This window comes from Zunongwangia mangrovi (assembly GCF_900112105.1).
In the GTDB taxonomy this organism is placed as follows: domain Bacteria; phylum Bacteroidota; class Bacteroidia; order Flavobacteriales; family Flavobacteriaceae; genus Zunongwangia; species Zunongwangia mangrovi.
The window spans coordinates 1-57,671 of record NZ_FOKV01000011.1 but is presented as its reverse complement, the minus strand read 5'-3'; the positions used below and the strand labels follow the sequence as shown (position 1 = coordinate 57,671).

Here is a 57,671-nt window from a genome sequence, read left to right as displayed (position 1 = left end):
TTGAACAAAATAATAGGTTGGATATTGAAAAAATAACTGTGGGTAACACCGTATAACAACAATTGCGCGGTTGTGTCCTGCGGACACAACCGCGCAAACATAAAAGTCGGTAATTTTAGCTATCTTAGTTTTTAACCAACCCGCAACTGATCGTTATACAAAACCGTTGTACCAAATTATAGTAAGTCAAATCCGAACTTATGAATTATATTAAATTTTCAATCTCCTTAATAATTTTATTCACCACTTTAAACTTTTTCTCTCAAGATAATTCACAAATTAATTCCAAAATTCATTCCTTCTTGAGTGATTTGACTTCAGAAGATTTTTCAGGCGCCATCTTAGTAGCTAAGAATGATAGTATTATTGAGCATAGAGCTTATGGTTTAGCTAGTAAGGAATTGAATGTAAAAAATAAAATTGATATGAAATTCAATATCGCATCAATTACAAAATCATTTACGGCAGTTGCAATTTTACAATTGTATGAACAAAGAAAAATTGACTTAAATACTCCAATTGGAAAGTACTTAAAAGATTATCCTAATGAGAAAGTAAGAAACTCGGTAACAATAGATCAACTCTTAACTCATACAGCCGGACTTCCTAATTTTTACGTCACTAACTTCCTAGAAAAATGTAAATTCAAATACAAACAAGTAAAGGATTTCCTTCCGTTATTTGTAAATGACACTCTTCTATCGGAGCCTGGAACTCAATATCATTATGATGCAGCCGGATATGTACTACTGGGATTAATTATAGAAAAAGTAACTGGTGAAAATTATTATGATTACTTAGAAAAGAACGTATTCGAAAAAGCTGATATGTCTAATACTACTGCATTTGAAATCGATGCTATTATTGAAAATAAAGCTAATGGATACACATTTGCTGGAGACACTAGTAAACCCTTAAAAAATAATATATACTATTTATCAAAAGCTTCTCCCGGAGGATTTCATTATTCTACAGTTGAAGATCTTTACAATTTTAATAAAAGTCTTTTCAATTATAAATTACTAAATAAGAAATCAGTAGATCTAATGATTGAGCCAAAAGTAAAAGGTTATAATACCCATTTAGGATATGGAATAGATGTAGATCAGCGTTATGATGAACCTATATTAGGTCATAGTGGAGGATGGTATGGAGTAAGCGGAGAAATAATTTATTTTCCTAAATCAGATTACACCATAACTATTTTATCAAATGTTGATACTGATTCAGATTCAGGAAAAGCAATGGTAACTGATTTTTTTAAAACCTTGATCGCAGGGAATTTCGAACAATAATAACTTGGTACAACAACGCGTATGGTCAATTGCGGCCAAATGCTTCGATATTCGATGTTTTTAGCTATATTTATTTTAAGCTGACAATACTTGGCTAGTTAACCCGCAACTGTCCATAGTATGCCGAGCAATCAATGACCGGCAATAAAAATCATTGTAACTTTAATTAAGATAGTATAACCTATCTAATAGTAGAAAACTTTTAGCTAGAATAAAATAATAACTACTGGAACATTTAAAGAAAGATATTGCTAAATTGAGCTTAAAACCAGCATATCTGGTGTTTTTACCAACCTTAGTTCCTACAAACTAATTTGACGTTAGTCAGAATCTTAGAATGAAAAAAATCTATATCCTATTTTTATTCACATTTTTAATCTCTTGTAAAAGTCAATATTCAACTACCGCCTTAAGCAATAATTTTTCTAAAGAACAGATTAAAGACTTAAATAAAATCACTGAATTCTTCAAAAATCAAATGTGTATTACGATGGATTCAGATTTCAAAAAGTGTTATAGAAAAATACCTCACGAATATTTAAAAGCAACTGGAAACGGATTTTGGACAAACATAGATTTTGATCAGCAAAAAGAATTATATAATCAAATTTCAAAATCAACATTTGATGAAATTTGGATGTTTAGCGAAGCAACATTTTATCCAAGCGGAACAAAAGCAAAAAGTCTTTCCGCTGTATCAACAGGAAAATACCAGAATTTTTTAGAGGATTTTGGAAGAGAGAATCCAAGGATTGCAAAATATGCAGAGCGAATAGAAGCTTCTGGTGATTTCGGCGGATTTGATTTTAATTATAGAGAAATATTAAAGGACAAAAAATCATTTGATTTAAAAGATCCCAATATCCAATTAATTTTAGCAATTCATTACTTATCTCTAAACGATCACGCCACAAGAAATAAAGCTCTGATGCGAACTAAAAAACCAAAATTCGATTAAAATACTATGTACAATAACTAAGTCTTCGTGTGGTCGGTACGACCTTACATGAAGAGGCTGTTTACTGCCAGTTATTTGGTAGTCTATTTTAATAGTTGCCGTTAGGTAGTAATACCTTTTGAGTGTTTAACTTTGCAAGCAATACTTGATGGGAAATACGGACTTATTAAGAATGACTAATTATAGAGTCTATCGCTTGATGAGAATAATTAAAAATTTCCTCTTCTTCAATTATATTAGAATTTTCGAAGCTTTCAAGCAGATAGATAGAATGATCATATTCTTTAAAAAGTTCTTTATTTTTTGGTTTTCCAACTAAGAAGTCAAATTTTAAAGATTCATTGATTGCCTTTTCTTTCAAATCGATAACTAATCCAATATTTCTATGAGCTTTCTCTGAAATATTCTTAGCATCAGCTAAATCAAAATTCAAAGGCTTAACCAAATGCCAATCCTTATTTTGCCAGGCATAATCAAATCTGAATTCGACACCGGATTTATTCTTTAATTTATAGTTCTTTTGAAAAAGTGAGGGGTCTAAATTAACACCTAGTTTTTTTTCTATATTTTGATAAAACTTACGTCCTAAAGCATATTCTTTATTAGTCCTGGACTCCTTTTTTTCGATGAGATATGTAGAGACCAGATAATCTATTATCTGCCTGTTTGATTTCTCGTATTGAAAATTTGTACGGATTTTAGAAAACTGCAATGAACTACCATCACTTGGAAGAATATAATTTGATATAAAGGCATCAAACGAATCTTTTATATCAGCGATAAAGAAATCATCGAGATTCTTTTCCAGCCTGGAGATGTTGGATTTTATCTGCTTTAAATAATATTTAATAGATTTTTCAGAGATATTTTCATAGACAGATTTAATTCTGGTTAATCTGTTAGAATGAGTGAAATATAATGAGTTATTATGCTCAAAATAAATAAGGACACCAACAATTAAGCTCTCTCCTAAAACAGCAGAGTGCCTGTAATGTAAAATACTATATTTATATTTCAACACATTCATAAAATTCTGTCCTTTAAAGACTTGGTGATATAAGATCTGTTTATTTTACACCAGTTTAAGTATGCAAAAATAGCGCTTTTTTCGCCACAATCAATATTAAATTTTCTAAAGTCCCGGAATAGATCGTCTAAAAAATTTAAATTTAGCGTACGTAGATTCTCATCAAATTCATCAAAAACATATTCTTTTGATTTCAGTTTTCTTAATAGTTTTAAAAATATATGATTATTAAAATAGTAACTATTAAATTTTAATTTATAGTCTGTTTCTCTTCCTGCAGATCTGATGTCAAAAAATTGAAATGTTTGCTCATGATCTATTAGCAAAAAGTTATCATCCGTAATTAACAGATTGGGTTTGTTTCTAAATCCCCCTCTGTCTGTATTTAAAATTAAATTATCAAAAGCAAAAACATTTTCAATATCGTAATTTTCGAGAAATTTACTTCTTAAAGAATCATTATATAACAAAGTTCCCTCATGATAGTAATTACAAAATTTATATCCGGAGTTTAATTCTCTGATGAAATCAGGATCATATTCCTCCAGAAGAAGCTCATTGTCTAAATCTATAACACCATATTTTGGGACTGGTAAATTAAATTGCTCTGCAAGTTCAGAAATAATTATTTCTTTGGCTATAGTAAAATAATCTGTGACGTAATCATTTTTGTAGAGTTTAAGAACATAGGAATTAATCCTTTGAGATTGGTCTTCAGCTTCAATTACTAAAGGCTTCGTACTTCCTCCTTTTAGCCTACTATGGATACCAACAAATTTCAGTTCTTCAATCACGAATTATTTTTTATAAATATGAATGTATTGAAAAAAACTCTATTAATTGAACATTCCGAGCAATAACTGCTTACAATCCTTAATATTGTCCTGACGGCACAGCCATACCTTAGATTTCTCTATCCTGAAACAATTATGATAATTACCGGGGGGCGGTTGTTTTCAATAGTGTGAGGATTATTTTTGATATCAGTTTTATTTGGATTAGTTAGGCCTTGGGAGTCATTATCCAAATAGGGTTTCTATTAGTCGAATTATTGAAATTTTCTGTTTTGCAGATAGCTTTTTTAAAGTTTATGGACCTTCCATAAAACATATTTATCTGAAGACATTCCACCCCCATGAAGCCGTAATAATAAACGGTTCAATAATACTATTGCCGCATTCTCTGTAATGGAATGGGTCTGTGTATTTAAGCTTCATATTTTTGTAAACAAAAGAGAACTACAATTTCATATTCATTCTGGCCGGTGTCGATGACTGTGCTCCTCAGCGATTATTTTAAAAAAAAATTGGCAGTCTGTATACTTTGAAAACCGACGTTGTCAAATTCCGGTAGGATAAGTTTTTATACAGAATATTTCTTTGGCTAAGCGTTTCATGATACTAAGTATTTATAAATTTATCTGTTACCGTTAGTATAAAGTGACTACATCCGGTTTTTTCAGGTTAATTTGGTGATAGAATCGATTATTAAGTACCGGAGTCAGATCAGATCATTAAAATAACTATTGATATTCCCTTACTGCATGCTTTTGTAATGAGGGAATTAAACAGCTTTAGTCCTGCCGGATCTGTCATGAAATTATTAAAATACTTTTAAAACCAGTTATGTGGTAGTCTATTTTAATAGTAGCCGTTAGGTTAAGGGAGAATTGAGGGTAATACTTTTTGATTTTCTAATAACAAACTAATCCTTACAAACTGGTGGAATTTATATGTATGTCACTATAAATGCTTTTTTAGAAATAAAATTACCTTTATGTTTCTATATATCGTTAAATGTAGATATGTTTGTAGTATGAATTTAAAATTGGCTACAGAAATAGGTAAGTGTTTATCAAACCAAACCAGAGTTCAAATTATGGAATGGCTAAAACACCCTACTAGGAATTTCCATCCACACGAATCTTTAAGGAGCTTTGAAGATGGAGTTTGCGTAACGGACATCAAAAATAAATCTGGCCTTTCACAATCGACTATTTCAAATTATTTGACAAATATGGAAAAGTGCGGGCTACTTATTATGACGAGACACGGAAAATTTTCATACTTAAAAAGAAATGAAAAACTGATAAAGGAATATTCAGACTTTTTGAAATAAAAAAAAATTAGCCAAACATATCGACATATATAAATATAACAAAATGAAAAAAATATTAATTACCGGAGGATTTGGAAAAATAGCAAAACACTTTGTTCAAAATTTCAATAAAAAATATGAAATAACCGTTGCTGATATTGTAACTAATAAAGTAAGCTTCTCCAATAATGTGAGAATCAAAGAAGCTAATTTATTGGACTATTCAATTTGCTCGAAACTATGTGAAGGAATTGACACGGTAATTCATTTGGCAGGAATAGTAGACCCCATTTCCGAATCTGACGAGATTTTAGAAACTAATATAAAAACTACTCAAAATATCTTTAAAGCAGCCGTGGAAGCTAAATGTAAAAAACTGATTTTCGCGAGTAGTGCTCAAACCATTGAAAGTTATCCAAGCGATATTCAGGTAAACAAGAATATGCTTGTAAAACCAAAAAACATTTATGGAGTCTCAAAATGTTTTGGCGAAGCTTTAGCCGCTTATTACTCATACAATAAAGGAATTGCTGCAATTTGCTTGAGAATTGGAGCATATGAGTTTCCTAAGGATTTTACCGAAATGAATGCTCGTGATTTAAGTGCTTTTTTGCATCCAGATGATTTTAATCAACTATTGATTGGCTGCATAGAAAGAGAAAATATACAATATGAAGTTCTAAATGCAATTTCAGATAACAGATATAAAAGATTGGATATAACGGAATCAAAAGAGAAAGTCGGTTATAAGCCAAAGGCAGACGCGTTTGAATTGTTTAACCTTACAAAAGAATAAAACAGCTTGAGATTGCATTCTATAAAGTGGTGTTTTAAAACACCAATGCATAAAAAAGGGAAAAATCTCTAACAGACTATAAAATTAATGCTCCTAAATGACCATCTGAAAAAGAAACACTATTTTTATACCTAACGTTGGGAGCAAGTATCAGAGAAATTTAATCTAATGAAGAAAATTTCACTTCTAATAATTACAATTTTATTCGTAAGCTGTGCTGTACAAAAAGTATCAAAACCTAAACTGGTAATGAAGTATTACGAAGGTTTTAAAAAATCAGATTATCAAGAAGTAAAAAATGTACTATCTATTAGTTTAATAATCACAGAAGGTGATTACCTAATGGAATTTACACAAGAGAGTTATTATGAACATTTCAAATGGGATTCTATTTTCAGACCAGTTTACAAAATTGTAGAAGTAAAAAATCAAGGGGATAAAGTGAGCGCAACTGTATCAGTTAAATCTTCGAGATTCGAATTTCTCAATAATAACCCATTAACTTGTAAACGTAATTTTCATTTTAAAAATGGAAAAATAAATAAAATTGAAAATTTAGATTGTATTGATATTAACTGGGAAATATGGCAAAGGCAAAGAGACTCATTAGTTAACTGGGTAAAACTTAATCAACCCGAATTAGATGGTTTTATAAATGATTTAAGTGAACAAGGAGCTAAGGATTATTTAAAAGCAATTGAATCATACAAAAAACAAAAATCGGACTAGATACCAGTTACCATTAACGGTCGGTACGACCTAACCTGAAGATCCTTATTACCGGCGTTAAGCGGTAGCTTATTTTTTGTTGAGCATTTTAAAAGTAGCCGTTAGGATAGGGGATGCCTGAGAGTAATACTTGTTGATTTATTACGGGCTTCTGATTCTTAAAAAGTATTGGAGATTATATGTATGGGGCTGCAGGCTTTTATATCAATTAAAATTGCGGTAGATAGTACTCTAGCTAAAATGAATATAGGACAACTTTTGTTGTGTGTTATAGATACGTTATTCAGAATTATTCAACAATAAGAATAGAAATTATTTAATGAAAAAACACTTAGGAATTCTACTTATATTGTTCTTCTCTTTTAATATTCAAGCACAGGGTTTTAGAACTTCACAAGACAGTATCAATTTTTTTTATGAGAATCTTTTCGAAATAATGAAGAGCGGATATCTATTCAAAGAAAAAGTCAATTGGGAAAAAGTAGAACCGGAAATTAAGAATAATTTAAAGCAATATTCCGATTTCAAAACCTCACTAAACGAAGTTTCTACATTATTCGACTTAACAAAAGCAGATCATTCCAGAGTATATTACGATAATCAACAGTTCAGTGGAAATTTTCCTGTTCCCACGAAAGACGATTTTACCGAACAATGGATAAAAAAGTATAAAACAAAACCGGAATTTGAGGTAAAAGTTTTAGATAATCGATATGGCTATATTCTGGTGCCTGGGATGTACATTGAGAAAAATCTACATAAACAATCACAAGAACTGTATGATCAAATTGCTGAAATTAAAAGGTCAAATAAATTGCAAGGATGGATTATTGACCTGAGGTTTAATACGGGCGGTGATATTCATCCAATGCTTTTAGCTTTGTATGATTTTTTAGGTGATAACGTGGTATGGGGAGTACTAGATATCAATAAAAATTTGGTTGATGAAATAGAATTAAAAAAAGGAAAATACAAAGCCAATTCGAGAACTGTTTCTTATATAAAACCCGATGGAGAATTACTTAATGAAACAAAAGTTGCAGTAGTTACCAATATTGCGACTGGTAGTTCTGGTGAAATAACTGCATTAGCCTTTAAAGGGAGAAAAAATACAATTTTCATTGGCGAAAAAACATTTGGAAAGACCACAACCAATAATAAAGCAGATTTGCCTTTCGGAGCATTTATGACTTTAATGACAGGGTATGACTGCGATAGAAACGGTAATTATTATGAGAAAATCATTCCCGACATAACTGTAATAGAAAAAGATAATTTCGATGATTTGCTTTTAGACGGTAATATTCACGAAGCAATAAAATTCATTTCAGAACAAGAATAACTGCGCCTAATAACTAAGATCCTTTGATTGCCAGTTATATGTTAGTTTATTTTCTAGAGAATCTTTTAATAGAAGCAGTAGGAATAAAGGACAGATTCACTTAAGCTAAAAACTCGAAGATTATAGCGATATTATTTTCCAATGAATTCGTATCTTATTTTAGCTAAAAACTATTGTTTGTAACTCTTCAAAAAACAACCAAACCAAATGAGCCAACATCCTTTAAGAACGCAAATAGAAGATATTGTAAAACTAAGCGATGCTGAGTTTGATTTTGTATTGGGACATTTTCAAGAAAATAACTTTAAGAAACATCAGATCGTTTTGCATCAGGGCGATTATGCTCATTTCGACTTCTTTGTGATCAAAGGATTAATGCGAGTATCAAGGGTAGATCCTGATGGCAAAGAACACATTCTACAATTCGGAATGGAAAATTGGTGGATCACCGATGCAGAGGCCTTTCATCACCAAACTAAATCAACACTTACAGTAGATTGCTTAGAACCCACAAAAACTCTTTCCTTAACCTTAGAAAACAAAGAAAAACTAAGCAAGGAATTGCCGAAAATGCAAACTTTTTTCTTTAAAAAAACAACGAACGGCTTTATCGCTTTGCAAAAAAGGATTCTTTGCTTTTTAAGTAGTAATGCTAACGATCGTTACCATAATTTGCTCAGCCTATATCCCGGTTTAATGCAACGTGTACCCAAAGCAATGATCGCCTCTTATCTTGGCGTTACCCGGGAAACCTTAAGCCGACTCACCAAGGTAGAATCGTAAAATGTGACATTCCTCACATCAAAGCATTGACAAATGTCCTGTGAAGGTAGGTAAGCCTTGCAGAACTTTGTCGTATGAAAAAGTACAGCATATACCTACCAAAACAAGCAGGTATGCCCATCGCAATATGGGCCTTAAGCCTAAGCGTTTTTGCTATCGGAACCACAGAAGTGGTAATGATTGGCTTATTGCCAAACATTGCTAGCGAATTTTCAATTAGCACCGCATCCGCGGGTTGGCTTGTTACCGCTTACGCTATCGGCGTAGCCATTGGCGGCCCAGTACTTGCCGCCTTTACCCACCACCTACAGCGCAAGAAATTATTACTTACCCTAATGTTACTGTTTGTGGCCAGCAATAGTGTAGCCGCAATTTCAACTGGTTTTGCATTATTGATTGTTGCCAGAGTATTATCAGGCGTCGCCCACGGGGTTTTTGTAGGTATTGGAGCCAATATAGCCAGCAGTCTTGTTTCTAAAGAAAAAAGGGCAACTGCTATTTCGATAATGTTTACGGGGTTAACCGTAGCGATGGTCACTGGTGTTCCTTTAGGTACGTATATTGGTCAGCATTTAGGCTGGAGATTTACTTTTGGAGTATTGCTGTTGTGGGGGTTCTCTGCCTATTAGCTAACCGATTTTGGCTGCCCAACGACATTAAACAAGGAAGTCCTATTGCACTTAAAGACCAGTTGAACATATTGCGTAAAAAATCGATACTTATAGGCTTCTCCTTAACTATCTTTTCTTTTGGGGCACTATTTGGGACATTTACCTACTTATCTCCAATACTATCCAATATTTCAGGATTTACAGAGAACCAGATCACACTCATATTGCTGCTGTATGGCGTTTCGGTAGGCTTTGGTAACCTGTTGGGAGGAAAGTTTTCCAATACAGATCCTGCTAAACTCCTGACCGTGTTGTTCGGCATTCTACTGCTAACCTTTGGATTACTGTTCTTATTCTTACCCTATAAAATCCCCACTCTCGTTTTAGTGGCTATAATGGGCTTAGCTGGATTTGCAAGTGTTCCCGTAATGCAGCTTTATATTATTCAGCTTTCAGAAAAATACTCACCCGGGACAGAAGATGTGGTTTCAGTACTCAATATTTCAGCCTTCAATATAGGGATTGCTGTAGGCTCATTTCTGGGAGGAATACTTATTTCCACCTCACTAGGATTACTGTCCATTACAATAATGAGTACCGTATTCTCTCTAATAGCCATGCTTATGGCCAGTATAAGTATACAAATAGAAAAATAATTTAATCTAAAATAGTTTAAAATGGAATATAGAAATTTAGGAAATTCAGGCTTAAAAGTGCCTGTGTTAAGTTTAGGAACCGGAACTTTTGGAGGAACCAACGAATTTTTTCAGCGGTGGGGACAAACTGATGTTGACGAAGCGAGTCGACTTATTGATATTTGTCTGGAAAGCGGAATTAATTTTTTTGATACCGCCAATGTGTATTCGCTTGGTGATGCTGAAATTGTTTTGGGAAAGGCCTTAAAAGGAAAAAGAAGTCAGAGTATTATATCCACTAAAGGTACCTTTCAAATGGGCGAACATCCCAACGAAAAAGGCTCATCAAGATATCATTTGATGAATGCATTGGACGACAGCTTAAAGCGATTGAATACCGATTATATCGATCTATACTTAATGCACGGTTTTGATCAAAATACGCCTATCGAGGAGACTTTAAGAACGCTTGAAAATATGGTAAAAAGCGGAAAAGTACGATACATCGGTTGTTCAAATTTTGCAGCCTGGCAATTAATGAAATCACTTTCTTTAGCTGAAAAATTAAATATTGAAAAATACGTAATTTATCAGGGTTACTATTCTTTGATTGGCCGGGATTATGAGCAGGAATTACAGCCATTAATAGAAGACCAAAATATGGGGTTAATGGTTTGGAGTCCACTCGGCTGGGGAAGATTAACCGGAAAAATAAAAAGAGGGATGGAAACTCAGGAAGGTCGAATCAAGTCGGGTGGAGCAGTGGGAGCACCTCCCGTTGATGATGAGTTTCTTTTTAAGGTCGTTGAGGTGTTGGAAAAGATAAGCGGTGAAATCGGGAAATCCATTCCCCAGATTGCTATAAACTGGTTATTACAAAACAAGAGCGTTTCCAATATTATCATCGGGGCAAGAAATGAAAAGCAGTTACGTTCTAACATAGCCGCCGTGGGTTGGAATCTGTCCTCGGAACATTTAAAAGAACTCAACCAAATTTCAGAACAAATCCCTATTTATCCTCATTGGGTGGGGGAGCGATAGATGAGCGCCAGCAATCATTGGATTTCTTTCCAATAATGATCTGATTTAATCCCATCGAAGAATATCTTAAATATTTAATAGCAAAGAGGAATACAATTAGTTGATTAAGAGAGGATGGATACCTGGAAGCCTTTTTAATTCTATGATGTTATATTTAAAGAAAGCTTCCCTGTTCTCCTTCCTGATCATCAACAGGTTGTAAAAATTCCGGAGTATTTGTATTAAAATCGCTTTTATAAAAATTTTCTACAGAATGTGCTTTGAAATCCTCTTTAATAAAACCATGATTCACGAGTTCTAAGATTCCATCATCATTGAGATCTTCTCGTAACCATTCCCCTTCGAAATCAGGATCTAAAACTAGGGGCATGCGCTTTTTCTTATTATGGATATGCGCAAAAAAATCATTTGCTTCTGTGGTAACCAGGCTTACATTCCAGTAATCAGAACCATATTCATTATAAATTCCGGCGAAGGTAAATAGTTTTCGGTCGGGCAGATAGCAATATTTAGGCACTGCACCAGATTTAAATTTGTTATTTGGATAATGCGGTTCAAAAAAACCATCAGCCAGAATTAAACATCGCCGTTTTCTAGCAGGGGATTTATAGGTGTTTGATGTTAACATTGTTTCCCCTCGAGCATTTAATGTGTTGTACTTTTTTCTAAAACCTGTCACATTATTTTCACCCCAGGGAGCAATAAGCCCCCACTCCATAGGGTAAATTTGTGATGGATCTTCCTGAGGAATACAGTACAAGTTAGGATGAACAAAACCTGAGACATGATAGTAGGGCTTGTATTCCAATTGAATATTGAATTTAGCTCCGGTAGCTTTTTCAATCTGTTTTTCACTTTTGGTCAATGAAGTTTCGTAGCACATATTTTAACTTTGGATTATATCCTAAATTATGGAAATATACCTAATTTTGAAAACTCGTATCATTATGAGTTATGAAAATTTACAAAAATTATTCTTTAGTTGTACTTCGCTTACCACTGTTTAATTGTGGTATATCAGCAGGTTTCCCATCACCTGCAGACGATCATTTAGAAGATAGAATTGACCTGAATCATGAGTTTATTAAGAACAAGGATGCCACATTTTTTGGTAGAGCCGAAGGGGATAGTATGGAAGGAGCAGGTATAAGTAATGGTGATTTACTGGTTATTGACAAAAGTTTGAAACCAAAAAGTGGACATATCGCAGTTTGTTTTTTAGATGGTGAGTTTACAGTAAAGAGAATACGAATTGAAAAAAATGTTATTTGGTTAATAGCGGAGAACAAGAAATATGCTCCCATCAAAGTAACCGCTGATAATGAATTCGTGATATGGGGAATAGTTACAAACGTCATTAAATATTTATAATGTTTGCACTAGTTGATTGTAATAACTTTTATGCTAGTTGCGAGCGTGTATTTAACCCCTCACTTCGCAACAAACCTGTTGTGGTACTTTCAAATAATGATGGTTGTGTCATCGCACGTTCCAATGAAGCCAAAGCCCTAGGTATTCCAATGGGTGCACCTGCATTTCAGTTTGAGAAAGACTTTGAAGCCAAGGGAATTCATGTTTTTTCGAGCAATTACGCCTTATATGGTGATATGAGTAATAGGGTTATGAATATCCTCTCCACCTTTACACCGGAAATAGAAATTTACAGTATTGATGAGAGCTTTTTAAAATTCGAAGGCTTTGAGCTTTATGACCTGGAAACTTTGGGAAAACAGATGATAGAGAAAGTATATCGCCATACCGGAATTCCAATTAGTGTGGGTTTAGCTAAAACCAAATCTTTAGCCAAGGTTGCCAATAAAATCGCAAAAAAATTTGCTGAAATAACAGGAGGAGTTTATGCTATTGATTCAGAATTAAAAAAGGAGAAAGCGCTACGCTGGACTAAGATCGGAGATGTTTGGGGTATTGGACGACAGCATGAAAAACGTCTTTTAAATATTAAAATTTATAATGCCTGGCAATTTATACAATTGCCTAATGAATATGCCAGAAAGGAAATGAGTGTGGTCGGTCTTCGGTTAAAAAGAGATTTGTCCGGAGAGTCTACTTTGGATTTTGAAGAAATTAAAAACAAAAAAAATATAGCTGTGACTCGTTCTTTTGAAAAAATGTATGAGGATTATGAAGATCTAAGAGAGCGCGTAAGTACTTATGCAGCAAAAGCCGCTTATAAATTACGGAAGCAGGATAGCAATTGCACGTTAGTGTATGTCTTTCTACTTACGAATAGGTTTAGAAAGGATTTAAGACAATATAAAGCGAATTTGGTGGTCAACTTATCATATCCGTTAAACTCTACTATAGTATTAACTAAAGCTGCTTTATATGGATTGAAACGAATTTATAGGAAAGGTTATCAGTACAAAAAGGCAGGAGTAATTATAATGGGGATAAGCCCGGCCTCAGAACGACAATTATCGCTATTTTCTAATGAAGATCCAAGGCATCATGTTTTGATGAAAGTCATTGACCGGTTGAATCGGACCGAGAATGGCAAGGTTAAATTTGCAGCTCAGGATCTTGGGAGGACCTGGAAAATGAAACAGGAAAGACTTTCAAAAAGATATACCAGCAGAGTAGATGAGATCATAAGAGTGAAATGTTAAGTTTTATTTAGGACTACTCTATATAAAATTGAATTATCTTAACCTAATGATAAATAGATGTTTATGTTTTTTAGTCCTTAGTTTTTGTTTTCATTCGTTGATTGGCCAACATTATACTTCTCCGTTTACACATTACCTGACCATTAATGAATTTGATGTAATTGATAGGGAGATCGATATCGACACCACTAAAAAGGAAATGAGGCTTACGACTTTTGATAATAAGGGTGATATCCCAACAAAAATTGTTCAAGCCTATACTATTATGGGAGAGGTGGAAGATTTACCTGATGGAGGAAAAGGCTATTTATTGGAACATAAAATAGGTAAATTAAAATACAGAGCCATGTATCTACCTAATGATGGAGCTCCTTATTTTCTGATGGAGCGATTTGAGGTACCTGTAGATCATTTGGAACGGATGGTAAGGTTTTTATTGGATTAAAACTGGTTTTATAGTATTATTTTAAATAGGTTATCTTAGTATATGAAAGTAAATCAGCTTTCCCCGGTATTATTGCAACCTCTATAGTTTTCAATCGTATTTATAGAAAACTTAGATCATATTGGAAACTTTACTATTTAAACCTCAAAACCCTTTATTAAAAAAGCATATTCAGTATTTTCTATTTTTCCGAAAAAATAGCAATAATCCGTTCGGCTATAAGAGTTTCGCAAATACTAATATATGTTTAGCCTTATATCAGGCTTCCACAGTCTTTTACAATCCTAAAGACTCAAATAGATGCACAGTATTAGCTAGTAGCGATGAACCCACATGCCGATTATACGGAGCCCATCAAAGCGCATTTGAAGTTGAGGTGCATGGCAGCTTGGATCAGGTTTGTGTTTTGTTTCATCCCGGTAGTTTAAAGATGTTTACCCGGGAACATATTGATACACTTTTCAATGAAGAACTTTTATTAAGTGATATCTTTAAAAATACGCATCATTCTTTTCTGAATCGGTTGTTTGATGAAAGAGATTACGCTACGAGAGTGCTATTACTAGAGTCTTTTTTTCTCAGGTTATTCAACGGCAACACAATTGATAAAAAACGCTTAGCCGAAATGCTCCAAGCTGAACAAAAGTATGGAGGCGTACAATATTCTGCAGGGATGAGTGCATCTACACTTTATCGGCGGTTTTTAGATCATTTTGGTCAAGGCCCCAAATCTTATCAAAAAACTATACGGTTTCGTAAATCATTGAATGTTTTAGCCGAAACCTCTGATTTTACGCAGCTCGCTCTTCAACTAGGATATTTTGATCAATCACATTTCATCCGGGATTTTAAAAGTTTTACAGGATTGGCACCTGGTATTTTCAAGGCTAAAATGAATCGCGTACAGAATGAATTTACGTGGATTACTAATGTATAAAATTGAATGATTTTTACAATTTTAAAAAATTTTGATGAAGTTTCTTTGTAGTCGAAATGCATCACCAAAATCAAATCATTATGTTTCGACGATACTACTCTTTAATTTTTTTCATTTTTTTAAGTGTTCAATTTGTAGCGGCTCAAGAATGTGACTGTACTCATGCTTTATCCGCATTGATTAAAAAGGTAGAAAACGAATATCCGGGATTTAAGGAAAAAACAAAAGATGCTTTAATCTACAATAATCAAAAGAATGCTCTTTACCAGCGAGCAAAAATCATCACTAAGAATTGCCTGCCTGTTTTGGAAGACTATGTAAATTTTTTCAATGATAGTCATATATGGCTTATAGAAAATAAGAAAGCACGAGATGTAAATGATGAATTAAAAAGCACAATTATCAACATCGATCAATTTTTAAGTCAATCCGAATCAACAGATCCTTTGGAAGGTATTTGGACTTCTGATAATTATAAGATAGGAATAAAAAAGAAGGGAAGAGTATATGAAGGATTTGTACTTGAATCTGAATCGGATGAGTGGCCTAAAGGGGCTTTAAAATTAAAGATCAAAGATAGTGTCATAGAGTATGCTTTTAATGATCATGTTTTTCGTGAAGATACATATTCCTTACACGACAATTCAATTCTGCATTTGGATAAGTTCCGCATCAATTTCATTCGGCAATCCGTAATCGCTCAGAATCCAGATAAGGATTCCCTGCAACTAAAGCTAAATAAAATTGATGGACTGTATTTTGAGAAGTTAAGTTCGAAGACTGCATATATAAGATTATCAAATTTCAGTTATAGGTTTGTTGAGCATATCGAGGCTATCATTGAAAATAATAAAAAACAATTAGAAAAAAGTCATAACCTAATTATTGATCTTAGGGGAAATGGAGGGGGCACTGATGACGCTTATCAAAAATTACTTCCCTATATCGCAACAAATCCTTTACGTCATATAGGTGTGGAATATTTGGTTACTCCAACACTCATTGAAGGTTTAGAAAATTATTTAGATAAGCTTGAAGATACAAAGGAAAATCGTGATGATATTATTCGATTAACTAAACAAATAAAATTATTTAAGGAGCATCCCGGAGAGTTTGTAAATCCCAAAAGTTATTCAGTGGAAGTTACTTCTGTTGACAGGGCAAACAATTCCCCTGAACAAATTGTTTTTCTTGTAGATGAAGAAGTAGGCAGTGCTGCAGAAAATCTACTATTACTTTCCAGACAAAGTAAAAAAGTTAAGATCATGGGTAGACCTAGTTATGGAGTTTTGGATTATGCTTCCGCTAGAATCTTCAATTTTGGTTGTACTGATTTTCAACTGGTTCTACCAACATATAGGTCTTTACGATTGCCAGAATATCCTATTGATAATATTGGTGTACAGCCTGATATTTATCTCGATAAAACAATCTCGAATTGGGTCAAATTTGCTATAGATTATTTAGAATTTTAATTAGTATTGAAAGAATGACTATTTTGCTTCCCGTCAGGATAGTAAATTACGACCTTATACATTCCTCGTGGTAAATTAATTGTAAGTCTATCAGAAGTCGAGTAGATATTGAGAATGGGAACAGCATTTTCTTTGTAGATAGAATACTCCTCCTGATTATAGAATTTCACTAATGCAGGATTGGATTTTGGAGTCGTTGTGGCTGTTATTTGAAAATCTTTTTCCGGGTACACTTTTTCCAAAGAAGGCTTTATTTGATTTATAAGGTAATAGTCATTTATTTTTTTGGTTTGACCTTTAATAAGTTCAAATGGGATAAGGCTTAATTCGTGGGAGGAACCACCTACAAATTCTACTTGGTTAATACTAAGCGGATCAATAGCCGACATTTCTTTAAAATGCGTAGCCATTCGTTTCCCGTTTTCGGTAGGGGATTCGAGAATATGATCAATACCGGCATGTACCAATACTTTTGCTTTCGGATCTTCAAGAATTTCCATAAGCTGCTGCGCTTGTCCTAATTCCCTATTGATTTGCGGATCTTGATTTTCATAAGACACCAGCTTAAAGCCTAATGCTGAAGCTTTTCGAACAAGATGTGCAAAATAAGCTTCCTGAATATAATAGCCCGAGTTGAGGGTAGGGTATGGACGCTTTTCATTAATTTTAGAAGCCTGTAAAGGATTGGTTAGTGCTTCCAATGCTAAATGAGTATAGCCTATTTCTTTTAAACCTTTTAATAGAGAAGTGGTGAATATCCGGTGTTTTGGATACCAATGATTTTCGTTCACCATGACTACCCGGGTGTGCTTTGCTTCACTTAAAATTTTATCAATGACTTCATCTCCGTAAAATACTTTCGTGTTATCCAGCTTTGAAAGCATTTTAGATTGTTTATCTATCCTTTTACGCTCGTATTGCTGTATCAGGCTGTCCTGAGTTGGATTGTTCTGCATAAAAGAATTAATGGTAGCAAGATATTGAAATTGCATCCATTGTTGTTGTAGGCTATCTGAAACCGGAGCATCGATAAGTGTTTTAGTAGCGCTTATATAATTGATATCCTTGCGTACCTGATTGAATACATCAGCATAGGAGAGGGCATTAGTAGAATCAATACGAAAGCTAACCGAATTCATGATATCTGCACCATCCTTAAGCATGCTTTTCAGTCCCTTGTTGTCGTTCATCGCTCGCATAAGCATGAAAAGCGATTGATCATCCTTTTGTAATTTATAGATTAGGCTCAATCGTGTCGAATCTACAGATAGCAGCCTTAGGGAATCATTGCCTTCCTTTTGATTGGATAAAAATAATAAGGTTTCATATTCAGGATTGACATTGGTTTTGGCATAGGCCAGCAGGTTTTTTAGCTCGAGTTGATTGTACGGACGTAATATAGTTTTAATATAATTTTTATCGACCTTTTCTAAATCTTGAAATTTGGTATCACCGAAGTATTTAATAGTTAGCGGTATTTCGGGGTTTATTAATCGAGAATCGTTGGTATAATTATATTTCAAAAGAGGATGGTAGGAAGTACAACTTGTTATGACCAGGTATAATATAATTATTATAGATTTTAATGAGGTGCTCATATCAGAAATTTGCTCAAATATATAAAACTAAATGATTAGTTGAAAGAGTGGGGCAAATTATTCAGATTTTTATAGAGAGTGTAACAGTTGCGGAAGTAAGCTGTCTTTAGAGCAAAGAGTTATGAAAAAGTTTTATTTCCTGGTATTTCTATCATCACTAAGTTATGGCCAGCATTCCGGGCTTGAAGAAATCCTCTCTCGGGAATTCGAAGCGGGACATTTTTTATAAATACAACTATAAATTAACTTCTTCAATCTTGAGTATTTTACACCTAAGAGTTAAATCTCGTGAATTTTTGTAACTCTCACGTTTTTACATAATATTATATGAATAATTAAAATTTTCAGCTTTAATATGTAAATAAAACTTAATACTTGATCAATTATCTTAGTTATTTAAAAGATTTAATTATTTGTGTACTATATAATAATTGTATGTCCAGTATAGTGGATTTATTCTTTTTATTTAGTTCAATTTTTTTATTAATCATATCCGCATTATTAGCTGCTATCTTTCTAAATTTTATTATTGAATCTAGAAATCGTTATAGTTATTTCTAATATTACGGTTATACCTAAAATTATCATTTATGAAAAAAAAACAAGTTAATCGAAGCATGGAAAAATGCAGACCTGAGCCTTAACATAAAAAACCCGGTATCTATCAATCGAAAATTACTAAATCAAGTTAGTGGTGGAGGCGAATCTGCAGGATACATTTGTACTATAAGTGCAGAATGTCACAATAGAATATTCTGTAATTTAGTGCTTTCCGAAAACGGGTAAGTCCTCAATTCGAATTGGTATCTAATCACTAAATTATTATATGAAAAAAGATTACGATTATTTTTAGAATTTAAAATAGATATATGGAGTAATAATTTATGGGCAAATTTAATTTTTACGGCATATTTTAAAAAAGAAAATTTATAAAGTGATATTATGAAACTTAACGAAGAAGACAGAATAGAAATTTTTGAAAATTCCATAAGTTGGATTGTAGTTTTAGCTATGTTTATTTATGGTTTCGGTAAAATCTTACAATTTGAGGGAGCTTCTGAAGTTGATAAAACAGTTGCTGAATTAAATGGAATGGAATTAATGTGGGCATTTTACGGTTATTCAAAATCCTTTGCAATTACGTTAGGCATTTTTGAAGCGGTTGGCGGACTACTGATCCTAATAAAAAGAACTCGAATTATTGGCTGTCTTTTCACATCTACCATCCTCATAAATGTTATCCTACAAGACATATTTTTTGAGATTCATTTAGGAGCCTTAAAAGCAGCAATTTTTTACCAAGTTCTAATCTTAATCATATTATGGTTAAGAAGAGAGAAAATAATTGAAATTATAAGGATATTAATAAATTCGAAAAAAGTTGAACAATCCAAATCTAAATATTTTATTAAGTTTATTATTGCTTTTGTGATTTTTGTTAGCCTTAGGATTTTAGAATATTATGTAACTATTAAATGGTGACTAATTTTATAAAATAAATTTTTTATTTAAAGTTAACAATTATTTACCCAAATCTCTCTAGTTTTAATTTGTCATATCTATCGGGAGGAGGTCATTTTTATAGTTCTGGCTGTACTACCAGAACTATGAAATTGGGCTTAGGCTACAGGTGCCATTTTTCCGACGGCATTATTAAAATTTGTGGAGTGCCAAATCACCTGGACTGAGGTGATTTTCGATCATTGGTAATAAGCACTTTATTTAAGATAACATCTTTCGAATATCATTATAGATTTGTTGCAGGTTAAACTGAAGGTCTTTGTCTTCGACACTCAGGGCGGATGGCGGTACTTGTTTTTCAATTTTCGGATGCCGAAAACGCACCAATTTATCCTTCCCATCGGCGAATGCTATAAATTCCCCCTGTTTGAGGGTAAAGAACAGGCTGGCACGTCGTTTAGCGATTTCCTTTTCCCCTTGTGTAATTCGGCTTTCCATACTTAGGCCACTACTTTTACTCACGCTTTTAGTAGGCGCTTTAATCAGTTCAAAAAAGCGTTCATAATAATTAGCGGTATCCGGATCATTTACCTTTCCAAAAAACTGGTAGGAGAGATTGCTTAATATGGCTTTACTGGCCTTATCCCCATACAACAGATCATTTTGTACCTTATCCTGCATCACGTAAACGGTACTGATATCATAGCTTCTTAGGGTAGCCGGGATACGATGCATATTGGGAAGTTTAAGGGTAGGGGCTTCTTCCATGAGCAGGAAGGAAGGATTTCGTTCACGTTCACTCATTTGTTTGATGATGGTGTGCATAATCATGGCGATAATCGGGGAGTAGGCCGTATCGTATTTCGGGTGATTCACCAGGGATATAATGGATTTATGTTCCGTTGTATTAATATCCAGTGGCACTTCATCTTTAGAGAGCACATACATCAATTTCCGGGAGCTTAATTTTTTCAGGGCGTTAGCGAGGCTACTTTTAATCCCTGCCGTTTGTTTTTCAGAATCGAGGCCACCGATAAATGCGGAGGCCATACTTCTGGCGGTAAGATCAGTTTTTAGCAGCGCGACTAGTTTTTTTGTACTTACCGATTGAAATAGAGCAATGATATGTGGCAGCGTACAATAGTTGGGATAAGCGGTTTTCATTTTCCAGATAATACCACTGAAAAGGCCTTCAACGGCGTCCGAGAAGAATTTATTGGTACCGGTAGCACTGGCCATATTATGATCCAGCAGGTTTTCCAGTAGTACCCGGGAGGTTTCATTCACACTCTCTTCATTGGGCAGGTATTTAGGAGCAATAGGGTTCACGCGATAATGGATCTGATCAAAGCCAATAGTATAGAAGGGAATGTTCTGTGCTTTAAAAAGGGGATACGCCATCTCGGTCAATTCAAAATCTTTGTAATCATGAATGACTCCGGCGAAATCATGCTGACTAAAATGCTGAAGGATGGTATAGACGACACTTTCCGTTTTTCCACTCCCAGCAGAACCAATCACGGAGACCCCTCTGCGAATATTGTCAGCTTTAAAATTTCCGTTTCGGAGTTTAAATCGTATCCGATAGCGTTTATGCAATTTTTCTGTGTCGCCTCCGGGAATCAGGGCATAAACAAGCGTGGCCAGAAATAGGACAGGCAGGAGAATAAAAATACAGATAGCTTCAAAGTTCCAGTTCATAGTTAAAAAGATTTAAATTCCGATAGATCCTGCCTCAATAGCACGTTTCACTCCACGTTTAAGCTGATGGATTGCTTTTAGGGTCAGTTCCAGGTTATTTTTAGGGATATGAAGTTTAGGAGCGTTGATCCCCGCTTTTTGTAATAGGGAGAAGGCCAGTTTCTGTTCCTTTATGGGAAGCTTTTGTAAGCTCAAAAAATACGATTTAGGCTCTTTAAGAAGCAGCTTCCGGGATTGGTAGGCTTCGGCAAAGTTCCGCTGGTAATTAAAAAGTCGGTCGAAGCTTTTTTCCGCATTGTTAAAAAACTGGTTACGATCAAAGCCCCGTTTAATACTTTTCCCATGAAGTTCCACTTCGGAAGCCCGGTGTTTACTTCCGGGGGAGAGGCTGTATCGATTTGAGCGATCCTTTCGACTAACGACAATATGGATATGACTCTGAAATCCCGGTTTTTCCATGCCGCGAACGATGCGTTGTCCACGAAGTTGATGCGGCGCTTTTTGTTCCAGTTTGATAATTTGCTTGTTCAGTGCTTTGATATTCCCGGTTTGTCGCCCCTGTTCAATATTCCTAATTTCATTTTTGAGTGCCAGGATTTTGGTAGCAAAGGATTGGTTTTCGCGGATCTGTAGATCATGGCCTTTAAAGGATCGATGTCGTTCAATTTTCGCATAATATTTAATATCATCAACCTTCACGGGGCGACCATCGATTTCACGGTGAAAAGCTTTAGCATAATCTTTCATGGCCTCCCGGGTAAATTCTCGCAAGGCCTGCGGAGCATCCTTTATGGCTTTTAATTCGCGCTCACTCGGGTTAAGGGTAATGGAATAGAATTTCGGTTCTTTTTGTTTCAGTTTAGCCGTATTATGATCAATTTCCTGAATCACCTGTTCCGGTTGAATCCGATCCTGTGACTGATCAAAGAAATATTCCATTTCATCGGGCTGAAGACCTTCATTTTCTTTTTCCAGGTATTTAACAAAAGAACCTGAACTTTTCGGGAATCCCGCATTTGTCTTTTGGGCAGATATAGTGATATACATAGAATAGATGTTTAGAAGTTATTTCGTAGTTTTTCAAACTCCTCGGGGGAGATTTCAAGTTTATAGAAGTCTTTACCAAAGGTATTTTTGGTATAGCGCAGCTGTCCCGATAATTGCAGAAACAGATTTTTATAGTGACTAAGTTCCTGTTGCATTTCGGTATAACGGTTTTGGTAATAGAGGAGCTGTTCATCACGGGTTAATTCTTTATTGTTCCCTGTATCAGGATTAAAAATCCCCTTCTCACCATCCTTCTCATTACTCTTCTCGCTACCCCTCTCACTACCACCGTCATTAAAGACTTCAAAAAAATCCTCTTCCTCCTCATCATGTTGGACCTGGGTGATTTCCTGGAATAAGGTATCGAGCATAGCTTTGGTAGGCAGGGTTTGTTGTTTTTCGATATTTCGGACAATGGCGATCAGGGCATTAATTCGCTTTCGGGTAGTATCACTTTTAATTCCCAAGTCATCGGAGGGGAGGAGATTATTGTAGGAAAAAAAGTTAAGCATAGCTTCCATGGTATCGGTATTGGATAGGGAAAGTTCACGGGAGAATTTTCGAAATCGATCCGCGACTGCCTTTTTAATACTGATGGCTGAAAACCGGTATTTTTGATATTGACTTTCCATATTTACTGTAAAAAATTGCCTGTTTACGGGGGATTTGAAGGGATTTACAGTAAAAAGCACTGATAGTCAATGTTTTGAGTAATTTTAAGTAATTGAAAACCAGTATTTTAAGTAGTAAAAAAGGACTGAGACATCGCTATGCGTGTCACCCTCTTGCTATTCCAATTTCCGTCCCGCAGGGACCCAAATTTCCAGACATCCCACCAATGTGAAATGCCTTTATTATTTTATGGATTGGTCATTTAAGGAAAGTCAAATCACCCAATAATCGGGATTAAATAATGACCAAAAGTGTTGTCAGTCAACTTTCTAAAGATACGATTTAAAAGAAATACCCCATAGAAAAAGCCCTCATTTAATAAGGGCTTGTTTGGTGGTTTTTAGTCGTTACATTTTGAATACAAAATAATAATTGTATAAATTTCGTATCGTTTGCTCTTCCAACAGTTTGTCGTAATTGGCGCAGTGATGTTGGGCATAGCTTTTTAACTGCTTGCCGAAGCGAATTTCAACTTCTTTTTTAGACATCGAAATCAAGCCTTCCTGTGTTTCACTATCAAGCTTAGTATAACTCAAATAGCCCATCATTGAAATTTCAAATTATAACAATCCATTATCGGCAAAACTGTAATAATCTCCATTAGGAGCGATAATGATATGATCCAAAACATTAATATCAAGAAGCTGAGCCGCCTCTTTAATTTTACGGGTCAATCGTCTGTCCGCTTCACTGGGTACAAGTTTATAGCTTGGATGATTATGGGCTAGTAGAATCCCTACGGATAAGGTCTTTAATACAATTGCAAAAAGAATGCGAATATCTACCAAAGTACCCGTAATACCTCCAACGGATAAAGGGTAAACCCCTTTCACTTTATTAGAATTATTCAACAACAGGATTTTAAAGCTTTCCTGTAAACCTATAGTTCCTTTATCCCAGTTATTATAAAGTAATTCCGCTGCGTGCTTGGAACTTTTGATCGGGTCAGATTTTAAGGTTTTGATTTTTTCCCGATAGCTTATCTGTATTTCATTAACTTTGTCTTTCATTGTTCATTTTTTTAAAGTGAATAATTAAAAGAGGGCGCAATTTTTGACGGTGACGCCCTCTTTGATTTTAAAGTTTACGCTTTACCACCTAATAATAGGATTTCAGAAGCTAGCACTTCGGTAACATATCTTTTTACCCCTTCTTTATCCTCATAGGAACGAGAAGTTAATTTTCCCTCTACGGCAATTTCTTTGCCTTTGCTTACATAATTTTCAATGATTTCAGCAGTTTTACCCCAAGCCACTACAGTATGCCAGTCGGTGGATTGTATCTTTTCACCTTTACTGTTTTTGTAGTTTTCATTGGTCGCCAATGATAAACGAGCTACTTTTTTACCATTGTCAAGCTTGGTGGTGCTAGGTTCTTGTCCTACATTTCCGATTAACTGCACTTTGTTTCTTAGATTACTCATAATTAAAAGTTTTAGAGGTCTACCCGGAGGCAGACGGTTACACATTGATTAAAAAAATTGATTTACTTATTATATCCGGAAGCGTTTTTCTATTTTTTGATTTTTTAGTTTCCTTCCGAATAGATATGTAGCTGTTGATTTCATATTGAACTGTTTTGATTTACTTCCCATAGTGCCGTATAGCTGTTATCTTTTTTTGATGCTTACACGTTTTCAATATTTTGGATTGATAAGGACTTATAAAAGCGAGTAGGGGAGCGGCTTATGCAGTCCGGTTCAACTTCAAAATATTGGTGTTTTGCAACCCAAAAAAAGAAGGCTAAGGGGCAACTGGAGTGAATTAAAAACCGGTTAGGAAGAAACAGTACCATAGCCGGAAGGGAAACTAAATGAAAAGTGAGATCGATTTAGGAGGAGCAATGGGGATGAAGACGTTATAAATAATATTTAGGGTTTTTAGATATTTATAATCAGGTGTTAAGAAACTCAGTGCTCTGTGGTAATGGAAATATATAGAATGAATCAATTCTTTAATAATCAATATTTCAGACGATAATGAGATTATTTTTTCGCAATTTAATTTGATCAGCGATAGCATTCATTTTGGAAAGTGATTGTTTACGATCTATATAAATTTATCATAGAACCCTTTTGTAAGGGTAATATCCCTACTATTTTTTGTATTCAGGAAGGCCAGATCTCAAAATTAGTACAGAATTTTCCGCAGCAATAATAATTTGAACAATAGTTAATTAGTTGTCAATTATGATTTGTTTAATTTTATATAATTATGATTAAACTAAATTAGGCTAAAATTGCGGATTGAAATAGAGTTGGTTAGTTACTTATTTAGTTTCTAAAAGGAGAGTAGCCCCAATTGCTCTCTTTTTCTATTTTCAGGATAACATAATATGAAAGAAATCAGTTCGGTAGAAGTATTATTTATCATGATTGGTTTAGTTGTCTTGATTCTGGCCATCATTCTCTTAGAAAAAACTATAAAATCCAATAAACGTTTAAAGTCCTTTCTAATAAAAAAAGGTTTCAGATTATTTTAAATTGAAATAGCTAATATGATTTTTGAACGTGTAGATCTTAGCATTGAAAATCGCTTAAATTATAACTTATGCGTGTTTTTTATAAGCTTTGATTGATATCTGATTATAGCTATGTTATTGCAATATGAGGTTGTCTACTGATCCTTTATTGTTTATCTGATTTTTAAAATTATTTGGAAAAAGTTATTGGTTTTAGATTAAAATGACAGGCAATCAAAGAATCGATTGGACATCGCCCATTTATCATTGAGACTGATATTATTGAATCTTCCGAGAGTAAAGCTATAAGTCTGTAAAGGCTGAATAAGCTTTTCGGACTATCTATCCGTGGAGATTGAAATTTAAGATTAAAAAGACCAACAAACTGGAAGTCGTAGCTAATCTGATTTATATTTTACTTATTTTAGTGGTAGAACCTGTTAGGCTTTGGAACAAAATATTTTAGATTTTGGTGTGAACTACGATGATGATATCATTAAAGAGATAGCGGAATTAATTGATTGCGGGCATATATGCTTTTTACATACTGAGCAAGCTTTAGTGGAATATTACCCAAAAGACATTGATTTGTTTTATGGTGAGTCCAACCCCTGGCAAGATATCATTGATAAGGTTGCAGGGGATCAGGAGCATTATATTCGAATAGAGCAAATGAGTTCCTTCCAATCTTTTCAGGTGATGGAAGATTTTGTAGCAAATAAAGTAGATTCTTTGAATTTTCGATCTTCCTTAGAAGAAACTTTGAGAAGACCCGGACCATTTCGACACTTTAAATATCAAGTGGAGCAATCGGCTTATCGGGAGGCATGGTTTGACTTTAAAAGCCAATGTAATATTGATTGGGTGAGATTACAACTGGCTGATCATGGGGTCTAGAACTATATAGTTAAAATGGTCTAAAAAATTTACGTTATTCTTCTACTTGCTTTCTTATATTATCGATTTGTTCCTTACGTAAGGGCTTATGATGATATCCTCTAATTTTAGAGCCATATTTTTTGACCCTATCTAAATCACGGGGATCAATAGAGGAGGAGGTCACGTAGATGGCGATTGGAGCCAGCTTTTCCTGAAGAACAAACCAATCAAGAAACTCCCAGCCATCCATTACCGGCATATTAAGATCTAAGAAAATAATTTCCGGCAACTTTTCATTTTTTTGTAGTTCTGCGATGGCTTCTTCTCCATTAGGGAAAGTTTTGATTTGCTGCGCAAAATTTTCCATATTCAGAAGAAACTTCAACCCAAAAATAAAGACGGGATCATCGTCAATGATATACGTATGAAATGTTTTAGGCATGTTTCAAAAATATCTTAAAAGTGGTCCCAATGTTTGGTGTGCTCTCGACTTCGATTTTTCCACCCATAGCTTCAATTTGATTTTTGGTGATAAATAATCCAATTCCTCTTGCTTCTTTATGCTTATGGAAGGTTTTATACATACCAAATAGTTTGTGACCATGCTTTTCTAAATCTATTCCCAGTCCATTATCTTGGATTTCCAACATCACGAAACTATTAATATACTTCGATCGAAAGCTTAATTTTGGTGCTTTATCGAAGGATCGATATTTAATCGCGTTAGTAACAAAGTTAAATATAATACTTTCTAAATAGGCTGGAATTACAAGGACCTTAACATCGGGAGCAACTTTATTTTCAATTTTTATCTTTGTTTCTTTGATATATGCGTTAATATTATGCAGTTCCTTCTCAATAACACTTGAAAGTCCCAAGGATTCCAATTCGTCTTCGTTAGTGTCGTGTAGTGTGGCGACTTCATTAAGATGAGAGATGGTTTCATTTAATTGTTTAGAGGCCGTGAGTAGCATTTGAGGAATTTCTTCCTGGCGAAGCTGATCATACTGACTTAGGAGTAAGTCAAGCAGCATACTAATATTTCCGGTGTGTGAGCGCAGATTATGCGAGACGATATGGGCGAAATTATGAAGGCGATCATTTTGTTTTTGGGTGATTTCCAAAACATTTTTTAGAGCTTCCGAGGAGGCTTTTAAAGAGCTAATATCTGTTAATTGAGAAATATAAAATAGCGGATTTTTCTGAGGATCACGTACTACGGAAACGGATAGTATAACACTAACTATTTTGCCGGTTTTATGAATATATCTTTTTTCGAGCTCATAACTTTTTCTTTTTCCAAGCTTAACTTCGTTCAATAAATAAAGGTCACTATCCAGGTCGTCAGGATGTGTGATTTGTTGGAAATTTGTTTTTAAAAGTTCCTCCTTCGAGTATCCTAGAATTTTACATATTTTAGAATTCACGCGCATCCATGATCCATCAAGATCAACAAGAGCCATTCCTATCGGCGCTTTTTTAAAACTGTTTTTAAAGGTCTGTTCGCTAAGACGTAGCTGATTTTCTGTCGCAATACTATCACTCATGTCGTAAAGTGTCATAGCTACTCCGATGATCTCACCTAATTCGTTAAATAACTGTATTCCATCCGCTTTAAGTGTTCTTTTGTATTGATCATTTTGAATGGTGAACTGTCGATTTTTCAGTTCTTCATTACGTAATAATTTTCGTAAAGGATGATCGGTAAAAATTTGATCTCCGGACAATTCATTTAATTGAATATGGTCGATAAATTGCGGTTCCCCAATCTCTGCCGATTCATTTAGGTGAAACCATTCTCTGGCGGTGTCATTATACAAAGTGAGTCGTCCCCGGGTATCACAGGCGATCATGGCTACAGGTAAGTTGGCACAAATCATAGCCATATATTGAAAATACTGTAATTTTTCAAGTTCCAGTTTTTTGAGTTTATTAAGGTTAGACACCTGAATGATCACTCCACCAATATGTTGTTGATCGTACCATGGGGTGATCTTCCATTCCCGCCAGTTATCCTGGAAAGAGTTCTCTTCTCTAATGATTTCTTCGAAGATCGGTATCTCATTATTGATGATCCTCTCTATTCCTTCAGTAATAGCTGGAATATGGGGAATAGACTCGGCGATCTTACTAACGCTAAGCTCCTGACCAGCATGAAATTCTTCCAACCATTCTTGAGTATAGGAAAGTATATCCAGTGATTTATTGGTCATCGCCACGGCAGCGGGGAATTGTCGTATAAAGGTTTTAAGGACTTCTTCCTGATTTTTTCTTTCCGATATTTGTTGATGAAAACCGATCATCCATTCTGGTTGATCATCCTTCCAGCTAACCACTTTCCCCTGGTCATATACCCAGATCAACCTTCCATTCCGGTGTCGCATTCGAGCTTCGCTTTCATAAATCAGGCTGTGGCCATCAAAATGTTCCTGTAATAGACGTTCACATTTTTTTGCATCATCAGGATGTGCTAATTCACTCCAAGTAGATACCGAAAAAGGTTGCAATTCTTCCATGCGGTATCCTAACTCTTGAGCCCAAAACGGACTTAAGTATACCTCCCCGGTTTGAATATTCCATTCCCAAAATGCAAGTTTAGCACTGGTTAGGAGACTTCGGATGGCAAGTATTCTTTGATCAATTTGATCGATATTTTTTGTTTTCTGCTGTAATCCAAGGATTTGAAATGTATCCTGCTGAAAAGTGGATACCTTAAAAGCGATGGACTTCCCTGATTTTGATAAAATATCAATATCCTGATGTTTTTTCTCCAGATGAGTTTTATTGATCCTATTGAGGATAGCAGGAGGAATATCCTCTTTATAGCCAAGTACATCAGCAAGTCTGGCATTGGCCCAAATTTCATTAGTGATGGAATTTAAAAGAATGATCCCATCATAGCCATGGTTTTGTGCAAAATCAAAACAGGCTTCCGATTTTTGGATTAACTGGTATAAGGGGGATCTCATAGGATAACATTAATTTGCTCGATAGATGAATTACGAAAATTTAATGTACAGAAATATTTAAGAATATAAGGTTTTAAATATAAAATTATCCAGTAAACTTTTGGTGTCTGATCTTCTTAGGAGGGAAAACTAGTGCTGGTGGTGATATGAAATGATTTTTTTAGCTTCTTGATTCTTGTATTTTACTATTAATGAGGTATGGAGTACGTCTGGAAGGGGAGCGTCGTTTATATTCACTCAATAAATCATGAATGTACGCTTGATTTATTTTGGCAGAAGCATCAACATTAGAACGCTGAAATTGTAGGTTAATATTATAATTATACATCCCATGTTGAACGCTAGGCTTAATGATAAGCTTCATCGAATAAAAGATGAGTTATAAATAAAAACAAAGAATTCTCTGGCAAGATTTATGGAATGCTTTATATACAGTGTCGTAGAATTTGTTAGTCCAACAGTATACCCATGAATTGACACTTTTTAAGTTTTTTAATAATAAAAATTTAGGGAAGGCTAGTCAGCACCTTTGTATTGTTGTTTTTCCGTTAGTATTAAAATTAAAACTCAATTAGGGATCGAAAATTGAAAAATCTTCGGTTAAATGTATAAATTATCGACAAAATAAAATTTCTTTTTAAATATGAGTTAAATATAGATTTGCTATTTCGGTCTGTTAGTTTATCACTTATCTTGATGAGAAATAATGATTATGAAGGGGCCGAAAATTAATTTTGTTGTGTTTATTTCGGTGATGATATTGGTAGTGATAATTATAATTTTTTATTTATTTCTGGAGTACTCAATTTTATCGTAGTGAAACAAATTTACATTAAAGCTACTGTAATTGTCAAAGTAAAGCATGATAAGTAAAATGCCTATGTTATGTATTTCAAAATTTATAAGCAGGAAGATGGTTTTTTTCGATTTGAATATAAAAGCGATCATGGTGATTTTTTATTTCAGGGACTAGGGGTTTTTCGTTCGTTAGATCACTGTAAGAAAGGAATTGATTACTTTAAAAATGAATCGATGTATGAAAGTTTCTTTTCACGCGAGACAGATTCAGGCGGCAATCCCTTTTTCTTAATGTTGGATCAAACAGCTAAGAAGTTAGGAATCAGCGATATTTACAGTAGTTTCACCTTAATGGAGCGAGATATCGATGTTCTAAAAGCGCAAATTTATGCTTCTCCCATAGACGAGGAGGTTGAGAGTGAGGAATGAAGCTATGATCTCTTAGTGAATGAGCACTAAACTATATTTCATTCTAACTACAGCAGTAGTAATATCTTAGAATTGTTGAATTTTTTTACATGATTAAACTTCTTTTTACGGGATTTAGATCCTAAAAAACATCAAAGTACCATTCAAATCATTTCCGGGGCTATTCGAATCATATCAAAAAAATGAGGCTTAATCTACTGTATCTTTGATTAAAATAATTTGGTAAAAAAAGGTAGCATATATTTTTTTCTTATTAAAGTTATTTGATTTAGCCTAAAAAAAAAAGCCTGTGGAAACACAGGCTTTTTCTTTATTGATATTGGAAGGATTGGCGTTTTAGATTGCTAGCTTTTCAGTAAAGGATTTACGATGTGATCTGCTTACATGAAATAATTTTCCATCTTCCATGCGAACATCCAGCTCTGATTTCTCAGAATGTATAATCTCCTGCAGAAAATTAATATTGATAATATAAGATCGATGAATTCTAAAAAAGTAATCTTCTTGAAGTAAATGAAATAGCTTTGTTAGTGATTCTCTAATGACATGCTTTTTATCTTTAGTATAGATTTCCGCGTAATAACGGTCTGCTATAATATATTTAATGTTGTTTACTTTAATGAACATGGTTTTATTTCCCAGTTTAACTGGTAAAGATCTTAAAAGGATGGGTACTTGCGGATTGAACTGCAAATTTCCCATAACCTGATCACCGAGTTTTAGGTATTCTTTGATCAACATCACTTTATCGATGCTTTTATAGAAACGTTGCTTGTTGAAGGATTCGATTAAAAAATCCTGCGCGCCGTAATCAAATGCATGTACAGCGTTCTTAGTTTCCTTCGAATATAAAATAAAGATCGACTTTTTCGGTTTATTTCTTATTTGATAGATAAACTGAGAGGTAGCACTGAAATCAGTATCCATGTTAAGAAAAAATAGATCAGGTTCCTTCGTTTCAGCGATATCGATTGCGGAGTTAAAGTCTTCAGCATCAAACACTTTAAATTTTTCTGTTTTATTATGGAGTAGATTACATATTTCTGATCTCTTACCAGGGTTTTCATCTACAATTAATATCTTCATAGTCCTTCATTTTGCGTTCGTTATTTCGATGTAAATAGCGTGTTCGATTACAAAAGTAGATAGATCACTAAGAAAAATACTGTAAATAAATTCATTTTCTATAGTCAGTATTTTTCTCAGAATTTCTTTTAAGTTTAATGTATATTAACTAATTCGATAATTTATTTTTTCAAAAACTTCGATCAGACTTTTATTCTTAATCTGATTGAGTTCTTTAGGGGTGATCCCAGTGAACCGAGCAAAATCTTTTTTAAGGTGTGAATAATCAAAATACTCATTTTGATAGATTGCCTCCTGAATGCTGTAAGAATTTCTAAGAATGCTACGAAGAAAAAAATTGAAGCGTATCAAGCGGATATAAAAATTAGGTGGCAAACCTATATATCGCTTAAAATATGAATGAAGGCTACTTTTTGATACAGGGAAGTGGTTGAGGATTTCCTGTATTGTTGTTTTGCCTTCTTTTTCAAAAATCATGTTAATAATTGGAGTAAGGGGTGTTGGTGCTGACCATTGATGAATAAATGGAGATAAATTCTTAATTATTATTTTTTCCGCCTCTTTAATATCAATCACATTTGAAAGACGGTTTCTTAATTGTAGAAAAAGTTCTTGAAGAGCAGGAGGAAGTAGCGGAAATAAATTTTCCGGAGGCATATTTTCCGGCAATTCGACAATATTATATAGGAGATCTGGTTTTATACCGATAGCAATGAGTTTGGAGTGATTTGAAGAACCCAGGTGATAAAAATTTTCTACAGGCTGGACTTCTACAGGTCCAATTTCAGGTTTAGATCCTTGCGAGGTAATTTTGCTGAAATTTCCATAAGTAAAGCATATAAATGCCTTTCCGGATCCGATCAATAAATCCTTTTCAACGGTATTTACATATTGAATTAAAGATAAATTGATAAATAATGGATGCGAATCCAGATCCTTATGTTGAAAAACAAATGGTTGCATAAAGGTGATGAGATGTTAGAGGTGATTATTCAATGATTGATGAATTATGAATAACGATAATTAAGATGATTTCTTTTGTGTAAAATTTCGAATTGTAATTTTTGGTCGACTATAGATACATTGCTTGTTTGAATATTTGATAAAAAACAACGTCAAAAATAAAGTATTTATTAAAATTTAAAGAATTTTATATGTCAAAGAAAAATTAATATTTACAAAAGGATTCATAAATGTTGTTGTTGGTATCAGATATTTTACCACTGGAATCATATTGCAAATTCGCTACTTTTTTACTGTTAGATTAGCCGTCCTAATTTTTAACGAAGTAAAAATTTATGAGAATTCACTACAATTTAGGGTGCTTGTTACTCTTTTTGCTAACAAGCATCTCAACATTTGCACAAAACAACACCATTACCGGGACGGTCTCTGACACCGATGGCATGCCATTGCCTGGGGTTAATGTTATTGTGAAAGGAACCAATAATGGGGTTCAAACAGATTTTGATGGAGAGTATTCTATCAAAGCATCGGAAGGTGATGTGTTAGTATTTTCATTCGTGGGAATGATTACTGCAGAGATCACCGTTCAACAAGCCACAACTATCGATGCCACATTAGAGCAAAACACGGCACAACTTGATGAAGTTGTGGTCACTGCTGTTGGTATTGAAAGAGAAAAAGCTTCTTTAGGTTCTGCTACCACCACTGTAAATGCAGAGGAAATAACCAGGGGTGCACAATCCAATATTGCCGATGCTCTTAAAGGGAAAGTAGCGGGGGTTAATATTTCTGCGGCTTCAACAGATCCTGGAGCTTCTTCCGGAGTAATTATTCGTGGTATTAGTACCATGGGAGGTTCAAATCAGCCTCTGTATGTAGTTGATGGAGTGCCGATCAATAATGGATCTGCATTTTCTAGCAGTCTAGGAGGGGGATATGACTTTGGTCGTGGTTCACAGGATATCAACCCGGATAATATCAAAAGCATGACAATTTTAAAGGGGGCATCTGCCACTTCTTTATATGGTTCAAGAGCTGCTAATGGTGTAATTATTATTACGACCAAAAGTGGTCAGTCCGGTAAGCTAAGTGTTGAGTTGGGCAGTACCTCATTCTTTACAAGAATTTCCAGAACACCTAATTATCAATCAACTTATGGGCAAGGATGGGATTTTACTCATCGTTTAAATGAGAATGGTTCTTGGGGGCCAAGGTTTGATGGAACTCCTCGAGTATGGGGAAATGTTGTGGATAATTCGCAACGTCTGAAGCCATACTTATTTCAGGAGGATCAATTAGAGAATTTCTTTGATACAGGGACCTTCTTCCAAAATAATATTGCGGTTTCCGGAGGTAATGAAAATTCTACGGTACGTTTATCTTATTCCAATTTACAACAGGATGGGATATACCCAACAGATGCTGATAGTTATGATCGTAATACTATTGGTTTAAGTGCCCAAAGTAAAATGGGGAAATTAAAAATTTCCGGGAATTTAAATTATGTAAATACGGAAGGTGCTTCTGTTGCTACCGGTCAAGGCTTGACGGTATTAAATAACCTATTACAGATTCCTAATGATTTAAACATTACAGAATTTAAAGACTATAATAATAAATTCAATAATATATCAAATTATTATACACCCTACGGTATCACCAATCCATATTTTACCTTAAATGAGGACGGATCGAATTATGAAAAGGAGCGTGTTTATGGTGCTTTAGAGGCCTCTTATGATCTGACTGACTGGTCAAAAGTAACCTATAGATTTGGTTTGGATCAATATACGGATAATACACAGTTTTGGACGGCTATTGTAGATCCTGAACCTGGATCTCCAAACGCTGGGTCTTCTACAGTTCAACCAGGTTCCTATTCTGAAAGTACAAGAATGGTTAAGCAGTTAAACCATGATATTCTTTATGATTTAAATGCTGAGGTAAATGAAAACTTAGGAATTCAATCTACTTTCGGATTCAATTATAATATCCGGACTTCAAGATCCCTTGCAGCTTCCGTAGGAAGTCAGGATCTATTTGGTTTTTACAGTTTAAGTAATTCCGGAGAAAATCCACAAGCTAGTTCATCTGAAAGCGAGCGAAGACTTTATGGTCTATATAATAATACGACATTTAGTTTTAAAGACCAGTTGTATTTAACCGGAAATATTAGAAATGATTGGTATTCCACGCTTCCGGAGGAAAATAGATCTGTACTTTACGGAGGGATAAATGCGAGTTGGTTATTTACAAAAACCTTTGAAGATATAAGCGAAATTCTGAATTATGGTAAGCTAAGAGCAGGCTATGGTGAAGTTGGGGTAGATACTGATCCATATCAGATTAATCCGGTATATGTAGCAGGAAGTGCCGATAATCAGGGATTTGGTAGTCTGAATTTCCCTCTAGGAGGTGTTAATGCTTATGAGGTAGGAAATCGTGCTGCGAATCCAAATTTGAAACCGGAACGAAGAAAGGAATTCGAGGTAGGTTTAGATCTTGAATTTTTCAAAAGCAGAATTTCCCTTGATTTCACTTATTATAATGCCCGTGTAGAAAATCAAATATTATCCTTACCTCTAGCGGCAACAACAGGTTACACAAGCCAAACAGCAAATTTGGGAGAAATTAGTAACGAAGGAATCGAAGCTCTTTTAAAATTAGCGGTTTTCAGAAACTCTAAAGGATTTAATTGGAATATGGCTTTTAATTTTGCTACGAACGATTCAAGATTAGAAAAACTAGATGAGCGTTTAACCCAGGTTTCTTTAGGAGGTTTAAGTACAACATCGCTGGTAGCTCTGGAAGGCATGCCTTTAGCCCTGATCGAAGGGTCTGTGCCACAGACTAATGATGAAGGACAAATCGTAGTAGACTCCAACGGTATTCCAATCGCGGCAAGTACTAAAGAAATATACGGCGATACACAGTATGATTATACACTAGGTTTTACTAATGAATTTTCATATAAGAATTTATCTTTAAACTTCACATTTGATCTACGTGAAGGAGGATTAATGTACAGTCGTACAGCGGATATTACCCGGTTTGTAGGAAATTCAGTAACTACGATGTATAATGACAGGCAACCTTTTATTGTGCCTAATTCTGTTCAGCAATCCGTAGCCGATGATGGCAGTATAACTTATGTAGAAAACACTACTGCAGTTTCCAGAGCAAATATCGACGATTACTATAGTGCCACTGCCTTAAGCAGAAATACGGTGATCGATAAATCATTTTTGAAACTTCGAGAAGTGGTATTGAGCTACAGTATACCAGGAAAAATTATGGATAAGACTTTTTTAGATAATCTTTCACTTTCCATAATCGGAAGAAATTTATTCTTATGGACTCCAGAGAGTAATCAGTTTATCGATCCTGAAATTTCCACTTTTGGTACGGATTTATCCAGTCAATTCGGAGAATTTAGTGCTAATCCAAGTACAAGAAGCTTAGGATTTAGTGTAAAAACAAGATTCTAATTTAGATATTATAATTATGAAGAAATTAATAAACTTACTTTTTATTTCATTACTCGCGCTTACGTCCTGTAGTGATGATTTAGATATAAATACCGATCCTAACACCCCCCAGGAAATCAATAAGGGGCTTGCATTATCAGCAGCTCAGGGATCAATCACAACGATTATGGGTGGTGAGTTTTTCAATCTAGGAGGAATGTATGCGCAGTTTTACACCCAAGCGCCTAGTGCAGGTCAGTATGAAGCTATCGATCAATATAATTTGGATACCGACTATGCTAATAGATTGTGGACAGAGCTTTATGCTGGCGCACTCAATGATCTAGAATTCGTGCTCAATGAATCTAATGAACAGGGAGATACGGGAACTTATCTTATTGCCACTTGTTTAAAGGCCTACACCATGCAATATCTTGTAGATGTTTTTGGTGATGTACCATATAGTGAAGCTTTCCAGGGGAGTGATAATATTTCTCCATCTACAGATCCAGGAGAGGAGATTTATCTTGACTTATTAAGTAAGGTCGATGAAGCATTGGCGGCTTATGAAGAAAGTCCTATGAATAGCGATGTCGGGCAGCAGGATTTAATTTTTACGGCAGACATGGATAACTGGGTACAATTTGCGAATACCTTAAAGTTAAAATTATATTTAAGAATGTCGAATACCAGTCAAGCCAACAGTGCGGCTGTGACTTCATTATTAAATGAAGGGAATTTTTTAAGTGAAAATGTATCATTTACGGCCTTCACAGATGCTACCTCGAAAAGAAACCCATATTATGAAGTTCAGATCCAGGAATTAGGAGATGTGAATGACGTAGCAAGTAATTCCTTGCTTGAATTTTATGCAAGAAACGATGATCCACGATTAGAAGCAGTTTTTAAACCAAATACGGAAGGCGAATATATTGGTATTGAACAGGGAATCGGTATACTGGCGGAACCTTATGGAGGTTATCAGGCACAGGAATTTGCCCGTCCTGATATCCAGCCAACCACTCCAGTATACCTTATGAGTTTACCGGAGAGTTCTTTCCTTCAGGCAGAAGCTTATGCAAGATATGGCAGCAGTGAGCAGGCGCAGCAGAAATATGAGGAAGGAGTGATGAGGTCTTTCGAATTATATGGCTTATCCACTGCAGATGCTATGGATCTGATCAATGCCGATGGAGCTTATGCTTTTGATGCAACAGCCGAATTAGAAGATCAGTTAGAAACGATTATGAATCAAAAATGGGCTGGTCTTGCCAATGTAAATAATATTGAGGCGTGGATAGAAACCAGAAGAACGGGATATCCACTTTTAGTAGATGCTCAGGATCCAGCTTACGAAGAAGGAAGGCGAATCTATTCTTTGGCTTCTGTACTACCAGGCGGTCAGATTCCCTCAAGTATATATTATCCAGATAATGAAGTTCAGAGAAATAGTAATTTGACACAGAAGCCAAATCTTTTACAGGAAGTTTGGTGGAATCAGGACTAATTAAAACAAGATAAAATGAATAAAATAAAATATATATTATTCTTTATGGCTACGGCAACACTTTTTAATAGTTGTAGCCCGGAAGACCCAATAACCTCAGAGGTAACCTATTATCCAGAATTAAATTTACTAGGTGATGCAACAGTTTTGGTAGAACAAGGAACAAGTTTTGATGATCCTGGTATTGAGGCTATTATTCAGGGTGAGAGTGTGGAATATGAAACGAATGGAAATGTAGATACTGCTATTCCGGGGATGTATTCTCTATCTTATAGTGTGGAGAATGAAGATGGTTTTGCGGCCACAGTGGATCGAACCATATATGTTTATGAAAACAATGGTAGTATTGCCGGCTTCTGGTATGGATCTTCAGGTAATGGTTCTGAATTTCCGGTACTGATCACTTCGACTGCTGATCCGAACGTTTTCAATATTACTGATGTCCTAGTGGGACACTATGAATACGGGGTAAATTATGGTCCCAATTATGCCGTACCGTCGACGATTACGGTGAATGGAGATAATATCAGTTCTCCTGGAGGATCAAATGCCTTCGGTGTTTGGACTGTTGATGCCCCTTCAATTTCAGCAGATAAGACGACCATGAACTGGGGAGCAACACTAGCTTCACAAAGTTTTAGTTTATCTGGATTAAGGCTTGATAAAGTAACTCCTTAAGTAAATTTAAAAATTAAAAGAAATGAATATAAGATATAATGCAATACTGTTGGTATTCCTGTCTTGCTTCTTTTTTTCCTGTGAGGATGATGGATATGCAGACTATGATGCCGGTCAAACGAATACAAAAGAATTAAGTGGAGAATGGTATGTGTCAATTTATTCCATGAGTGGAGAGGAACTATCTGGATACTATTTACTTTCAACTTATAATACTGCTGATAATGATAACACTATTTTTGTTGATGATAATGAAAATTTATTTCCCTTAAAGGTAAAAGCTACCGGAGATGTTGAAAATTTAAACTTTTCAACTACGGATGCTGCAAACCTTTACGATGAAGAAGGAGTGGCCACGATTACAGAAGGATTAATTATTCCTAATGGAACTAAGGCTTCAGGAAGTAGAACAGTTGTTGATAGTCTATCGTTTCAAATAGAATTGGCGAATGACCCTGATAGTCCTTATATCGTTGCAGGGTATAGAGATACTGGTTTTGCTGAAGATGATCATTAACATGATTCTTCTTTAGTTATATTGTTGAGTGAAAAGCAGGTAGAAATACCTGCTTTTTTTTAGAATTTAAGATGAGATTGATATGATTAAATATACCTGAAACTTACCTATAACTGGGTATTGCTTTCCATGTTAATTTAGCTTACTATTGTTTACTTAAGTTTTTAAAATTTGAGGTTTGAAAGCCTAGGTAAACCTAGCCGTTACGCTACAGAAATTTTGGGAAAGTCGTCTTTAGCTAACCAATTGGCTAATGTCGAATCGTATTTATCATCTTTATTAACGACAAGCTTATTGATTTCTCTGGATATGGTAGATCTAGCTCTGTTTAGTTTTTTGGCGATAAAGGCTTTCGGTTTTTTTGATCAATCAGTGTCTGAATAATGACTCTTTTTTTGAAGGATAATCGTTTATATTTTTTGGTCTTCATTTGAACAAATCTAAGGATATGATTTGTTGCGTTGAGTTATTGAATCCGGGAATGTTTCTTTAAATGTTGCCTAACGGTTCGCATATGGCTTGTGGCGGTTTCGAAGCACTTTCCTGTCTGCCCGTGATGAACTTTGCTACGGAGCGAAAACTTTGCTGGTAGCCGTTTACCCACCATAAGCTATATGCTTTGTTATGGGCTGCCTTTTATTTTTAATTCACTTTATAAATCATTTCGTAGTCATGGGCTGTCACAAACATTGGTATTTTGCTCCATTCACTTTCTTCGTTCATATAGGTCTCTCGAAAAAGTTCTTGTAATCGCAGGATAACAAGTAGTTCACAGACCTCATATGCCTGTTTAATATTTGGTTCTTCAAATCTGTTGTTTTCGTGAATGTCTTCAAAGGCTTTTTGAATGTCTTCAAAACCTGTAATTGTCAAGTCATTTGCAGTTGAGTCATAAAAGTCACTCAACCATTCCCAATCTGTCAAACTGTAATTTTTAAAAGAGAATAGGTCAATAAACCAACGGTCATAGTTGATTGTGAAACCATTCATTTCGCAATAGTATGCCGCAGGTTTTACTTCTTTTCCAGAGCCGAATAGATTTTTTATAAATCCTTGTTTCTTCCTTAAAACTTCTTTTGTCGACTTGTCAAATTCGTTTATGTATTTTGCCAAGTCAGAAGTCAAATGCAATAAGTTCTTGTCAATAATTTTGTGAAAGTCAGTTGTCGGAATCTTTTTCAATTCCTGTTCTGCCAAAGCAATTGCTTCGTCAAGTTTTTTGCTTTCGAGAAGTTCGGATAGTTTATCTGCTAATTCAAAGTTCATTGATTACAGTCGGTTTTTTAGGTTGCCCATACGCGTATTAAGAAGTTTTACTCTTTTTTGGAGTGTGATATTCTTTTCGGTATTTGGATGGAGACATTCCCATAAGTTTTTTAAATGCTCTTGAATAGTAATAAGGATCTTCGTATCCAATTTTATTACAGATTTCTTTCACTCTTAAATCTGTAAAATATAAGTATTGGCAGGATTTTTCAATTTTAAGCTTATTGAAGAATTGGATAGGGGAGTAACCGGTTTTCTTTTTAAATATTTCTGAATAACGAGAAACTGAAAGATTATATTTTTCTGCCAGAAATTCTATTTTGATGTTTTTATCCAGATTAGAGTTTAAATAATTGATGGAGTTGGAAATAATATCAGCTTTAACTTCAGTCGTGTTAATATCCTTATAATAGATCATTTCCATAACGGTATTAAAAAGGCTTAGATTTGCAAATTCAATACCGTAGATGTCGTAACCAGATTCCAGAACATTCATTACTTTAATGAAATTTTTCTGTCTTCTTTCGCTTCTGGGGATAGAGATCACAGGAAAGTTAGATTTACGTTTGTAGTGTTGGTACAATAAATTTCCTTTATCTCCCAAAAAATGACACCAAAAAATCGTCCAGGGATTATTTATAGAGCTTCGATAGTGATGTGCGATATCTGGTGGGATAATTATAAAAGAATTTGGAGGTAAAAAGTAAGTATTATCTGCAAGTTCTACGCTGCCTTTTCCTTCTACGCAATAAAGTAAAATATATTCTTTGCTGCCTGTTTTTCTTTTTCGGTCATGATAATGAGCCTGCGGATAATAGCCAATAGCAGTGGTATAGAAATCTTTAATTAATGGATTGTTTAGGATTTCGATTTTAATGTTGGGAGGGGTGGTCACCATTCGTTGTCCTATGAAGCCTTCTTTTACTTTTTTATTTTCCGAATGATTGTCCATATTTCAAATTTAGTAAAATAATTGTTTCTTTTAGAGATATTGAAGGTTGTTCTTAGAATTGTAATTCAGGCCAGTGGTATAAAGGCTTAGCACCTTTTTTATATAGATTTGTAATGACTTTTTCAATTTTAATAAAATAGAGACTTTCTTTAAAGGTCGTAATATTATCCATTTTATCAAAGGTTTCTTCCATTTTAGTAGGTTACGAAAACGTTATATTTGTTTGCGTATTTGTCATTTTTACTAGTATTTTTTTAGAGCAACTAAAAAAATAACAACTATAAATTAGTAATCTTAAAATATTTACTTTGAAGAAAATTACATTTTTTTTCGGTTTAATGATCACGATGGCTTTGATATCCCTTTCATGTAGCCAGGATGATGATCAGGTTGTAAATTCTTCCCCAGAGTTTGTAAACCTAATAGAAGAGATATCTTCTTTGCCGGGCCAGACGTTTAGAATACAGGGGACAATAGAAGATGCAGCGGGTATAAGGTCTATACAATTAGAAAATCAGGAATGGTTTTTAGATAAAAGCATCGTTAAAGATTCACTTCCTACGACTTATCAGTTAGATTATCAATTTAAAGTTCCAGATGGTGCAGTAGAAAATAGTGAACATACTATACTTTTAACTGCTGTAAACTCTGGAGGAGTTGCTACGCAGCAAGAAGTAGTGGTAACTTTAGATGCCGATATCCAAATTCCTGAAATTACCATTAATAGTCCTGCTAATGGAGCCACCGTTTTAATAGCAGATGGAGACGAAATACAATTAGATATTCTTATTAATGATAACAGGGAGTTAAGCCAGTTTACCATAGAGAGCGAATTACTTAGTGAAAGTATTAGCTATACAGGAACAAGTGCAAACTACCAAAATAGTTTGGATGTCGATGTGCCTGGTTTATATTCATTTACATTTACGGCTATAGATGCTTCAGGAAACGTGGCTACAGCTTCAACTGAAATAAGTGTAGTTGAAGACTTAAACTTCCGCAGAATGTATTTAGCAGATACAGATGGTGAAGCCGAATTTACTTCAGCTCTTGCCGGGTATCCTTATAGTACAAATGCAAGTACAGAGGCAGGGGAAGAAGGTTATGTTTTTAATGTAAGATATTATGCAGAATCGGCAAATACTAATGTAAGATTTGTAGCTCAGGATACTGGTTTTGGTCCATTTGTGTTTGGTGCTCATCCAGAAGATGACGGAGAATTAATGATTGGTTCGGATGAAACCATCACACCAATAGTATTACCAGAAATTGGATACTACGATCTATCTATAGATTTAAGAGATTTAAGCTACTCTGTAACTGCTGTAACAAATTTAGGTACGCCAAACATTGCAGGATTTACAGGAGTTTATGCTACCGGAACAGGTATGATTATTAATGGACAAAGCATAGATGCTTATAATCCTGCAGCCTCAGCTCCTTTAGAGGTAGATCCAAATAATCCTTTCCGTTATACAGCTACTGTACAATTTAATGCCGATAATGGTTCTTTCATATTTGTTGGAAACCAAGAGAATTGGGGAGTTTTCTGGAGATTGGATAATTCTTCTTTAGAAGATGCATCTGCAATTGTACCACAGGGCGGAATAGAATGTGGTTTCGATCAACAATACAATGGAGATTATATGCTTACCGTAGATATTCATTTAAACACATTTAGATTAACACAATTATAGTTTTGATAGGCTAACATATAATTCTTAGTAGTTAAAAACTAGAATTTTAAATAGCGGTCAATAAAACTTTTTAAATAGAAAATATGAAAATTATAAGCAAACTAATTCTTTTTCTATTGTTCAGTAATTCTGTTTTGTATGCACAAAAAGAAGTTACAGGAACGATTAAAGATGAAGCCGGTACTTTATTGCCTGGTGTAAATATTTCAGAAAAAGGAACAAGTAATGGTACTGTTAGTGATTTTGATGGAAATTTTACAATTTCAGTTGAGGAAAACGCAGTTTTAGTTTTTAGTTATCTGGGGTTTCAGGCTCAGGAAATTGAGGTATCTGGTAAAAGTGTATTAAATGTAGTAATGGCTAATGACCAGGAGGCCTTAAGTGAAGTTGTTGTAATTGGTTATGGTGCTATAGAAAGGGATAAAATTTCAAGTTCGGTTTCTACCGTAGAAGGGGAAGAATTAACCAAAGTTACGGCAAGTAACCCTGCTGAGAGTTTACAGGGTAAAGCAGCGGGAGTGCAGGTGTTATCTGGAGGAGGAAATCCAGGTGCGAGTCCGCAGATCTTAGTACGAGGAATTACTTCTAATAATGGAACGCAACCCCTAATTGTATTAGATGGTGTGCCATTAGCACAGGGAACATCGCTAAATTTTCTTAACCCAAATGATATTAAAAACTTCCAGATCTTAAAGGATGCTTCAGCTTCAGCAATTTATGGATCTAGAGCTTCTAACGGTGTAGTTTTAATTACAACGAAAAGGGGAGCTGCTGGGAAACCAACGATCAATTTCGATTTCTCGCAGGGATTCCAGCGTTTAGAGAAAATAAATGTTGCCAATGCAGATGAGTATATCCAGGTAATGAATTTAAGGAGAACTAACGATGGTAGTGCTCCTATTTATGATCAGGCAGACTATAATACAAGTACAGATTGGTGGGACGAAACGATAGAAAATTTTGCTCCGGTAACCAATCTTAATTTACGAGCATCTGGAGGTTCAGAAAACATAAAATATGCGGCTAGTGTTAGTTACTTTAAGCAGGAATCTAATTATAGTAAAGGCTTTTACGAAAAAGTAACCGCTAGATTTAATACAGATTTTCAAATATCTGATAAGATTTCGATAAAACAGGATATCAATCCAAGAGTTGAGAGCTATGGAAATACACCAAATGTATTATACAATGTTCTAAGAATAGATCCTTTAACTCCTGTTTATTTACCGCAAGACGAACGTACGGGTAACATTTTTAGTATTTATGAAGGGAGTAATAACCAGGTTCCAAATCCTGTTGGTAGCATTGCAAGACTTTTTAATGAGACCAAGTTTTTTGGATTAATGTCTAATACGCAGTTTAATTACGAAATAATTGATGGATTAAACTTCAATTCTCAATTAGGACTTAATATAAACCATGCCCGTCAGGATGTATTTAATCCTACATTTTTTACAACTCCAAACGAGCAACGACAAATTAATAATGTAACCAGAAGAGTAGATGAGAATTTTAATTATGTGTGGAATAACACGATTAATTATACTCAGGATTTCGGAAAACATTATTTGAATGTTTTAGGAGGAGTGTTATTCGATTCTCAAACTTACAATTACGTTTCTGCATACAGGGAAGAATTACCAAGTGATGAAAACCCTGATCTACGTTATATCGATGCTGCAGCCGGCGAAGGCGTTTCAGTAGGAGGAAACGAAGCTGTGGAGACCATTTTCTCTGGAATCTTTAGAGGGATCTACACTTACGATGATCGTTATTTCTTTACCGGGACGATACGTGCGGATGAATCTTCAAAATTTGCTGAAGGTAATCGTTTAGGTGTGTTTCCTAGTGTTTCTGTAGCATGGGATGTAGATTCTGAAGAATTCTTTAATGTAGATTTTATCAATAACCTAAGATTTAAAGCAGGTTATGGGCAAATAGGAAATCAGAATATCGATAGAAACGGACAGTTCTTTTCAATTGGAACAGGAAATTACGTTTTTGGCGGTAGCCGAGTAGTGTCTAACTACTTATCTCAGTTTGGTAATCCAGCTTTACAATGGGAGACTGTAGAAGATAAAAACGTAGGTTTAACGATGGCAATTTTTGATAATGCATTAGATTTCTCTGTAGAATACTATGAGAAAACTTCACAAGATCTTCTGTTTAATGTTGAGTTGCCTAACTATACCGGTATTCCTGGTCTTGTTGCCCAAAACGTAGGTAGTTTTGAATCTAAAGGATGGGATATTCAGGTTGGATACAATAAAACCTGGGGAGATTTTGATATGGATTTAAACATGAATGTTTCTACAAACCAAAGTAAAGCTGTTGCTCTGGCGCCAGGAAACGAGCAATTGTTTGGCCAGAATAGAGAAGACTTGGGTAACCGTTTTATTAAGATTACTGAATTAGGTCGTACAGTTGGATTGTTCTATGGATTTGAGACCGATGGAATATTTCAGAATCAAACCGAGATTAATGCACACTCTTCTGAAAACGGGCAGTTAATTCAGCCAGATGCACAACCAGGAGATTTAAAGTTTGTAGATACGAATAACGACGGTGTATTAAATGATGATGACTTAACAACAATTGGTAATCCATTTCCAGATTTTTATGGTGGATTTACCGCGAATATGAGTTATAAAGACTTTGATTTTTCAATGCAATGGTATGGCTCTTTTGGTAACGATGTGTTTAATTACCCTCGTACTTTTATGAATGCCGGTACGCAGGATGTAAATATTGCAGCAGGAACTTTAGGCAGAGTTTGGACTCCAGAAAATCCATCTGCAGAATTTCCAAGATTAACACTTAATGATAGAAACGGAAATTATCAAAGACCTTCCAGCTTATTTATAGAAGATGCGTCATACTTAAGATTACGTAACGTACAGTTTGGATATAATCTGGACATTAAAGGATTTCAGAAATTCAGAGTTTATGTTTCTGGTCAAAACCTGTTTACTATTACAGATTACTCAGGTTTCGATCCTGAAGTTTCTGCCGGAGGTGATATTATAAATGACTTCGGAATAGATTACGCAAGATATCCAGTGTCTAAAACGTATTTAGTTGGACTTAACTTAACACTATAGTAATGAGAAGAATATATATATTAATAGCAATTGTAGGAGGATTAGTGCTGAATGCCTGTGATAAAGATGATTTTTTAGATCAACCACTTAGAGGTAGACAGCAGCTTGATGATTATTTTAGTACCGCAGAGAATTCTGAACTTTTTGTAAACTCTATTTATTCACAGGTAAATGGAGAAAGTTGGTATCAAATCGAGTTTTTTAGGCAAATCTGCGAAATGTCTACAGATGATAACTGGGCAGGAAACACAGAGCAACCTAGGCCCGATATTACAGGTATCGCGGCGTATAACGTTTTTCCGGGTTCTTCGTATATTAACTCATTTTGGGAATTTACTTATATCGGGATTACAAGAGCGAATATTGCTTTAGAAAGAATTCCTGAAGTAGAAATGGACGAAGACTTAAAAAGTAGATTGTTAGCAGAGGCAAGATTTCTTAGAGCATGGTATTATTTTGATCTGGTAAGGAACTTTGGTGGAGTGCCAATTGTAACAACTTATACTGAATTATTAGAGCCAGAAATTCGTGATGTAACCAGATCTTCTGAAGATGAGGTTTATGATTATGTAGAGAGCGAATTGGAATTAGCAATTCCAGATTTACCTTTAAAAAGCGAGTATGCTGCCAATGATCTTGGAAGAGCAACAAGAGGAGCTGCACAAACTTTATTAGCAAAAGCTTATTTATATCGTGAAAAATGGCCAGAAGCAAGAGATATGGCGGCACAGGTAATTCAATCTGGGCAATATCAATTAGAGCCTAATTTTGCAGATATTCATTCTGTAAATAATCATCACGGTGTAGAATCTATTTTTGAAGTAGAAATGATCACTAATTTTCAGTTTACTGATATTGGCGGTACTATTTCTACAACTTCAGGAAGTAGAACCGATCAGGGTTGGGGTTGGTGTGTGCCAAGTAGCGATCTTGAGAATGCCTTTTTAGAAGAGGGTGATGAGGTTCGTTTACGTTCTACCATCATAAAACATGGTGAGCCTGTTTTTGGCGATCCAGAAGTTGAATCTTTTGATGCGGCACCTACAAGAAACAAATCTGGTAGAATTAATCGAAAAGCTTATATCCCAATTGCAGATAGAGAATCTCCATATATGATTGGGCAGCATGCTTTACCGGTAATTAGATTTAGATTGGCTGATGTGATTCTTATTCATGCAGAAGCGGCTTATTTTTCTGGAAATGAGCAGGCTGCATTAGAGTCTTTACGTCAAATTAGAGAACGAGTTTCTTTAGATACCGATATGTCATTAAGCGGGGTAGAACTTCGTGATGCCATCTGGAAAGAAAGAAGATTGGAATTAGCTTTGGAACAACAACGTCTTTACGATTTAAGAAGACAACGTGTAAATGGGATGCCTCGTATAGCATCTATTTTAGGACCAAATGGATCTTTCGTTGAGTACAATACAGAAGAAAGTACAGATCCTTTTGAAACTACAAACCTTGGTGAAGCTCAAAATAAAGGAGCTTTATTCGATCCAAGTGTACATATGCTTTGGCCAATTCCGCCAGAGGAAATTCAGCTTTCCAGAGGAAATATTACTCAAAACCCAGGATACTGATGAAATGGTTTGATAAAGGGATAAGTAGGCGAGAAATCAAATTCTTATCCTTTATTTTTTTAGCGGTTTTTGTTGCTTCTTGCGAACAAGATAACTTTACAGATCCAAATGCCGAGATTCCCGAAAATGACGGTATAATTTTGAACTTTAATACCACATTTCAATCAATAGATCATTTTGGAGCTTCGGGTGGTTTTCAGGATCAATGGGTTGGAGAATGGCCGGCAGAGAGTAAGGAGCCGATTGCTGAATTATTATTTAGTAATGAAGTAGATAATCAGGGAAATCCTCTTGGAATTGGTTTAACCTTATGGAGAACTGTTATTGGTGACGGTGCTGCAGATCAGATCAACAGTGGTTTTAGCCCAGCCGCCTGGTTTAGAGAAACCGAGAGTTACCTTAATAGCGATCTTACTTACGATTGGAGTAAGCAACAGGGCGAACAATGGTTTTTATCTAAGGCTAAAGAATACGGAGTCGAAAAGTTTTCAGCCTGGGCAACAACACCGCCTTACTTTTTAACTGAAAATGGATATACCTTCAGTACAAATGATGTAGCAGGGTTTAATTGTCCAGAAGAAAATTACCAGGCGTATGCCGATTTTTTAGCTGAGGTAATGAATTATTATGCGAGTGAAGGTTATGATTTTGAAACGGTTTCAGCCTTTAATGAAACTCAGTATGAATGGAATGCCAATATTGGGGAAGCTACCCAATCTGGAACCAAAGCTTTTAATGCTGAAATAGCTGAATTTTTAAGAGTAGCGAATGCTGTTTTTGATGAAAAAAATGTTAGTACCAAACTTATGATTTCTGAAGCTGCTCAGCTAAGAAATCTTTATGAAGGCTCAGATAATACAACAAATCAGATCGAAGAATTCTTCAATTCATCAAGTCCTAATTATATAGGTGATCTAGATCATGTATCAAATCACGTAGCTGGCCATAGTTATTTTAGTAATGCGACTACAAACGAGTCTGTAATGCAAAGAAGATCACTTCGTTCTAAGATCGAACAAATGGGGAGTGGTTTAGATTACTGGCAAACAGAGTATAGTATTTTAGGTAGCGATTATCAGCAAAATCAAAACATAAATTCTTTTGAAGAAATAGATTATGCGCTATGGTTAGCAAAGATCATTCATACAGATTTGGTTTTTGGAAATGCAACAGGTTGGAGCTTTTGGACAGCGCTTAATCAATCGTCTTACGAAGATCATCCATTTCGATTTAATTTAATTTTCTACGAGTCAAATGTCAATGGACCATCGAATACTAATGGTTCCTTTACACCGGTAAAAAACTTGTGGGCATTAGGGAATTATAGCCGATTTGTACGTCCAGATATGCTACGTTTTGAAGTCGTGGATCCAGACTATAGAGATGCTTTACAGTCTGTAGATAATTTTATGATTTCTGGATATAAATCAAATCGTGAAATAGTGCTGGTACTAATTAATAGAACGGGCAGTAGTAGAGCAATCAATTTTGAAGGATATGGAGACTCTTTTTCTGTAATTAATGATCGCTTCGAAATGTACACAACCTCCGGTAGTAGCAATTTAGAAAGAACAGAAGTAAGTCCTGTTGATCTTGAAATTCCTGCAAAATCGATAGTTACCTTAAAGGCGATATTGGTCGAATAACAAGCAATTTTTTAAAGAGGACTCCTGTCTAATTTTTGAATTTACTTTTAAGATACTTAAACTCCTTAAAATGGATATCAAGGTCTTAAAAATCGGAATATTATCCATTATTTGAATATCTCAATCCATTTTATGGGTGCTTATGTTCTGTTATTTTTGGATAAATGTCTAGGAACATTGTCATTTAATAATTATCATAGTTTGAACACTACATCTAATCTTTATACTAAAGCTTTTAGGTTTGTAATTTTTACAATACTATTAACTTTTAATTGCTTTTCTCAATCGATTGAAATTTCGATAGATCCAACAAAAAAGTTTCAGGATATCGACGGTTTTGGAGCTTCAGATGCCTGGAGAACTCAATTTGTAGGAAAGAACTGGCCTGATAAGAAAAAGCAACAAATCGCAGATTGGCTGTTTAGTAAAGAGATTGATAAAAATGGAAACCCTAAAGGAATCGGGCTTTCTATCTGGAGATTTTATATTAGTGCGGGAAGTACAGAGCAGGGCGAAGCATCTGGAATTAAGAATGAGTGGAGAAGAGGAGAATCTTTTATCGATGAATCTGGAAATTACGATTGGAATAAACAACAAGGGCAGCAATGGTTTTTAAATGAAGCTAAGGATGCCGGGGTAGATAAATTCTTAGCTTTTTCTATCGCAGCACCCTATTTCTGGTCTAAGAACGATAAGGCTTATGCGCCACTTACGGGTGGATCTATAAATCTTCAACCAAACTATTTTGATGAATATTCTCGGTTTTTAGTAGAAATTATAGATCATTTTGAGCAGGAAGGAATTCATTTTGATTATCTGAGCCCAATTAACGAACCACAGTGGGAATGGGAGAAAGGTAGCCAGGAAGGTACGCCTGCAAAAAACAATGAGATTAGTGATTTAGTAGCTATGTTGGATAAGGATCTGCGATCGAAGGATCTTTCAACTTCTATAATCCCAGGAGAGGCAGCAGATCTTAGATATCTGTATAGTCGCTTTGAAAAACCAGATAGAGATAATCAAATAGAAGCTTTCTTTAGCAAAGACAAAAAAGAGCCTGAAACATACATTAGAGATCTGCATTCAGTAGAACCTATTATTTCAGGTCACAGCTATTTTACGACGTGGCCGGTAGATTCTTTGATTACGATAAGAAGAAAACTAAATAATAAGTTACAAAAAAATGATCTTGAATACTGGCAAAGTGAGTTCTGTATTTTAGAAAATTCTGATGATATCGGTGGCGGAAGCAAACGTGATCTTGGAATTAATACGGCACTTTATGTAGCAAGAGTTATTCATGCAGATTTAACTTTAGCAAATGCAAGATCCTGGCAGTGGTGGACGGCGCTTACAATTGCAGATTTTAAAGACGGCTTAATTTATTTAGATACCGGTGATCCAAAAAATATGTATGATCAGGAATCTTTAAAATACGACGGCGAATTTCACGATTCTAAGCTTTTATGGGCTTTAGGAAATTATTCTCGATTTGTAACACCTAGGATGCAAAGGATCTCGGCAGTTAGTAATTCTGCTTTACCTGAAGAAGAACAGTTTAAAGATCTTATGGTATCAGCATATTACGATGCTACCAATAATAAATCTGTGGTGGTGTTGATCAACTATTCTGAAGAAGAAAAAAATATTGATCTTAAATCAACTAATCTGAACCTGGATTCGGCTTACGAAACTTCAGAAGCCAGTGATTTGGGTTATAGAGCAATTAATAAAAATCAGGTGAAGTTAGCACCAAAAAGTATAACTACTTTAACGGGGAAATTTCACTAAACATATATTATGGGGACATCTAAATTCAATTTTAAATACTTACTGTTTATTGCCCTTGTTTCGGCAATGGGAGGTTTGCTTTTTGGTTACGACTGGGTGGTGATTGGTGGAGCAAAGCCTTTTTATGAGTTGTATTTTGATATAAACGAAATACCTTCCTTACAAGGTTGGGCCATGAGTAGTGCTTTGATAGGCTGTATTTTTGGAGCGGTTTTATCTGGTGTTGCAGCAGATAAATTTGGTAGAAAAATTCCTTTAATCGTTGCTGCCACCTTATTTACATTTTCGGCATTTGGAACAGGCTATGTAGATAGTTTTACCTGGTTTATTGTTTATCGATTAATTGGCGGTTTAGGAATTGGTCTAGCGTCTACGCTTTCTCCAATGTATATTGCTGAAGTTACTCCTGCAAAATATAGAGGGCAATTTGTATCCATTAATCAGCTTACGATCGTTTTAGGGATGTTGGCAGCGCAAATTGCCAATTATACTATTGCTGAAGATATTCCAGATAGTTTTACGAGCCTGGATATTTTAAATTCATGGAACGGGCAATCTGGTTGGCGCTTTATGTTTTGGGCAGAGCTTATCCCGGCAGGTTTATTTTTCCTATTAATGTTTTTAGTTCCTGAAAGTCCAAGGTTTTTAGTAAGAGCAGGAAAAGATGATTCAGCTTTAAAAACTTTAGAAACCATTGGAGGCAAAGATTACGCGAATACTGAAGTTATTAGTATGAAGCAAAGTCTTGGCCAGACGAAAAAGAAGATTAGTCTTAGTGATTTAACCAGTTTAAAAATACGTCCTATTCTAATAATTGGGATCGTACTGGCATTCTTTCAGCAATGGTGTGGTATTAATATCATCTTTAATTATGCTGAAGAAATTTTTACGGCAGCAGGTTATACTGTTGGTGATATGCTTTTCAATATCATCATTACAGGGAGTGTAAATGTGCTATTCACTTTTGTAGCTATGAAAACCGTAGATAGCTGGGGACGTAGAAAATTAATGTTGTTTGGATCTTCTGGTCTTGCTATCGCCTATGCATTATTGGGAGGAGCATATTATTTTCAATTTAATGGATTTCCTGTTCTATTGATCGTAATTATAGCAATAGCAATTTATGCGATGTCTTTAGCACCAATTACCTGGGTAGTATTGGCCGAAATTTTCCCTAATCGTATTAGAGGAGTAGCAATGTCTATAGCGACATTCTCGCTTTGGGTGGCGTCATTTATTTTAACCTATACGTTCCCAATTTTAAATGAAGCTTTAGGAGCCTATGGAACATTTTGGATCTATAGCGGAATTTGTGTTCTTGGTTTCTTATTTATAAAGAGCAGGCTACCCGAAACTAAAGGAAAGAGTTTGGAAGAAATTGAAGCCGACTTCGAAAAAAAATAATCATATCTAAAAAATAAAGGTTTTTTGAATTCAGTCTAAAACTGATTCTTAATGCAGGAAAAAATTGTTTACTCAATAAAAGAAATTTGATCATTATGGAAAATGTAAAAGCTTGGAGGGATACGGTTGTAATACCAACTTATGAAGTTTATAAAGCTGAGAAATATCCCGTTTTTATCGAAAAAAGGGTTTATCAGGCAAGTTCGGGCGCAGTATATCCACATCCCGTTATAGAGAAAATTAGTGATGAGCCGGTAGATAAAGAATGGCAAGTAATCTATATTGAGAATGACTATATTAAACTTATGGTGATTCCAGCATTAGGCGGAAGAATCCAAATGGCTTGGGATAAGATAAGAGAACGTCATTTTGTATATTACAATCACGTGATCAAACCGGCTTTAGTTGGTTTAACCGGGCCTTGGATCTCAGGAGGAATTGAGTTTAACTGGCCACAACACCACCGTCCTAGTACTTATGATGCTACAGATTCTTATATCGAAAAAAACAAGGATGGTAGTGTAACTATTTGGGTGAGCGAGTTGGAACGTATGTTTAGAACTAAAGGAATGGCTGGTTTTACGCTGCATCCAGATAAAGCCTATTTAGAAATAAAAGGTCAGCTTTATAACCGTACGGTTCATCCGCAGACTTTTTTGTGGTGGGCCAATCCGGCAGTGGCGGTAAACGATCATTATCAGTCGGTTTTTCCACCTGATGTAAACGCTGTATTCGACCACGGAAAAAGAGACGTTTCAGAGTTTCCTATAGCAAAAGGAGAATATTACAAAGTAGATTATGCTCCGGGAACCGATATTTCCCGATATAAAAATATTCCGGTGCCTACTTCTTATATGGCGATCACGTCTAAATATGATTTTGTAGGAGGTTATGAAAATGATTCAAAAGGAGGATTATTACACGTGGCAAATCATCACGTTTCTCCCGGTAAAAAACAATGGACCTGGGGTAACGGAGATTTTGGACAAGCCTGGGATCGAAATTTAACCGATAATGATGGCCCGTATATCGAATTGATGTGTGGTGTTTATACCGATAATCAACCCGATTTTTCTTGGCTTCAGCCTTACGAAGAAAAAAGCTTTAAGCAATATTTTATGCCTTACTATAATGTAGGTGTTGTAAAAAATGCTTCCAAAGAAGCGCTTATCAATTTAGAAGAAGAGCAAGATGGCTTCAGAATAAAAGTTCACGTAACTTCAGTATATCCAAAAGCAACAGTGGTTTTAACTTCCGAAGAAAATGTGTTGTTTGAAACTGAAATAGACCTTGATCCGGCAAATGGATTAGAAGAACTTGTTGAAAAAAATGGAGCAGATTATCAAAACTTGCGTTTAACGGTGAAAACTGAAAAAGGAAAGAGCCTGGTAAGCTGGTCTCCATCTGATGATGAAGAAGGAGAAATTCCTGAAGCGGCTAAGGCAGCTAAAGAACCTAAAGCTATTGATAGTGTTGAAGAATTATTTTTAAACGGACTTCATCTTGAGCAATATCGCCACGCGACTTACGATCCTACGGCCTATTACCTGGAAGCTTTAAGACGCCAACCAGGTGATATAAGATGTAATAATGCAATGGGCTTATGGTATCTTAGAAAGGCACAATTCGAAAAAGCATTGCTTTATTTCGAAAAAGCCATTGAAACCTTAACGCTAAGAAATCCTAATCCTTATGATGGTGAAGCCTATTTTAATAAAGGAGTTACCCTAAATTATTTAGGCAGAAAAGATGAAGCTTACGAAGCATTTTATAAAGCCTGTTGGAATGCTGCATGGCAGGCCGCAGGATACTTCAACATTGCGCAGATCGATAGTTTTAAAGGAGATATAGATTCGGCTTTAGGGCATGTAGATAAGGCATTGGTATCTAACTGGCATAACCATAAAGCGAGACATTTAAAAGTAATTTTGTTACGTAAAGAAGGGCGTATTGAAGAAGGACTTCAGTTTATTGAAGATTCTTTAAAGATTGATCGTTTCAACTTTGGAGTTTTATTCGAAAAATATAAGATCAGTAATGCTGAAGAGGATCTTTCCGTTTTCAAAGAACTCCTTAGAGATTACGAGCATAATTACATCGAATTTGCATTGGATTATGCACAAGCTGGGGACTTTAATACTGCCATCGAATTGCTTTCGATATTTACTGAAAGTAAAGCGCAGTATTATCCTATGATCGCTTATTTTAAAGCCTATTTCTACGATCAGTTAGGAGATGCGGCAGCTGCTAAAAAGTATTTTGCTGAAGCGAAACAACAACCATCAGATTACTGTTTCCCAAATAGATTAGAAGAAGTATTGGTTTTAAGACGAGCGTTAGAAGTAGATAGTGAAGATGCCAGCGCAGCCTATTATCTAGGAAACTTCTGGTATGCCAATAAACAATATACTGAAGCGCAAAAATGTTGGGAACAGGCTGTAGAACATGGTGATCAAAATGCTATTGCGTACAGAAACCTATCATTACTTTATTACAATAAAACAGATCAAAAAGACCTTGCTAAAAAGCAATTAGAATATGCGTTTGAGCTTGATGGAAACGAACCCAGACTTTTAATGGAGTTAGATCAATTCTATAAAAAGACCAATGTTTCTATTGAAGATCGTTTTAAAATTTTAGAAAAGAATCTGGAATTAACCAATTTCAGAGACGATCTATATTTAGAATATATTTCGCTTCAAAACTTTAGAGGTAATCACAAAGAAGCTTTAGACTTAATTGAAAAACGACAATTTCATCCCTGGGAAGGTGGAGAAGGGAAAGTTTCTTATCAGCACGTAAATACCCACGTAGAGCTTGCAAAAATTGCTCTTAAAAATGGCGAATATCAAACTGCAATAACACATTTAGAAGCAGCACAGGTATATCCTCATAATTTAGGTGAAGGAAAATTATATGGCACTCAGGAAAATGATATTTTTTATTGGTTAGGTTGTGCTTACGATAAATTAGGTGAAAAGGAACAAGCTGAAGCAAGTTGGAAAACAGCAACTCAGGGAATTTCAGAACCTAGTCCGGCGATTTTCTATAACGACCAGCAACCCGATAAGATCTTTTATCAGGGACTGGCCTTCTTAAAATTGAACAACCAGGAAGAGGCTGAAAAAAGATTCCAAAAACTTTACAATTACGGTAAAGAACATATGGAAGACGAAGTGAAATTAGACTATTTTGCTATTTCACTACCCGATCTTCTAATTTGGGAAGAAGACCTTCAAGTACGTAATAAAATTCACTGTTATTACCTGATTGGTTTGGGAGCTATGGGACTTCAAAAAACCGAGGAAGCACAGCAGGCTTTTGATGCTTTAAAAGAATTAGATACGTATCATTTATCAGCACATATTCATGCTAAAATGATCAGTGATTTTAATACGGTAAGTTTATAAAACAAAGAGGCCTTTTACAAAGGCCTCTAAAAATGAAATACAATAATGTCATATTATACAAAAATCACCACTATTTTTTTGGTTGCTGTTTGTGTTTTGCAACTATCCTGTGTCTCAGAAAAGGAAGCAGAATCTAACAAAATCGATCTTTCTGGAGAATGGAGTCTTCGATTAGATTCTCTAGATACTGGCGCCAAGGAAAATTGGCAAACGGCCTGGGACGCAGAATCCCAAAAAGTGCAATTGCCCGGAACTTTAGATGAAGCCGGCATCGGTACAAAAGATACGCTTACGCCTGGGCTTAATAATTATGTGCTTTCCAGTCTAACACGTAAACGACAGTATATTGGGAAAGCCTGGTATCAAAAGCAAATTGAAATTCCTAAGAAATGGGAAGGGAAATCCTTGATGCTTAATCTGGAAAGAGTTTTATGGAAATCTACCGTTTTTGTGAACGGAGAAGAAGTAGGCTCTAGAGAAAGTTTGATCGGGAATCACCAATATGAGCTTTCAAATTTAAAAGCTGGCGAGAATACGATTAGTATTTTAATTGATAATTCAGATTTCTATCCAGATATTAATGTGATTGGCGATCGTTACCCGGTAAAAGTTAATCAGGAAATGGCGCATGCCTATACCAATCATACGCAGATTAAATGGAACGGTATTTTAGGAGATATTTCGATTAGACCTGTTAGCCAAAAGATCTTTAAAAGTGTTGAGGTTTATCCTGATACTAAAACTGGTATTTTGAATATTGAAGTTGCTACAGATAGTAGTACGTCTAAGCCAATTTCAGTAGAAGTTTTAGATAGCGAGGGAGCTTCAGTTTTTTCAGAATCTATTTCAGAATATTCCGAAGAAGAAAATAAAATTCAATTTCAGTTTTCCGTAGAAGGAGCTTTAGAAGAGTGGGACGAATTTAATCCGCAGCTTTATACGGTTCAGGTAGGTACTGAAGAAAAAAAGATCACCAAGACTTTTGGATATCGTAGCTTGAGCCATGATGGCGGAGAACTTACGCTAAATGATCACCGAATCTTTTTACGTGGGAATTTAGAATGCGTGATCTTTCCATTAACCGGCCGTCCGCCAATGCAAAAAGAGGAATGGTTAGATCTTTATCAAAAAGCTAAGGCCTATGGCTTAAACCATTTTAGATTTCATTCCTGGTGTCCTCCTGAAGCTGCTTTTGCTGCAGCCGATGAGATTGGAATGTACCTTCAGGTAGAATTGCCGCATTGGAGTTTAAAAGTTGGGGAAGACGAAAAAACATGGCAGTTTTTAGAAAGTGAAGCCGATAAGATCATTGCAGATTATGGGCATCATCCTTCGTTTCTATTTATGTCTATGGGGAACGAGTTAGAAGGAAACTTCGATTTATTAAATAATCTGGTTTCAGAATTAAAAGAGAAAGACACAAGACATTTATATGCGACTACAAGTTTTTCTTTTCAGCAACCGGTAGGAACTCGTCCAGAACCAGAAGATGAATTTTTTGTAACGCAGTGGACAGATAAAGGATGGATTCGCGGGCAAGGTGTTTTTAATGAATACAGCCCAAATTTTGAAACTGATTATACCGCAAATAGTCGTAATATAGAAGTGCCATTAATTTCTCACGAAATTGGACAATATTCAGTATATCCAGATATTAACGAGATCGAAGATTATACCGGTGTACTAAAGCCATCAAACTTTATAGCCGTAAAGGAAGATCTGGAAAAGAAAAATTTATTATCGCTTGCTCCAGACTTCACAAAAGCTTCTGGTAAACTTGCAGCGATG

47 protein-coding genes and 2 pseudogenes (1 of these 49 running past the window's edge) are annotated in these 57,671 nt (G+C 35.1%); 31 read left to right on the top strand and 18 right to left on the bottom strand.

The features are described from left to right. The 3 genes from BM201_RS18180 to BM201_RS17010 form a co-directional block, all read left to right on the top strand. Positions 1–36, top strand: part of the annotated coding region (locus tag BM201_RS18180) for a hypothetical protein (protein WP_175487081.1) (this coding region is incomplete at its 5' end). The annotated region extends 331 nt beyond the left edge of the window; 36 of its 367 annotated nt are in view. Positions 37–200: 164 nt separating this feature from the next. Then, positions 201–1,295: a serine hydrolase domain-containing protein gene (locus BM201_RS17015; RefSeq protein ID WP_092544845.1), complete on the top strand. Its 1,095-nt coding sequence runs from the start codon at positions 201–203 to the stop codon at positions 1,293–1,295. A gap of 490 nt (positions 1,296–1,785) precedes the next feature. Beyond that, complete coding sequence (locus tag BM201_RS17010; protein WP_217643076.1) at positions 1,786–2,253, top strand: hypothetical protein; 468 nt, start codon at positions 1,786–1,788, stop codon at positions 2,251–2,253. A 166-nt stretch (positions 2,254–2,419) separates the two neighbouring features. Here BM201_RS17010 and BM201_RS17005 read toward each other — a convergent pair whose 3' ends face one another. Continuing rightward, the gene (locus tag BM201_RS17005) at positions 2,420–3,280 is read right to left on the bottom strand and encodes a hypothetical protein (RefSeq protein ID WP_092544840.1); all 861 of its coding nucleotides are present in this window, start codon (positions 3,278–3,280) and stop codon (positions 2,420–2,422) included. Further along, on the bottom strand, positions 3,277–4,074 hold the full coding sequence (locus BM201_RS17000; protein ID WP_092544838.1) for a HipA family kinase: 798 nt from the start codon (positions 4,072–4,074) through the stop codon (positions 3,277–3,279). The genes BM201_RS17005 and BM201_RS17000 overlap by 4 nt, the downstream gene beginning before the upstream one ends. 982 nt (positions 4,075–5,056) lie before the next feature. On the opposite strand from BM201_RS17000, the gene BM201_RS18310 reads away from it, so the two are divergent. The 8 genes and pseudogenes from BM201_RS18310 to BM201_RS16960 all read left to right on the top strand — a co-directional run bounded on the left by BM201_RS18310 (position 5,057) and on the right by BM201_RS16960 (position 11,314). Next, positions 5,057–5,398 (top strand): ArsR/SmtB family transcription factor, encoded by a 342-nt coding sequence (locus BM201_RS18310; protein ID WP_317039164.1) that lies wholly within the window; start codon positions 5,057–5,059, stop codon positions 5,396–5,398. 43 nt (positions 5,399–5,441) lie between these two features. Further along, complete coding sequence (locus tag BM201_RS16990; protein WP_092544834.1) at positions 5,442–6,173, top strand: NAD-dependent epimerase/dehydratase family protein; 732 nt, start codon at positions 5,442–5,444, stop codon at positions 6,171–6,173. A 249-nt stretch (positions 6,174–6,422) separates the two neighbouring features. Next, positions 6,423–6,902, top strand: coding sequence for a hypothetical protein (locus BM201_RS16985; RefSeq protein WP_245758688.1), 480 nt, complete (start codon positions 6,423–6,425; stop codon positions 6,900–6,902). Between the two features lie 319 nt (positions 6,903–7,221). Next, positions 7,222–8,244, top strand: coding sequence for a S41 family peptidase (locus BM201_RS16980; protein ID WP_092544830.1), 1,023 nt, complete (start codon positions 7,222–7,224; stop codon positions 8,242–8,244). A gap of 207 nt (positions 8,245–8,451) precedes the next feature. Further along, a complete protein-coding gene (locus BM201_RS16975; RefSeq protein WP_092544828.1) occupies positions 8,452–9,027 on the top strand; it encodes a Crp/Fnr family transcriptional regulator in 576 nt (191 codons plus the stop codon). 74 nt (positions 9,028–9,101) lie between these two features. Further along, positions 9,102–10,033 (top strand): annotated as a pseudogene (locus BM201_RS18380) (MFS transporter); the annotation flags it as partial. Positions 10,034–10,066: 33 nt separating this feature from the next. Beyond that, a complete protein-coding gene (locus BM201_RS18375; RefSeq protein ID WP_394333751.1) occupies positions 10,067–10,294 on the top strand; it encodes a hypothetical protein in 228 nt (75 codons plus the stop codon). Positions 10,295–10,315: 21 nt separating this feature from the next. Further along, complete coding sequence (locus BM201_RS16960; RefSeq protein ID WP_092544822.1) at positions 10,316–11,314, top strand: aldo/keto reductase; 999 nt, start codon at positions 10,316–10,318, stop codon at positions 11,312–11,314. A 154-nt stretch (positions 11,315–11,468) separates the two neighbouring features. Here the strand turns inward: BM201_RS16960 and BM201_RS16955 are convergent, their stop codons facing one another. Next, positions 11,469–12,197 (bottom strand): SOS response-associated peptidase, encoded by a 729-nt coding sequence (locus BM201_RS16955; protein WP_092544820.1) that lies wholly within the window; start codon positions 12,195–12,197, stop codon positions 11,469–11,471. 71 nt (positions 12,198–12,268) lie between these two features. Between BM201_RS16955 and BM201_RS16950 the strand changes: the two genes are divergently transcribed. The 5 genes from BM201_RS16950 to BM201_RS16930 all read left to right on the top strand — a co-directional run bounded on the left by BM201_RS16950 (position 12,269) and on the right by BM201_RS16930 (position 16,798). Next, a complete protein-coding gene (locus tag BM201_RS16950; protein ID WP_092544818.1) occupies positions 12,269–12,685 on the top strand; it encodes a LexA family protein in 417 nt (138 codons plus the stop codon). Further along, positions 12,685–13,941, top strand: coding sequence for a Y-family DNA polymerase (locus BM201_RS16945; RefSeq protein WP_092544816.1), 1,257 nt, complete (start codon positions 12,685–12,687; stop codon positions 13,939–13,941). Before BM201_RS16950 ends, BM201_RS16945 begins: the two co-directional genes overlap by 1 nt. Positions 13,942–14,038: 97 nt before the next feature. Beyond that, on the top strand, positions 14,039–14,386 hold the full coding sequence (locus BM201_RS16940; RefSeq protein WP_092544814.1) for a hypothetical protein: 348 nt from the start codon (positions 14,039–14,041) through the stop codon (positions 14,384–14,386). A gap of 121 nt (positions 14,387–14,507) precedes the next feature. Beyond that, positions 14,508–15,323, top strand: coding sequence for a helix-turn-helix domain-containing protein (locus BM201_RS16935; protein ID WP_092544812.1), 816 nt, complete (start codon positions 14,508–14,510; stop codon positions 15,321–15,323). Between the two features lie 80 nt (positions 15,324–15,403). Further along, on the top strand, positions 15,404–16,798 hold the full coding sequence (locus tag BM201_RS16930; protein WP_092544847.1) for a S41 family peptidase: 1,395 nt from the start codon (positions 15,404–15,406) through the stop codon (positions 16,796–16,798). Here the strand turns inward: BM201_RS16930 and BM201_RS16925 are convergent. Further along, entirely contained in the window at positions 16,795–18,321 is a 1,527-nt protein-coding gene (locus BM201_RS16925; RefSeq protein ID WP_092544810.1) for a hypothetical protein, read from the bottom strand. The two genes, BM201_RS16930 and BM201_RS16925, sit on opposite strands and share 4 nt — an antisense overlap. A gap of 1,017 nt (positions 18,322–19,338) precedes the next feature. Between BM201_RS16925 and BM201_RS16920 the strand changes: the two genes are divergently transcribed. Then, the gene (locus BM201_RS16920) at positions 19,339–19,878 is read left to right on the top strand and encodes a hypothetical protein (RefSeq protein WP_092544808.1); all 540 of its coding nucleotides are present in this window, start codon (positions 19,339–19,341) and stop codon (positions 19,876–19,878) included. Positions 19,879–20,118: 240 nt separating this feature from the next. Here the strand turns inward: BM201_RS16920 and BM201_RS16915 are convergent, their stop codons facing one another. The 6 genes from BM201_RS16915 to BM201_RS16890 form a co-directional block, all read right to left on the bottom strand. Further along, positions 20,119–21,558, bottom strand: coding sequence for a type IV secretory system conjugative DNA transfer family protein (locus tag BM201_RS16915; protein WP_092544806.1), 1,440 nt, complete (start codon positions 21,556–21,558; stop codon positions 20,119–20,121). A gap of 12 nt (positions 21,559–21,570) precedes the next feature. Continuing rightward, positions 21,571–22,605, bottom strand: coding sequence for a MobB family relaxase (gene mobB / locus BM201_RS16910; protein WP_092544804.1), 1,035 nt, complete (start codon positions 22,603–22,605; stop codon positions 21,571–21,573). Between the two features lie 11 nt (positions 22,606–22,616). Then, positions 22,617–23,237: a BfmA/BtgA family mobilization protein gene (locus BM201_RS16905; RefSeq protein ID WP_245758686.1), complete on the bottom strand. Its 621-nt coding sequence runs from the start codon at positions 23,235–23,237 to the stop codon at positions 22,617–22,619. Positions 23,238–23,624: 387 nt separating this feature from the next. Continuing rightward, the gene (locus BM201_RS16900) at positions 23,625–23,825 is read right to left on the bottom strand and encodes a hypothetical protein (protein ID WP_245758685.1); all 201 of its coding nucleotides are present in this window, start codon (positions 23,823–23,825) and stop codon (positions 23,625–23,627) included. Between the two features lie 12 nt (positions 23,826–23,837). Continuing rightward, positions 23,838–24,287, bottom strand: coding sequence for a JAB domain-containing protein (locus tag BM201_RS16895; protein ID WP_092544800.1), 450 nt, complete (start codon positions 24,285–24,287; stop codon positions 23,838–23,840). A gap of 74 nt (positions 24,288–24,361) precedes the next feature. Further along, on the bottom strand, positions 24,362–24,700 hold the full coding sequence (locus BM201_RS16890; protein WP_092544798.1) for a single-stranded DNA-binding protein: 339 nt from the start codon (positions 24,698–24,700) through the stop codon (positions 24,362–24,364). Between the two features lie 1,484 nt (positions 24,701–26,184). On the opposite strand from BM201_RS16890, the gene BM201_RS16885 reads away from it, so the two are divergent. Beyond that, the gene (locus BM201_RS16885) at positions 26,185–26,634 is read left to right on the top strand and encodes a UPF0158 family protein (RefSeq protein WP_092544796.1); all 450 of its coding nucleotides are present in this window, start codon (positions 26,185–26,187) and stop codon (positions 26,632–26,634) included. Positions 26,635–26,668: 34 nt separating this feature from the next. Here the strand turns inward: BM201_RS16885 and BM201_RS16880 are convergent, their stop codons facing one another. Further along, entirely contained in the window at positions 26,669–27,058 is a 390-nt protein-coding gene (locus BM201_RS16880) for a response regulator (protein WP_092544794.1), read from the bottom strand. Then, a complete protein-coding gene (locus BM201_RS16875; RefSeq protein WP_092544791.1) occupies positions 27,051–29,585 on the bottom strand; it encodes a PAS domain S-box protein in 2,535 nt (844 codons plus the stop codon). Before BM201_RS16875 ends, BM201_RS16880 begins: the two co-directional genes overlap by 8 nt. Before the next feature lie 885 nt (positions 29,586–30,470). Here BM201_RS16875 and BM201_RS16870 point away from each other — a divergent pair. Continuing rightward, complete coding sequence (locus tag BM201_RS16870; RefSeq protein ID WP_092544789.1) at positions 30,471–30,812, top strand: hypothetical protein; 342 nt, start codon at positions 30,471–30,473, stop codon at positions 30,810–30,812. A gap of 336 nt (positions 30,813–31,148) precedes the next feature. On the opposite strand, the gene BM201_RS16865 is transcribed toward BM201_RS16870, so the two are convergent. Next, positions 31,149–31,898, bottom strand: coding sequence for a LytR/AlgR family response regulator transcription factor (locus BM201_RS16865; RefSeq protein WP_092544787.1), 750 nt, complete (start codon positions 31,896–31,898; stop codon positions 31,149–31,151). A gap of 144 nt (positions 31,899–32,042) precedes the next feature. Then, entirely contained in the window at positions 32,043–32,861 is an 819-nt protein-coding gene (locus tag BM201_RS16860; RefSeq protein ID WP_092544785.1) for a helix-turn-helix transcriptional regulator, read from the bottom strand. A 335-nt stretch (positions 32,862–33,196) separates the two neighbouring features. Here BM201_RS16860 and BM201_RS16855 point away from each other — a divergent pair, with 335 nt between their 5' ends. Genes BM201_RS16855 through BM201_RS16840 form a run of 4 tightly spaced genes read left to right on the top strand, consistent with a single transcriptional unit; the run spans position 33,197 to position 39,033 of the window. Beyond that, the gene (locus tag BM201_RS16855; RefSeq protein WP_092544783.1) at positions 33,197–36,352 is read left to right on the top strand and encodes a SusC/RagA family TonB-linked outer membrane protein; all 3,156 of its coding nucleotides are present in this window, start codon (positions 33,197–33,199) and stop codon (positions 36,350–36,352) included. 16 nt (positions 36,353–36,368) lie between these two features. After that, the gene (locus tag BM201_RS16850) at positions 36,369–37,838 is read left to right on the top strand and encodes a SusD/RagB family nutrient-binding outer membrane lipoprotein (RefSeq protein ID WP_092544782.1); all 1,470 of its coding nucleotides are present in this window, start codon (positions 36,369–36,371) and stop codon (positions 37,836–37,838) included. Between the two features lie 45 nt (positions 37,839–37,883). Continuing rightward, positions 37,884–38,516 carry an immunoglobulin-like domain-containing protein gene (locus BM201_RS16845; RefSeq protein ID WP_175487079.1) on the top strand — a complete coding sequence of 211 codons (633 nt, stop codon included), beginning with the start codon at positions 37,884–37,886 and terminating at the stop codon, positions 38,514–38,516. A 49-nt stretch (positions 38,517–38,565) separates the two neighbouring features. Next, a complete protein-coding gene (locus BM201_RS16840; protein ID WP_175487078.1) occupies positions 38,566–39,033 on the top strand; it encodes a lipid-binding protein in 468 nt (155 codons plus the stop codon). A 224-nt stretch (positions 39,034–39,257) separates the two neighbouring features. Here BM201_RS16840 and BM201_RS18385 read toward each other — a convergent pair. The 4 genes and pseudogenes from BM201_RS18385 to BM201_RS18175 all read right to left on the bottom strand — a co-directional run. Further along, positions 39,258–39,463 (bottom strand): annotated as a pseudogene (locus BM201_RS18385) (helix-turn-helix domain-containing protein); the annotation flags it as partial. Positions 39,464–39,675: 212 nt separating this feature from the next. After that, positions 39,676–40,299 carry a hypothetical protein gene (locus tag BM201_RS16835; protein ID WP_092544776.1) on the bottom strand — a complete coding sequence of 208 codons (624 nt, stop codon included), beginning with the start codon at positions 40,297–40,299 and terminating at the stop codon, positions 39,676–39,678. 37 nt (positions 40,300–40,336) lie between these two features. After that, positions 40,337–41,251, bottom strand: a complete 915-nt coding sequence (locus BM201_RS16830) for an AraC family transcriptional regulator (RefSeq protein ID WP_092544774.1) — start codon at positions 41,249–41,251, stop codon at positions 40,337–40,339. Positions 41,252–41,303: 52 nt separating this feature from the next. Further along, a complete protein-coding gene (locus BM201_RS18175) occupies positions 41,304–41,444 on the bottom strand; it encodes a hypothetical protein (RefSeq protein WP_175487077.1) in 141 nt (46 codons plus the stop codon). A gap of 115 nt (positions 41,445–41,559) precedes the next feature. Here BM201_RS18175 and BM201_RS16825 point away from each other — a divergent pair, with 115 nt between their 5' ends. The 8 genes from BM201_RS16825 to BM201_RS16790 form a co-directional block, all read left to right on the top strand. Next, a complete protein-coding gene (locus BM201_RS16825; RefSeq protein WP_139219269.1) occupies positions 41,560–42,948 on the top strand; it encodes a hypothetical protein in 1,389 nt (462 codons plus the stop codon). 83 nt (positions 42,949–43,031) lie between these two features. Continuing rightward, entirely contained in the window at positions 43,032–46,049 is a 3,018-nt protein-coding gene (locus BM201_RS16820) for a SusC/RagA family TonB-linked outer membrane protein (RefSeq protein WP_092544770.1), read from the top strand. A 2-nt stretch (positions 46,050–46,051) separates the two neighbouring features. Then, positions 46,052–47,632 (top strand): RagB/SusD family nutrient uptake outer membrane protein, encoded by a 1,581-nt coding sequence (locus tag BM201_RS16815; RefSeq protein ID WP_092544768.1) that lies wholly within the window; start codon positions 46,052–46,054, stop codon positions 47,630–47,632. Then, positions 47,632–49,278, top strand: coding sequence for a glycoside hydrolase (locus BM201_RS16810; RefSeq protein WP_092544766.1), 1,647 nt, complete (start codon positions 47,632–47,634; stop codon positions 49,276–49,278). The genes BM201_RS16815 and BM201_RS16810 overlap by 1 nt, the downstream gene beginning before the upstream one ends. A gap of 201 nt (positions 49,279–49,479) precedes the next feature. Continuing rightward, the gene (locus BM201_RS16805; RefSeq protein WP_175487076.1) at positions 49,480–51,069 is read left to right on the top strand and encodes a glycoside hydrolase; all 1,590 of its coding nucleotides are present in this window, start codon (positions 49,480–49,482) and stop codon (positions 51,067–51,069) included. A gap of 9 nt (positions 51,070–51,078) precedes the next feature. Then, positions 51,079–52,473 carry a sugar porter family MFS transporter gene (locus BM201_RS16800; protein WP_092544762.1) on the top strand — a complete coding sequence of 465 codons (1,395 nt, stop codon included), beginning with the start codon at positions 51,079–51,081 and terminating at the stop codon, positions 52,471–52,473. Positions 52,474–52,568: 95 nt separating this feature from the next. Further along, positions 52,569–55,883 (top strand): DUF5107 domain-containing protein, encoded by a 3,315-nt coding sequence (locus BM201_RS16795; RefSeq protein ID WP_092544760.1) that lies wholly within the window; start codon positions 52,569–52,571, stop codon positions 55,881–55,883. Between the two features lie 45 nt (positions 55,884–55,928). Continuing rightward, positions 55,929–57,671: sugar-binding domain-containing protein (locus tag BM201_RS16790; RefSeq protein WP_394333750.1), on the top strand; the 1,743-nt coding region annotated here is incomplete at its 3' end.

Excerpts from the sequence above, each read along its gene's own strand:
- BM201_RS16930 (WP_092544847.1), top strand. The coding sequence starts at position 15,404 with ATGTTTCGACGATACTACTCTTTAATTTTTTTCATTTTTTTAAGTGTT.
- BM201_RS16975 (WP_092544828.1), top strand. The coding sequence starts at position 8,452 with ATGAGCCAACATCCTTTAAGAACGCAAATAGAAGATATTGTAAAACTA.
- BM201_RS16895 (WP_092544800.1), bottom strand. The coding sequence starts at position 24,287 with ATGAAAGACAAAGTTAATGAAATACAGATAAGCTATCGGGAAAAAATC.
- BM201_RS16860 (WP_092544785.1), bottom strand. The coding sequence starts at position 32,861 with ATGCAACCATTTGTTTTTCAACATAAGGATCTGGATTCGCATCCATTA.
- BM201_RS18175 (WP_175487077.1), bottom strand. The coding sequence starts at position 41,444 with ATGGAAGAAACCTTTGATAAAATGGATAATATTACGACCTTTAAAGAA.
- BM201_RS17015 (WP_092544845.1), top strand. The coding sequence starts at position 201 with ATGAATTATATTAAATTTTCAATCTCCTTAATAATTTTATTCACCACT.
- BM201_RS16955 (WP_092544820.1), bottom strand. The coding sequence starts at position 12,197 with ATGTGCTACGAAACTTCATTGACCAAAAGTGAAAAACAGATTGAAAAA.
- BM201_RS16850 (WP_092544782.1), top strand. The coding sequence starts at position 36,369 with ATGAAGAAATTAATAAACTTACTTTTTATTTCATTACTCGCGCTTACG.
- BM201_RS16855 (WP_092544783.1), top strand. The coding sequence starts at position 33,197 with ATGAGAATTCACTACAATTTAGGGTGCTTGTTACTCTTTTTGCTAACA.
- BM201_RS16870 (WP_092544789.1), top strand. The coding sequence starts at position 30,471 with ATGTATTTCAAAATTTATAAGCAGGAAGATGGTTTTTTTCGATTTGAA.
- BM201_RS18375 (WP_394333751.1), top strand. The coding sequence starts at position 10,067 with ATGCAGCTTTATATTATTCAGCTTTCAGAAAAATACTCACCCGGGACA.
- BM201_RS16915 (WP_092544806.1), bottom strand. The coding sequence starts at position 21,558 with ATGAACTGGAACTTTGAAGCTATCTGTATTTTTATTCTCCTGCCTGTC.
- BM201_RS16900 (WP_245758685.1), bottom strand. The coding sequence starts at position 23,825 with ATGATGGGCTATTTGAGTTATACTAAGCTTGATAGTGAAACACAGGAA.
- BM201_RS16960 (WP_092544822.1), top strand. The coding sequence starts at position 10,316 with ATGGAATATAGAAATTTAGGAAATTCAGGCTTAAAAGTGCCTGTGTTA.
- BM201_RS16800 (WP_092544762.1), top strand. The coding sequence starts at position 51,079 with ATGGGGACATCTAAATTCAATTTTAAATACTTACTGTTTATTGCCCTT.
- BM201_RS16875 (WP_092544791.1), bottom strand. The coding sequence starts at position 29,585 with ATGAGATCCCCCTTATACCAGTTAATCCAAAAATCGGAAGCCTGTTTT.
- BM201_RS16985 (WP_245758688.1), top strand. The coding sequence starts at position 6,423 with ATGAAGTATTACGAAGGTTTTAAAAAATCAGATTATCAAGAAGTAAAA.
- BM201_RS17010 (WP_217643076.1), top strand. The coding sequence starts at position 1,786 with ATGGATTCAGATTTCAAAAAGTGTTATAGAAAAATACCTCACGAATAT.
- BM201_RS16990 (WP_092544834.1), top strand. The coding sequence starts at position 5,442 with ATGAAAAAAATATTAATTACCGGAGGATTTGGAAAAATAGCAAAACAC.
- BM201_RS17005 (WP_092544840.1), bottom strand. The coding sequence starts at position 3,280 with ATGAATGTGTTGAAATATAAATATAGTATTTTACATTACAGGCACTCT.
- BM201_RS16980 (WP_092544830.1), top strand. The coding sequence starts at position 7,222 with ATGAAAAAACACTTAGGAATTCTACTTATATTGTTCTTCTCTTTTAAT.
- BM201_RS16845 (WP_175487079.1), top strand. The coding sequence starts at position 37,884 with ATGGCTACGGCAACACTTTTTAATAGTTGTAGCCCGGAAGACCCAATA.
- BM201_RS16945 (WP_092544816.1), top strand. The coding sequence starts at position 12,685 with ATGTTTGCACTAGTTGATTGTAATAACTTTTATGCTAGTTGCGAGCGT.
- BM201_RS16890 (WP_092544798.1), bottom strand. The coding sequence starts at position 24,700 with ATGAGTAATCTAAGAAACAAAGTGCAGTTAATCGGAAATGTAGGACAA.
- BM201_RS16920 (WP_092544808.1), top strand. The coding sequence starts at position 19,339 with ATGAAACTTAACGAAGAAGACAGAATAGAAATTTTTGAAAATTCCATA.
- BM201_RS16815 (WP_092544768.1), top strand. The coding sequence starts at position 46,052 with ATGAGAAGAATATATATATTAATAGCAATTGTAGGAGGATTAGTGCTG.
- BM201_RS16880 (WP_092544794.1), bottom strand. The coding sequence starts at position 27,058 with ATGCCTAAAACATTTCATACGTATATCATTGACGATGATCCCGTCTTT.
- BM201_RS16795 (WP_092544760.1), top strand. The coding sequence starts at position 52,569 with ATGGAAAATGTAAAAGCTTGGAGGGATACGGTTGTAATACCAACTTAT.
- BM201_RS16820 (WP_092544770.1), top strand. The coding sequence starts at position 43,032 with ATGAAAATTATAAGCAAACTAATTCTTTTTCTATTGTTCAGTAATTCT.
- BM201_RS16865 (WP_092544787.1), bottom strand. The coding sequence starts at position 31,898 with ATGAAGATATTAATTGTAGATGAAAACCCTGGTAAGAGATCAGAAATA.
- BM201_RS16835 (WP_092544776.1), bottom strand. The coding sequence starts at position 40,299 with ATGAACTTTGAATTAGCAGATAAACTATCCGAACTTCTCGAAAGCAAA.
- mobB (WP_092544804.1), bottom strand. The coding sequence starts at position 22,605 with ATGTATATCACTATATCTGCCCAAAAGACAAATGCGGGATTCCCGAAA.
- BM201_RS18310 (WP_317039164.1), top strand. The coding sequence starts at position 5,057 with ATGTTTCTATATATCGTTAAATGTAGATATGTTTGTAGTATGAATTTA.
- BM201_RS16905 (WP_245758686.1), bottom strand. The coding sequence starts at position 23,237 with ATGGAAAGTCAATATCAAAAATACCGGTTTTCAGCCATCAGTATTAAA.
- BM201_RS16950 (WP_092544818.1), top strand. The coding sequence starts at position 12,269 with ATGAAAATTTACAAAAATTATTCTTTAGTTGTACTTCGCTTACCACTG.
- BM201_RS16810 (WP_092544766.1), top strand. The coding sequence starts at position 47,632 with ATGAAATGGTTTGATAAAGGGATAAGTAGGCGAGAAATCAAATTCTTA.
- BM201_RS16830 (WP_092544774.1), bottom strand. The coding sequence starts at position 41,251 with ATGGACAATCATTCGGAAAATAAAAAAGTAAAAGAAGGCTTCATAGGA.